The sequence below is a fragment of the Acinetobacter pittii genome (genome assembly GCF_022449185.1).
Taxonomy (GTDB): Bacteria; Pseudomonadota; Gammaproteobacteria; order Pseudomonadales; family Moraxellaceae; genus Acinetobacter; species Acinetobacter pittii_I.
The window spans coordinates 57,672-115,342 of record NZ_JAKUKO010000004.1; the positions used below are offsets into that span (position 1 = coordinate 57,672).

Annotated in this window: 46 protein-coding genes (2 of these 46 cut by a window edge); 21 read left to right on the plus strand and 25 right to left on the minus strand. The window is 40.7% G+C overall.

The window, feature by feature from the left end:
- The 3 genes in view from nusA to rbfA are tightly spaced (at most 10 nt apart) and all read left to right on the plus strand, a layout consistent with a single transcriptional unit that may run on beyond the window.
- Positions 1–622: the end of a transcription termination factor NusA gene (nusA, locus tag MKX14_RS10625; RefSeq protein ID WP_002115134.1), read on the plus strand. It extends 863 nt beyond the left edge of the window; only the last 622 of its 1,485 coding nucleotides appear in the window; its start codon lies beyond the left edge, outside the window; its stop codon occupies positions 620–622.
- Positions 623–632: 10 nt separating this feature from the next.
- On the plus strand, positions 633–3,332 hold the full coding sequence (gene infB / locus MKX14_RS10630) for a translation initiation factor IF-2 (RefSeq protein ID WP_108009305.1): 2,700 nt from the start codon (positions 633–635) through the stop codon (positions 3,330–3,332).
- Entirely contained in the window at positions 3,332–3,733 is a 402-nt protein-coding gene (rbfA, locus tag MKX14_RS10635; protein WP_002114836.1) for a ribosome-binding factor A, read from the plus strand. The genes infB and rbfA overlap by 1 nt, the downstream gene beginning before the upstream one ends.
- Positions 3,734–3,789: 56 nt before the next feature.
- Here rbfA and phaG read toward each other — a convergent pair whose 3' ends face one another.
- The 14 genes from phaG to MKX14_RS10705 form a co-directional block, all read right to left on the minus strand.
- Positions 3,790–4,194 carry a Na+/H+ antiporter subunit G gene (gene phaG, locus MKX14_RS10640; protein ID WP_240282413.1) on the minus strand — a complete coding sequence of 135 codons (405 nt, stop codon included), beginning with the start codon at positions 4,192–4,194 and terminating at the stop codon, positions 3,790–3,792.
- A 12-nt stretch (positions 4,195–4,206) separates the two neighbouring features.
- Complete coding sequence (locus MKX14_RS10645) at positions 4,207–4,482, minus strand: monovalent cation/H+ antiporter subunit F (RefSeq protein ID WP_005065886.1); 276 nt, start codon at positions 4,480–4,482, stop codon at positions 4,207–4,209.
- A complete protein-coding gene (gene phaE, locus MKX14_RS10650) occupies positions 4,479–5,006 on the minus strand; it encodes a Na+/H+ antiporter subunit E (protein ID WP_046812053.1) in 528 nt (175 codons plus the stop codon). The genes MKX14_RS10645 and phaE overlap by 4 nt, the downstream gene beginning before the upstream one ends.
- A gap of 2 nt (positions 5,007–5,008) precedes the next feature.
- Positions 5,009–6,820 (minus strand): monovalent cation/H+ antiporter subunit D, encoded by a 1,812-nt coding sequence (gene phaD, locus MKX14_RS10655; RefSeq protein ID WP_133480969.1) that lies wholly within the window; start codon positions 6,818–6,820, stop codon positions 5,009–5,011.
- A complete protein-coding gene (phaC, locus tag MKX14_RS10660) occupies positions 6,820–7,188 on the minus strand; it encodes a Na+/H+ antiporter subunit C (protein ID WP_002115033.1) in 369 nt (122 codons plus the stop codon). The genes phaD and phaC overlap by 1 nt, the downstream gene beginning before the upstream one ends.
- Positions 7,185–10,034 (minus strand): monovalent cation/H+ antiporter subunit A, encoded by a 2,850-nt coding sequence (gene phaAB, locus MKX14_RS10665; RefSeq protein WP_240282414.1) that lies wholly within the window; start codon positions 10,032–10,034, stop codon positions 7,185–7,187. The genes phaC and phaAB overlap by 4 nt, the downstream gene beginning before the upstream one ends.
- A gap of 294 nt (positions 10,035–10,328) precedes the next feature.
- Complete coding sequence (locus tag MKX14_RS10670) at positions 10,329–11,720, minus strand: AAA family ATPase (protein WP_046812050.1); 1,392 nt, start codon at positions 11,718–11,720, stop codon at positions 10,329–10,331.
- A 23-nt stretch (positions 11,721–11,743) separates the two neighbouring features.
- Positions 11,744–13,246 carry a UvrD-helicase domain-containing protein gene (locus MKX14_RS10675; RefSeq protein WP_002114901.1) on the minus strand — a complete coding sequence of 501 codons (1,503 nt, stop codon included), beginning with the start codon at positions 13,244–13,246 and terminating at the stop codon, positions 11,744–11,746.
- A 9-nt stretch (positions 13,247–13,255) separates the two neighbouring features.
- Positions 13,256–14,029, minus strand: a complete 774-nt coding sequence (gene hisIE / locus MKX14_RS10680; RefSeq protein ID WP_133480963.1) for a bifunctional phosphoribosyl-AMP cyclohydrolase/phosphoribosyl-ATP diphosphatase HisIE — start codon at positions 14,027–14,029, stop codon at positions 13,256–13,258.
- A gap of 154 nt (positions 14,030–14,183) precedes the next feature.
- The gene (locus tag MKX14_RS10685; protein ID WP_240282415.1) at positions 14,184–15,497 is read right to left on the minus strand and encodes an FAD-dependent oxidoreductase; all 1,314 of its coding nucleotides are present in this window, start codon (positions 15,495–15,497) and stop codon (positions 14,184–14,186) included.
- 124 nt (positions 15,498–15,621) lie between these two features.
- Complete coding sequence (gene ubiB, locus MKX14_RS10690) at positions 15,622–17,241, minus strand: ABC1 kinase family protein (protein WP_240282416.1); 1,620 nt, start codon at positions 17,239–17,241, stop codon at positions 15,622–15,624.
- 12 nt (positions 17,242–17,253) lie between these two features.
- Positions 17,254–17,922 carry a ubiquinone biosynthesis accessory factor UbiJ gene (locus tag MKX14_RS10695; RefSeq protein ID WP_240282417.1) on the minus strand — a complete coding sequence of 223 codons (669 nt, stop codon included), beginning with the start codon at positions 17,920–17,922 and terminating at the stop codon, positions 17,254–17,256.
- Between the two features lie 11 nt (positions 17,923–17,933).
- Positions 17,934–18,881, minus strand: coding sequence for a bifunctional demethylmenaquinone methyltransferase/2-methoxy-6-polyprenyl-1,4-benzoquinol methylase UbiE (gene ubiE / locus MKX14_RS10700; RefSeq protein ID WP_002114829.1), 948 nt, complete (start codon positions 18,879–18,881; stop codon positions 17,934–17,936).
- Between the two features lie 147 nt (positions 18,882–19,028).
- Positions 19,029–19,736 (minus strand): FFLEELY motif protein, encoded by a 708-nt coding sequence (locus MKX14_RS10705; RefSeq protein WP_032042306.1) that lies wholly within the window; start codon positions 19,734–19,736, stop codon positions 19,029–19,031.
- Between the two features lie 209 nt (positions 19,737–19,945).
- Here MKX14_RS10705 and MKX14_RS10710 point away from each other — a divergent pair, with 209 nt between their 5' ends.
- The gene (locus MKX14_RS10710; RefSeq protein ID WP_005065911.1) at positions 19,946–21,364 is read left to right on the plus strand and encodes a polyphosphate--AMP phosphotransferase; all 1,419 of its coding nucleotides are present in this window, start codon (positions 19,946–19,948) and stop codon (positions 21,362–21,364) included.
- Positions 21,365–21,386: 22 nt separating this feature from the next.
- Here the strand turns inward: MKX14_RS10710 and MKX14_RS10715 are convergent, their stop codons facing one another.
- A complete protein-coding gene (locus MKX14_RS10715; protein ID WP_005065913.1) occupies positions 21,387–21,893 on the minus strand; it encodes a hypothetical protein in 507 nt (168 codons plus the stop codon).
- 169 nt (positions 21,894–22,062) lie between these two features.
- Here MKX14_RS10715 and MKX14_RS10720 point away from each other — a divergent pair, with 169 nt between their 5' ends.
- The 3 genes from MKX14_RS10720 (at position 22,063) to recD (ending at position 31,260) form a co-directional block, all read left to right on the plus strand.
- On the plus strand, positions 22,063–25,698 hold the full coding sequence (locus MKX14_RS10720) for an exodeoxyribonuclease V subunit gamma (protein ID WP_240282418.1): 3,636 nt from the start codon (positions 22,063–22,065) through the stop codon (positions 25,696–25,698).
- Between the two features lie 3 nt (positions 25,699–25,701).
- A complete protein-coding gene (gene recB, locus MKX14_RS10725; RefSeq protein ID WP_240282419.1) occupies positions 25,702–29,400 on the plus strand; it encodes a UvrD-helicase domain-containing protein in 3,699 nt (1,232 codons plus the stop codon).
- Positions 29,401–29,508: 108 nt separating this feature from the next.
- Positions 29,509–31,260: an exodeoxyribonuclease V subunit alpha gene (gene recD, locus MKX14_RS10730; RefSeq protein ID WP_240282420.1), complete on the plus strand. Its 1,752-nt coding sequence runs from the start codon at positions 29,509–29,511 to the stop codon at positions 31,258–31,260.
- Between the two features lie 701 nt (positions 31,261–31,961).
- Here the strand turns inward: recD and yfeW are convergent.
- Positions 31,962–33,260: a serine hydrolase domain-containing protein gene (gene yfeW, locus MKX14_RS10735; protein ID WP_108009323.1), complete on the minus strand. Its 1,299-nt coding sequence runs from the start codon at positions 33,258–33,260 to the stop codon at positions 31,962–31,964.
- Between the two features lie 210 nt (positions 33,261–33,470).
- Here yfeW and rpsO point away from each other — a divergent pair, with 210 nt between their 5' ends.
- The 3 genes from rpsO to MKX14_RS10750 all read left to right on the plus strand — a co-directional run bounded on the left by rpsO (position 33,471) and on the right by MKX14_RS10750 (position 37,381).
- Positions 33,471–33,740, plus strand: coding sequence for a 30S ribosomal protein S15 (gene rpsO, locus MKX14_RS10740; protein ID WP_002114951.1), 270 nt, complete (start codon positions 33,471–33,473; stop codon positions 33,738–33,740).
- A gap of 257 nt (positions 33,741–33,997) precedes the next feature.
- On the plus strand, positions 33,998–36,085 hold the full coding sequence (pnp, locus tag MKX14_RS10745) for a polyribonucleotide nucleotidyltransferase (protein WP_240282512.1): 2,088 nt from the start codon (positions 33,998–34,000) through the stop codon (positions 36,083–36,085).
- A gap of 84 nt (positions 36,086–36,169) precedes the next feature.
- Positions 36,170–37,381: a magnesium transporter CorA family protein gene (locus MKX14_RS10750; protein WP_240282513.1), complete on the plus strand. Its 1,212-nt coding sequence runs from the start codon at positions 36,170–36,172 to the stop codon at positions 37,379–37,381.
- Positions 37,382–37,610: 229 nt separating this feature from the next.
- Here the strand turns inward: MKX14_RS10750 and MKX14_RS10755 are convergent, their stop codons facing one another.
- From MKX14_RS10755 to priA, 6 genes are all read right to left on the minus strand, one after another.
- Entirely contained in the window at positions 37,611–37,940 is a 330-nt protein-coding gene (locus MKX14_RS10755; RefSeq protein ID WP_046812039.1) for a chaperone modulator CbpM, read from the minus strand.
- Positions 37,941–37,951: 11 nt separating this feature from the next.
- A complete protein-coding gene (gene cbpA / locus MKX14_RS10760) occupies positions 37,952–38,908 on the minus strand; it encodes a DnaJ C-terminal domain-containing protein (protein ID WP_046812038.1) in 957 nt (318 codons plus the stop codon).
- Between the two features lie 146 nt (positions 38,909–39,054).
- On the minus strand, positions 39,055–39,666 hold the full coding sequence (locus MKX14_RS10765) for a LysE family translocator (RefSeq protein ID WP_240282421.1): 612 nt from the start codon (positions 39,664–39,666) through the stop codon (positions 39,055–39,057).
- Between the two features lie 137 nt (positions 39,667–39,803).
- Positions 39,804–40,679 carry an Hsp33 family molecular chaperone HslO gene (gene hslO, locus MKX14_RS10770; RefSeq protein ID WP_005079292.1) on the minus strand — a complete coding sequence of 292 codons (876 nt, stop codon included), beginning with the start codon at positions 40,677–40,679 and terminating at the stop codon, positions 39,804–39,806.
- A gap of 164 nt (positions 40,680–40,843) precedes the next feature.
- A complete protein-coding gene (gene kefB / locus MKX14_RS10775; protein ID WP_240282422.1) occupies positions 40,844–42,688 on the minus strand; it encodes a monovalent cation:proton antiporter-2 (CPA2) family protein in 1,845 nt (614 codons plus the stop codon).
- A 76-nt stretch (positions 42,689–42,764) separates the two neighbouring features.
- Positions 42,765–44,993: a primosomal protein N' gene (priA, locus tag MKX14_RS10780; protein WP_240282423.1), complete on the minus strand. Its 2,229-nt coding sequence runs from the start codon at positions 44,991–44,993 to the stop codon at positions 42,765–42,767.
- A gap of 148 nt (positions 44,994–45,141) precedes the next feature.
- Here priA and gspF point away from each other — a divergent pair, with 148 nt between their 5' ends.
- From gspF to csaA, 4 genes are all read left to right on the plus strand, one after another.
- A complete protein-coding gene (gene gspF / locus MKX14_RS10785) occupies positions 45,142–46,347 on the plus strand; it encodes a type II secretion system inner membrane protein GspF (RefSeq protein ID WP_240282424.1) in 1,206 nt (401 codons plus the stop codon).
- 20 nt (positions 46,348–46,367) lie between these two features.
- The gene (gspG, locus tag MKX14_RS10790; protein ID WP_430622878.1) at positions 46,368–46,922 is read left to right on the plus strand and encodes a type II secretion system major pseudopilin GspG; all 555 of its coding nucleotides are present in this window, start codon (positions 46,368–46,370) and stop codon (positions 46,920–46,922) included.
- A 267-nt stretch (positions 46,923–47,189) separates the two neighbouring features.
- Positions 47,190–47,534: a hypothetical protein gene (locus MKX14_RS10795; RefSeq protein WP_005804170.1), complete on the plus strand. Its 345-nt coding sequence runs from the start codon at positions 47,190–47,192 to the stop codon at positions 47,532–47,534.
- Between the two features lie 145 nt (positions 47,535–47,679).
- Positions 47,680–48,018: a tRNA-binding protein gene (gene csaA, locus MKX14_RS10800; RefSeq protein WP_005079284.1), complete on the plus strand. Its 339-nt coding sequence runs from the start codon at positions 47,680–47,682 to the stop codon at positions 48,016–48,018.
- Position 48,019: 1 nt separating this feature from the next.
- On the opposite strand, the gene lnt is transcribed toward csaA, so the two are convergent.
- The gene (gene lnt, locus MKX14_RS10805) at positions 48,020–49,579 is read right to left on the minus strand and encodes an apolipoprotein N-acyltransferase (RefSeq protein ID WP_240282425.1); all 1,560 of its coding nucleotides are present in this window, start codon (positions 49,577–49,579) and stop codon (positions 48,020–48,022) included.
- Positions 49,576–50,415 carry an HlyC/CorC family transporter gene (corC, locus tag MKX14_RS10810; protein ID WP_002114976.1) on the minus strand — a complete coding sequence of 280 codons (840 nt, stop codon included), beginning with the start codon at positions 50,413–50,415 and terminating at the stop codon, positions 49,576–49,578. Before corC ends, lnt begins: the two co-directional genes overlap by 4 nt.
- A 184-nt stretch (positions 50,416–50,599) precedes the next feature.
- On the opposite strand from corC, the gene tusA reads away from it, so the two are divergent.
- Both tusA and MKX14_RS10820 read left to right on the plus strand, forming a co-directional pair.
- On the plus strand, positions 50,600–50,857 hold the full coding sequence (gene tusA / locus MKX14_RS10815) for a sulfurtransferase TusA (RefSeq protein ID WP_002053527.1): 258 nt from the start codon (positions 50,600–50,602) through the stop codon (positions 50,855–50,857).
- Positions 50,858–50,989: 132 nt separating this feature from the next.
- On the plus strand, positions 50,990–51,370 hold the full coding sequence (locus MKX14_RS10820) for a hypothetical protein (protein WP_240282426.1): 381 nt from the start codon (positions 50,990–50,992) through the stop codon (positions 51,368–51,370).
- 43 nt (positions 51,371–51,413) lie between these two features.
- On the opposite strand, the gene etfD is transcribed toward MKX14_RS10820, so the two are convergent.
- Positions 51,414–53,126 (minus strand): electron transfer flavoprotein-ubiquinone oxidoreductase, encoded by a 1,713-nt coding sequence (gene etfD, locus MKX14_RS10825; RefSeq protein WP_005065953.1) that lies wholly within the window; start codon positions 53,124–53,126, stop codon positions 51,414–51,416.
- A gap of 187 nt (positions 53,127–53,313) precedes the next feature.
- Here etfD and MKX14_RS10830 point away from each other — a divergent pair, with 187 nt between their 5' ends.
- The 5 genes from MKX14_RS10830 to ycbL all read left to right on the plus strand — a co-directional run.
- Entirely contained in the window at positions 53,314–53,925 is a 612-nt protein-coding gene (locus MKX14_RS10830; RefSeq protein WP_240282427.1) for a DUF1285 domain-containing protein, read from the plus strand.
- 46 nt (positions 53,926–53,971) lie between these two features.
- Positions 53,972–54,838: a glutamate racemase gene (gene murI, locus MKX14_RS10835; RefSeq protein WP_240282428.1), complete on the plus strand. Its 867-nt coding sequence runs from the start codon at positions 53,972–53,974 to the stop codon at positions 54,836–54,838.
- 120 nt (positions 54,839–54,958) lie between these two features.
- Positions 54,959–55,963 (plus strand): DUF4062 domain-containing protein, encoded by a 1,005-nt coding sequence (locus MKX14_RS10840; RefSeq protein WP_046812031.1) that lies wholly within the window; start codon positions 54,959–54,961, stop codon positions 55,961–55,963.
- 73 nt (positions 55,964–56,036) lie between these two features.
- Complete coding sequence (gene hemH, locus MKX14_RS10845) at positions 56,037–57,053, plus strand: ferrochelatase (protein ID WP_108009350.1); 1,017 nt, start codon at positions 56,037–56,039, stop codon at positions 57,051–57,053.
- 23 nt (positions 57,054–57,076) lie between these two features.
- Positions 57,077–57,671, plus strand: the 5' portion of a protein-coding gene (ycbL, locus tag MKX14_RS10850; protein ID WP_240282429.1) for an MBL fold metallo-hydrolase. 50 nt of this gene lie beyond the right edge of the window; the window shows 595 of its 645 coding nt (coding positions 1–595); it begins with the start codon at positions 57,077–57,079; its stop codon lies off the right edge, out of view.

A 57,671-nucleotide genomic window follows, 5' to 3' on the forward strand; every position in this document is an offset into this window, starting at 1 on the left:
CATTGCTAGTGCATTAGAACCAGCTGATGTTTCAGGCATCGTGCTTGATGAAGATGCAAGAAGTGCCGACATTATTTTTGCAACCAGCGATCAATTAGCTCGTGCGATTGGCTCTCAAGGTCAAAACGTTCGTTTAGCTTCTGATTTAACTGGCTACAAACTCGACATGATGCTTGAAGAAGAGTATCGTGCTCGTCAGCAAAATGAAGCTCAGCAATATCTTGATATGTTTGTATCACGTCTCGATATTGAAGAAGATTTAGCAATGGCATTGGTGGAAATGGGCTTCACTTCTTTAGAAGAGATTGCTTATGTTCCTGCTGAGACTTTTGACGAAATTGAGCTTGATGCTGAATTGGTTGAGTTATTGCAAAGTCGTGCAAAAGAAGCAGCCCTTACTGATGCTTTGAAACAGCAAGAAAATATTCAAGAACCGAGCGCAGACCTTCTCACTATGGAAGGCATGACTTCTGAGATCGCTTACTCGCTTGCCGCTCGCGGTATTATTACTGTCGACGATTTGGCAGATCAAGCTACTGACGATATCTCTGATATTGAAGGACTTGGTCATGAAAAAGCAGGTCAATTGATCATGAAAGCTCGCGAATCATGGTTTAACTAGGAGATGAAATATGACGGACAAGTCGATTAAAGAGTTAGCTCTCAGTGTAGGACGTCCTGTTGAGAAGCTCCTAGAACAGGCTCGTGAAGCAGGTTTGCCTCAACGTACAGCAGACGACATTATTACCACTGAACAACAGGATACTTTGGTCAATCATTTGAAAAAAGTTCATGGTCAGGAAAGTGGTAACACAGGAAAAATTGCGTTGAAACGTAAAACAACCAGTACCGCTAAAGTTGCAAGTACTTCAGGTAAAGCAAAAACGATTAACGTAGAAGTACGTAAAAAACAGGTTTTTGCTAAACCAAACCCTGAACAAATTGCAGCTGAAGCAAAAGCACGTGCAGAAGCTGAAGCAAAAGCACGTGTAGAACAGCAAACGCGTGAAACTGCCGAGCAAAAAGCGCGTCTTCAAACAGAGCAAAAAGCTAAAGCAACTTTAGATGCGATGCGTGCTGCTCATCAACAAGATAGTGCTGCACAGACAGCTCCAAAAGCTGCTGTTGTAGTGAAAAAGCGTGGTGGTGGTACAGTAAAACCTGCACCAAAACCAGCTGAAACTCCAGAACAGAAACGAGCTCGTGAAGAGCAGTCAGCTCAGTTAAAAGCAACTGAAGAAGCTGCACGTCGTAAAGCGGCTGAAGAAGCTCAGCAACGTACACTTGAACAAATGCGCAAAATGGCATCTAAGTATTCAAATGACGATGCTACTACGACAATTCGTGTGATTGATGATTCTCCACTTGCTTCAGGTCTAGTTGGCCAAGCTTATGAAGATTCATTTAAGCAAGAAGACCGTGAAATTAAACGCGGTGGCGCAACCAACAACCCACGTGCTGGGAAGAAAGGTGGTCGTCGTGGTCAAGAAGAGCAAAGCTTTGTTAACCATAACAAACGTGGTTTAAAATCAAGCCAAGCGAATAAGCATGGATTTGAAAAGCCAGTTAAAAAGCAAGTTTATGATGTAGAAATCGGTTCAAGCATTGTTGTTGCCGATCTTGCTCAAAAAATGGCGATTAAAGTACGTGAAGTTATCAAGACACTTATGAAAATGGGTGAATTGGTTAATCAAGATCAAGCTATTGATCAAGACACAGCGGCACTTGTTGTAGAAGAAATGGGCCACAACCCTGTTTTAGTTTCTGATACACAAGCGGAAGATAACTTGCTTGAAGCAGCTGAAGAAGCTCGTGGTGAGCAAACAACTCGTCCGCCAGTTGTTACCATTATGGGTCACGTTGACCATGGTAAAACATCATTGCTTGACCGTATCCGTCGTTCGAAAGTGGCGGCTGGAGAGGCAGGTGGTATTACCCAGCATATTGGTGCATATCACGTTGAAACAGACAAAGGAATTATTACATTCCTTGATACACCAGGACATGCGGCATTTACTTCAATGCGTGCACGTGGTGCTAAAGCAACAGATATCGTTGTATTAGTTGTTGCTGCAGATGACGGTGTAATGCCACAAACTGCAGAAGCAATTGACCATGCTCGTGCAGCAGGTACTCCAATTATTGTTGCAATCAACAAAATGGATAAAGAATCTGCTGATCCAGATCGTGTGTTAAATGAATTAACAACGAAACAAATCGTTCCAGAAGAATGGGGTGGTGATGTTCCGATTGCTAAAGTTTCTGCACACAGTGGACAAGGTATTGATGAACTCCTTGATTTAATTCTTATTCAATCAGAATTGATGGAATTAAAAGCATCTGCTGAAGGTGCTGCACAAGGTGTTGTTATTGAAGCGCGTGTAGATAAAGGCCGTGGTGCAGTAACTTCGATTCTTGTTCAAAACGGTACATTAAATATTGGTGACCTTGTTCTTGCAGGTTCATCATATGGTCGTGTCCGTGCAATGTCTGATGAAAACGGTAAGCCGATTAAATCAGCAGGACCATCTATTCCGGTAGAAATTCTGGGTCTTCCAGACGCTCCAATGGCAGGTGATGAAGTTCTTGTTGTAAATGACGAGAAGAAAGCGCGTGAAGTTGCCGATGCTCGTGCTGACCGTGAGCGTCAAAAACGTATTGATCGTCAAAGTGCTATGCGCCTTGAAAATATCATGTCGTCAATGGGCAAAAAAGACGTTCCTACAGTGAACGTTGTTTTGAAAACAGACGTACGTGGTACTTTAGAAGCATTGAATGCTGCTCTACATGAATTATCTACTGATGAAGTAAAAGTTCGTGTAATTAGCTCAGGTGTTGGTGCGATTACTGAGTCTGATGTGATTCTTGCTGAATCTTCAGAAGCTGTATTGTTAGGCTTTAACGTTCGTGCCGATACGACTGCTCGTCAGAGAAGTGACCAAGATGGTATCGATATTCGTTACTACAGCATCATCTATGAATTGATTGATGATGTGAAAGATGCCATGAGCGGTAAGCTTGCTCCTGAACATCGTGAAACAATCTTGGGTGTTGCGGAAGTGCGTGAAGTATTCCACTCAAGTAAGTTTGGTGCAGCAGCAGGCTGTATGGTACTTGAAGGCACATTACATCGTAATAAACCGATTCGCGTATTACGTGATGATGTTGTAATTTTCCAAGGTGAGCTTGAATCTCTTCGTCGTTATAAAGACGTTGTTGATGAAGTTCGTGCTGGTATGGAATGTGGCCTTGCGGTGAAAGGTTATAAAGACATCAAACCACAAGATAAGATCGAAGTGTATGATGTTCAATTGATTAAACGGAGTCTTTAATGGCGGGTAGCCAACGCTTAAAGCGCATGGCGGATTCAGTACAACGTGAGTTGTCTGAGCTAATCCGTCAAGAGCTTAAAGATCCTCGCTTAGGTGGTCTAGTGACCATCTCTGCGGTGAAAGTCAGTGCGGATATGGGTTATGCTGAAGTTTATGTCACCGTTATGGGACGTGAACTAGGCGATGAGCAAAGTGAAGCAGCAAATAAAGAAACTTTAGATGTATTAAATAAAGCTTCTGGTTTCTTGCGTCATGAATTGAGCCGTCGCATTAAGACTCGTATTACGCCTCGCTTACGTTTCCATTACGATAAGACGAATGCATATGGTAACTATATGTTTGGTCTAATCGAAAAAGCGGTACAAGATTTGCCAGAACGTAAGTCAGATGACCAAGAGTAATTAAAACTCAAAATAAAAAAGCCACCTTCGGGTGGCTTTTTTATTGGTTTAATTTCTTATTCTTTAGGAGGTTCCATTGGCGGTTTGTTTTGTGAAAAACGTTGACCAATTTTGTACCGATCCCAAGGTAGAGGTCGTTCAATGGCTTCAGGTACTTCACCACTCAATGAGCGTAAACGTAAATGTAGCGCAGCTTGAGCAATCAAATTAGCCGAAACTGGTGCGGTAATAAAAGCTAAAAGGGTAATAAGTAATTCTGCAAAACCAAAGCGACCTTGGAAAGCAAAAAAGATCATGGAAGCGATCAGAAAGCTTCCTAAGCCGAGCGTACTCGACTTAGTTGGCGCATGTAAGCGCATGAATAAGTCGGGTAAACGGACCATACCGATTGAGCTAACTAACATGAAGAAGGCGCCAAAAACCAGAAAGACCGAAACAATAATTTCCATTGCAAATTGCATTTTGACCTCTCCTTAATCGATAACATGACCGGTTGTGAAGTAGCGTGCTAAGGCGGCTGTAGATACGAAACCTAACATCGCAACCAGTAGTGCTCCTTCGAATAGAGAAGTCGTCATCCAATAAATGCCTAATACAACAATAAGGCAAGTTGCATTTAGGAAAAGCGTATCGAGCGCTAAAAGGCGGTCTACAATTGATGGACCCATGACCAGTCTAAAAAGGCAAAGTAGCATCGAGATTGTAACGGCAATCAAGCTAATACCTAGAGCATAGGGTAGGATTGTCATGCACTTGCCTCCGTTTTACTTTTCACATCAAAAATTTCCATAAGAGGAATTTCATAACGTTCTTTGATGTCTTGAATATCAGATTCGGTATCATCCGTACTCAAAGCATGAACCAGAATATCCCCACGTTCCTGATCAATACCCGCAGAAACCGTACCTGGTGTTGTGGTAATGATCATTGCCAGTAAGGTGTTGACCTGCTCATGTTCTGTTTCTAAAGGTACGCGATACCATTTAGGATGTAATTTTTTAGTAGGTCCCAAAACAAGTTTTGCGACCTTAAAGTTAGAAATAATAATATCCCAAAGAACCACAAAACATAGTTTAACCGCAGGTTTCCAGTGAATATGCGGTGTACGCGTAATAAATGGTTTGACTAAACGAGGGATGATTAAGCCCAAAAGCATCGCAGTCAAAAGATCACTCGCATCAAGACCATGCGCTAGCATCAACCAAAATAAAATGATGAGGACTGAAACAAATGGATGTGGAAACCAGCGTTCAAGCAAATGAGATAACTGCATTGTTATGGCTCCATAGGTTTCAATTGAGTTTCATCAACAAGGGTTGGTGTTTGGAGCTTTTCCTGTTGTTGAATTTGCCGTTGTTTATATTCAGAAATATGTTCACCATTGAACATATTTTTCGAAATAATATCTGGAACAAGATAAGCATTATGATCTTCAACTTCACCGCCATACTTCGTTTCTGGTAAGTAACTTGGGTCATATGGCTGTACACTAATGAACTCACCATTTTGGTCTACTTTAAGAATAGAGTGTTGGTAAAGCGCATGGTCTTGGATCTGTTGTGCGGTATTTAACGTGTAATGCTGAATTGGTGCCGCAAAGACAACATAAGCGATTAAACCAGCCAAGAATAGATAAATGACATGATCATTACGTGGCGGTGCGCGTTCTGGTAAAGCATGATAAAGAATATAAGCTGGATGGATTGGATCTTCTTCGGGAGGAGATGCACGCCAGAATAAGATAAAACCAACACGTGTGAGTGCAATAATACTTAATAAGCTCACAACAAGCACAACACCAATAATCCAGCCTTGATAGCTAGCTTCAACTGTCGCTTGTAAAATAAATACTTTTCCAAGAAAACCACTAAAAGGTGGTAATCCAGCCATCATCATCGCAATCAAGAAATAAGTCAGCATAGCCGCTTTTTCTTGTTTGATTCTTGGGGCAACTTTTAAATGATCTTTAAAATCTCCACGTTGTGAAGTGATCCATCCACAAAATAGATAAAAAGCTGCACCAATCAATGTGCTGTGCACTAAGTAATATAAAGCACCAGACCATGCCTGCGTATTGGACATGGCAATTGCTGTAAGCAAGGTACCAATTGAAGAAAGGACCATAAAGCCGACAAATCGACGTAAACGATCTGCCCCAATTGCTGCAATCACCCCATAAAGAGAAGTAATTAAGCCAATAGGGAGTAGCCAGCTTTTTAAGATTTCTTGACTAAGCGCATCGTCAAATACTGTTCCATTTACACGTAAAATAGAATAGATCCCGACTTTGGTCATAATGGTGAAAATTGCAGCTACAGGCGTACTTGCAACAGCATACGTTTTTGGTAGCCAAAAACCGACAGGAAGCATTGCTGCTTTAATACCGAAAACAACAAAGAGAAGTAACGAACCCGCGACTGCTAATTTGTGTTGATCTGCTTCAAGTGTCGGTATAAGACGTGAGACATCCGCCATGTTGAGGCTACCCACACTGCCATAAATCATACCAAGTCCAATTAAGAAAAGGGCAGAGGCTAAAAGATTGATAATGACGTAGTGAACACCAAGCTGAAAACGAGGTTTGCCTTGTCCATGTAGGAGCAATACATACGAAGCCATCAGCAGGATTTCAAAAAAGACGAAAAGGTTAAATAAGTCGCCTGTTAGAAATGCACCACAGATTCCCATTAATAGAAAATGTACCATGGCATGGAAATAGCGACCACGGGTGTCCCAGTTGTCACTCGCATACCATAAAACTGGTACCGCCAATGCATAGGTCAGTGCCAGCATAAAAGCTGAAAGACGATCGAGTACAAGTACAATACCAAATGGTGCTGACCATTCACTTAATTGGTAAACAGTAATTTGCCCCGTGCTGGCATAACTAAGATAAACAATAGCGGTAATTAATCCGGCAATTGCTGAGACAAGGCTAATACCACGACGCCAAGGCTGACGCCAGTCATCTTTTAAGGAACCTGCCCCTGGGTTGCCTAAGAGTAATAAGATAAAACCAGTAAATGCTGGGATGAGAATGCTAAAAATAGGCGTGTGTTGTTGCCAAAAAGATAAAAAATCAAACATCACGGCTCATCCTCACGTGGGTCGTACGTTGGGGAAGCATCTTCTTTAGCATCAACATGATCACTACCTGATTCATAACGGCTACGTAGCGCAAGTTGTACAATAAACGCTGTAGTTGCAAAACCGATCACGATGGCAGTTAACACCAACGCTTGAGGAAGTGGATCGGTTATTTTTGTTGTTTCAGTTAAAATTGCTGGTGAGCTGATTTGTAATCGTCCCATAGCAAATAAAAATAGGTTTACTGCATAACCGATTACAGCCAATCCGAGCACAACAGGGAAAGTACGAGCACGTAAAATCAGATAAATACCTGTGGCAACAAGTAAACCAATAGCAGAAGCCAGTAAGAATTCTAAACTGATCATGATGATTCCTCCCGATTTGGTACAGGACCGGACATACTCGAATGACGAGAGTCGCCTAATACAGAGATGAGCAACATTGTCGCGCCTACAACGGTGATATAAACACCCAAGTCAAAACTTGCAGCTGAAGCTAAATGTAGTTTTCCTAGAATTGGTAATTCAACATAGACATGAGCACTCGTGAGGAACGGACGTAACCAGAACCATGCTGCTATACCAGTCAGACCTGCAATCGTTAATCCTGTGCCAATCCAGACTTCGTAAAGGCGGCCAGACTTTGCTTTTAACAGCTGTTCTGCCTGATCTTGACCTAGTGCAATATATTGAATGATTAGCGCCATTGAGGTGATTAGACCTGCAATGAAGCCACCGCCTGGATAGTTATGTCCTCGCAAAAAGATATAAACACTGACGACAAGCGCTAGCGGTAATACCCATGATGCTGTAATACGGAACATAAGCGGAGATGGATTAAAACGGTAGGTGAGACCTTGCGTCATGGTTGTGCCGTGTACACGCATACCATCCATAAGACATAGGGCACCAATCGCAGCGATGCCTAATACCGTAATTTCACCGAAGGTATCGAAGCCACGGAAGTCAACTAAAATGACATTTACAATATTTGAGCCACCACCAAGTGGTAAAGACTGTTGGGCAAAGAACCAAGAAATCGAATTATGATCACGGGTTAAAATGAGCCACGTAATCCAGCCAATTCCTAAACCTCCAATAATTGCTAAGGCAGCATCTCTCAAACGTCTAGAACGACGAGATTCATACGGCGTGAGCTGTGGAAGTAAAGATAAGCTCATTAATAAAAGAACAGTCGTTACAACGTCTACTGTAATTTGAGTCAGCGCTAAATCTGGTGCTGACATGGTGACGAAGACCATCGTTACCACTAGACCAATTGCACCACTAATAAGTACTGCCTTAATACGCTCATGGTGGAACCAGAGCATCATCCAACAGCCTGAGAACAACGTCAGCCAAAGAACTACAGCAATCCATGGAGCATGGGTGAGTTCACGTGTACCTGTGCTCAGCCCTTGATTGAGTAAAGGCAGAGTGACCATGATGATGCTAAAAGCAATGATCCAGAACAAATAACTTTGCAATGAACCATTTTCAGTTTTTTGTTTGATTTTTCGGCTTGTAAGCAGCAGATGTTTTAAAAATAAATCAAATAAGATGCGGCCTTGTAATCTGCCTAGACGTGGGTCAAGGTCAATTTTACGAATCATGCCGTCTTTTGCTAAAGCAAAGTAGAACAGCGTACCGCCCACTAAAGCAATAATACTCATCACAAGAGGAGCGTTGAATCCATGCCAAATTGCAAGATGTGTGCCTGCAAATTCTGGTTGCATCAAGCTTGCTCTAGTTACGCTATTTACCAGTGGTTCTACCAATAATGAAGGCAGAATGCCGACCAAGATACAAAGCACAGCAAGAAGAATGGCTGGAGCATGCATACCGATGGGTGGTTCATGTGCATCTTTATTTGGCACTTGTTTACCAATTGAGCCGTCAAAGAACACACCATGCACCAAGCGAATTGAATAACTTACTGCGAAGATACCAGCCAGAGTTGCAATGATGCTGGCAAATATAACCGTTGAGCCTGAAAGATTTGCCAATAGCTCGGCAAAGAACATCTCTTTTGAAATAAAGCCATTGGTAAGTGGTACACCTGCCATAGAAGCAGCGGTGATCATGGTGAGTGTGGCAGTGAAAGGAAGTAATTGCCAAATACCACTGAGTTTTCGAAGATCACGTGTGCCAGTTTCATGATCAATAATCCCTGCAAGCATAAACAACGCTGCTTTAAATGTTGCATGGTTAATAATATGGAAAATAGCAGCGGCAACTGCTAAAGGAGAACCGATACCGAGTAAACAAACAATAAGCCCTAAATGACTAATGGTTGAATAGGCTAACAGTCCTTTTAAATCTTCTTTGAAAATAGCAAAACACGCTGCCATACAGAGCGTAAATAGGCCGACAAACGTAACGATATTGTGATAGATCGCAGCGCCTATAAAGATTGGAAGTAAGCGGGCAAGTAGAAAAATCCCGGCTTTTACCATGGTCGCAGAGTGCAGGTAAGCGGACACTGGTGTTGGTGCCGCCATTGCATTAGGTAACCAAAAATGAAATGGGAACTGAGCACTCTTTGTAAATGCACCAAGCAAAATAAGCAATAACATTGGAATGAAGAGAGTGTGTGCTTGAATCGCATCTTTCATGCCCATGATTTCGCTAATTTCATAGGTTCCAGTGATTTGCCCCAATAGAACAAATCCACCTAGCATTGCTAAACCGCCCATTCCTGTAATAGTAAGCGCCATCCGAGAGCCACGTTGAGCAGCTTCATAATGACTCCAATAACCCACTAACAAGAAAGATGAAATACTGGTGAGCTCCCAAAAAACTAATAAAATAATAAGATTATTAGAGAGCGAAATACCCAACATTGCTGCCATAAATAGCATGAGTAACGTATAGAGTTTACTTAAAGAGTTTTTAGGGCCTAAATAATAATAGGCATAAATATAAATGAGTGTACCGATACCAGTAATCAGCAAAGAGAATAATAAACCAAGCGCATCGAGTCTGAAGCTTAGATTAATCCCTAATTGAGGTAGCCAATCCCAGCTTTGTTGAATGCTTGCACCACCAAGCACAGTTTTAGCTTGAGTCAGTAATAAACCAAAACTGGTTAAACTGACTCCAATTGCCCCTAAAGCCGTTACTCCACGCGAAAACCGTTGAAGCAATGAAACAAGGGTGGTGCCTAATATTAACGGTAATAAGATAATTATCGGTAGCACACTCGTATCCATATGTGATTTAGGTCGAAACCTAAAGGTGAAATTTTAATTTCAGAATAGATAGGAATTCAAAGAGAGTTCCAAAGCTTATTATTCCGAAAACCCAACCAAATTAGAAAATAAAGCGAGAAACAAGTTGTATTGCGCAACTTGAAGAATAACAACGCAAAATGAAATTTATTGTACACTAAAAAAGCATTAAAAATCTGATGTTATTACATGTAGTAACAACATCTAGTTGTTTTAGTGCCCAAAAAACTCACTCAACTATATATTTTGTGAGTGCGGTTTTTTCGATTATAAAACTCAAACCGAAGGGCTTTCTTCCGGTGTGTCTCCAGCATGAATCATTCTTAATAATTCATTTTTTTGTTGTTCATTTAAACTCTGAATCTGCTGAAATAAAACCTCAATCTGTGCGGGTGTTGGAGTTGGGTCTATTAAACTCAGGGGCTGTGCTTCTATAGATGGTGTTAATGATTCACTTCTTTGAAGTAAGGTGTAGATATGTTCAAGCTGTTGTTTGGTGGTGTTTAGATCAAGATGGCTAATTTTACCGTGTTCTAATTTTAGACATTGATAGGTCGAAGCATGTTCGAGGAGCTCTTCACGACTTCCTGTTGCAATAATTTGTAGGCATGGGAAGGCTTGATGAAGCCGATTTAAGATTTCGGAGCAATGCGTTGAGTCGAGCTGTGTATCAATCTGGTCAATGAGTAAAACGCCATCTCCCTCAAGGCAAGGGTTTAAGCTTAAAGGATTGAGTAAACAGAGTCGGCGGGCTATATCGCCTACTAAAGCAATCCAGGTTTTGGTTGTATTTGAAAGCTGCTGAAAAGGTAAGGTTTGATCTTCATAGTCGACCATGAGTTGCAGTCGAGGCTGATATTGTAGATATAGATCTTTAAGCTCAGGCAGAACTATATTTAATGCATTCTTGAGGGCGTAGAGATTGGGTGAAGTAAGCTGTTTAGGTTGCCCTGATAACTCTTTTTGAAGCTCATTTAATAATGCTGTTTGATCTTGCTGATCTGATTGTTTCGACCTAATCCGTTGTACGAGGTGAGCGGCTTGAGCATTTTCGATATCACTGATTTCTCGTAGCCATTCAAAAAAGCGTGTAAAAGTTGTAAACGGTAGTGGGCTAATATCATAGGCTGAAATGGCTTGAGTAATGCCGGGTAAATTTTTATTAAGCAGATTAATATCATTTACAAATCGCTCGGCTGGGTAGTAAGCGATTAAGGGAAGTCCTTGTAATGGATCTTTTTTTATGACTTGTTGATAAAGAGCCATGGTTTGGTCAAGTTGCTGAGTTTCAACTTGGCTCACTCCAATCCCACTTGCATTTAAGGTTTTAAAAAGTTTCCAGCTACATAGTGAAGAGTCTACCTGCTGAGCAGAGGTACTTTCTGGCAGGTGACCAATTTCTGAAGGAATTTGAATAGTCACTTCAATTTTTGATTGTAGACGCGACTGAGTAATGTCTTGATCAGGCATGACAATACCGGGACTACGCAAATCTTTAAGGCGAGCAGGGAGCCAAGTTAAAGCATGATAAGTATGTTTGAGTAACATACTTTTACCAGTTGCCTGTTCACCTAAAATTAAGGTGATTGGCTGTTTTTCATAGTGAAAGTGTATTTTAAGGTCGTGAAACAGAGCAATATGTTTAAATTGGACAGATTCAAGTTTCATAGGCTCACCTAAATATGAGCGCTTCAACCAACCGACTGACGAAGACTTAAAGGCGCCCTTAGTTTTAATTGTTGTATCAGATCATAAAGATGATGGATATTTAGACTTACTTTAGCACGAGTACAGGCAACGTACAGTAGTCTTAACTCTTCATCAGTAATCTTGTGTTCTAACCCATTAATTTTAAATTGATAGTCATCTTCAATATGAACACGGTTCCATTCTAAGCCTTTTGCTTTATGTGCTGTAGAGATGACATAGTCAGCTTGCTCAAGTGGTGTAATCTTTGCAAGCGCTTTTTTTAGTGGGTCAGTGCCGTGATCATCTACCAATTTAACCAATGGTTTAATATCACTGCCTTCATTGGTTTCACAGTATTCATGGACATCATGCCATGAATTGAACCATGCTAATTCAGGCACATCAGTAACCCGTTTTCCTTGCTTCAAGAGACTTGCGGCATCTACAAAACGGTTTAGCTTTTGATGGTCAGCCTGCAAACTCACTTTATCGCCGTGAACTAAGCCTGCTAATAAAAGCTCCATTGCCCGAGCATTGGTACGACACAAAATCGCATCACGCATTTTGGTATGCGGTTTATTGACTACACTCGATTTCTGGTTCGGATTACCAAGCAAAGGAACTGTCTCATTTAATCCGCCTAGCAATGCATTGGCAACATCCGCAATCGTTTCACCAAAACGAAAAGAAGTGGTGAGGCGAGACTCTGGTAAGGGCAATTGCTGCATGGCATTGATTGCACCACGCCACGCGTAGATTTGCTGATGTGCATCACCTACATAGATAACCTGAGTACTTTTTTGGCGAAGTAAAATACCCAGCATTAAAGGATCAGCGTCTTGTGCTTCATCAAATAAGACATAATCGGCTGGGATGTTAGGTTCAGACAATGCCCAAAGTTTGAGGTAAATGTCGTGACCAATTCCTGCCTGATGATTTGGGTCGATGGACTCTAACCAACGGCGCTCTACAGCAGGGTAAAGATGAGTTTGTAGCTCGGTAATATCATCCGGATGTAACCAGTTGGGCGCCTGAATATGTCGAGGAGCTGGATATTGAGAACTGGTTGAACAGAAATAGCTGACAGCATTAGCGACAAGGCTTGCGAGGCGACTTGGCATCAAGACGTATTTTTCATAACGTCCACCCATCATGCGTCGTAAGGTAATTGGTTCTAGTCGATATTCTTTTGCAATAAAGCTTGGGCTTAAGCGAGGCAAGCGTAATTTATCAGTCACACCTCGTGGCACACTGCGAAACGCGAGTGAGTGAAAAGTCCGGCAGTCTACATTACGATGAAATTTGTTTTGTGCTTCGCCAGCAATGGCTTTGTTAAAAGCCAAATACATACCGCGCCGTTCAGGCATGGCATCACTAATCATTTGTAACGTAGTAGTTTTACCTGTACCCGCATAGGCAATCACTTTAAATGATTGCCCAAGACGTCCGTTATCTATGGCAATAGCTTGCTCATAGGTGGCTTTAGGTTTTTCGATATTCGACACTGAGTGATTTTAAACCTTGTTGCGGTTAGCTTTTTCAACTAAACCAGATAAACCCTGACGACGAGCTAATTCGTCAATAATAAGTTGTGGATTAAGATCGAAATAACCCAACATGACAATGTTATGGAACCACAAATCGGCAGTTTCATAAATCAAGTCATTTAAATTGCTTTCTGTATTTTGAGCAGCGTAGTCTTTCGCAGCAATAATAGTTTCTACGCTTTCTTCGCCGACTTTTTCTAAGATTTTATTGATGCCTTTTTTATAAAGGCTTGCAACATATGAAGTGTCCGCTTCAGCTTGCTTACGCTCTTGCATCAATTGCCCTAAGTGAGCAAGTACATCCACTTGTTCTGTCGTGTGAGCGTGATCGTGGCTTTCAGTTTTGGCTTTATCGCCATAAATTGCAGTAGGGTCCTTTAATTGTGCATCGACAATTTCCCAACCCTGTGGGGTAAGTTTACGGTAGAAACAAGACTCACGACCTGTATGGCACGCGATACCACCGTGTTGCTCCACCTGTAATATAATTACATCACCATCGCAGTCTAAACGAATTTCATAAACCGTTTGGAAATGACCTGATTCTTCACCCTTGTGCCAAAGTTTTTGGCGAGAGCGAGAGAAATACACCGCTTGATTTTTTTCTGCTGTGAGCGCAAGTGATTCACGGTTCATCCACGCTACCATCAAAATACGTCCGGTTTGATGATGTTGAGCAATGGCAGGGATAAGACCTTGTTCGTTAAATTTTACTTCATCGAGCCATTGCGTGTTATTCATGAGGAATCACCAAAGAAATATGAACTATAAATTGATTTCAATCTGATGCTAAAAAATAGCTTGTATAGTGTACGGCATCAACGTCGCTTTGCGGAAAAATTCTTTGTCCTTTTTGTCTTTGTTAGCGTAATGAATAGTTTGTATTCAATTACTTTTAATAGTCAGACAGAGATTCGCTTTCTAAATGAAATGCACTGTTTTCTTTAGGCAATTGAGCTACCTGATCATAATCAAGTTGCTTGAATGGCCCTGTTTTTAAGCCTGAAATTGTAATTGCCATTTCTTTTCGAAAATAAGGGATTTGATACATCCACGGAAAAACTAAATCTCTTAAACCTCCAGCCCACCAATGATCAGATTGATAAAGTGGTGTTAGTAAGCGACTAAGAAATTGATAAAACTGGGTGGATGAACGGCGGAGCTGGTGGTAGTGCTGCCAGAGCAAGGACCAGTCAATATTCTGGTTCTTTTGAGCATGTTGCAATGATTGAGAGAAAGCCCAAGCATCCAATAATGCCATATTTGCACCTTGACCTAACTGTGGACTCATTGCATGAGCGGCATCGCCAAGCACACCAATTCGACCCTGACCAAATTGAGTCATGACTACATCACGGTAGTTTGCAGATAGCCATTTGGGCTGAGTTTGACTGTTATACAAAATTTCTTTCAGCCATTCTGCAACTTTGGGCCAACGCTCAGAGACTTGCTTTAACCAAGCTTGTTTAGCCTGCTCATCTTGTAAAAAGCTTTGTAACTGGGGAGTAGGTAAGCTCCAAAAAACACTTGAAAGGCGTTGTTGAGGTTCTGTTGGAATGGCGCCTGTAGGAAGAATTCCCATCATAATTTTCGAGCGATCATAAAATTGATGCAAAATTTCAGAATCGAGAACTTGGCACTCAGGTACGATACTCCATGCCGCACCCCAAGGGTAGGCTTGGTCAACCTTTACCCATGCTTTAGGGCGTAACTGACTACGAGCACCATTGGCAATAAGTACAGCATCAAAGCGAGCATCAAAATTTTGATTTTGATGACTTCCGAATAGCCGAATTTCATCGTTACGTTCTTCAAAACTTTCAACAGAGTGGTTCATACACCAAGTAATCTGGCTTGAATATTCGCTAAGTTTTTGAGTGAGTACATGACACAAAGTGGCTCGGTGTATACCTAGACCATAGAGGTTTGCTGATGCTTCGTGATAATGACTGTTAACTAAAAGGCGCTTGTCCGGAAGTTGTCCTTCTAGGCCTGTGACTCTTGCGCCTAATGGCAGCGCTTTATCGAGCACACCTAAATGTTCAAATACAGCTAAGCCCGCAGGCTGGAGTAATAAACCGGCACCTACCGGAGATAACTCATCAACTTGTTCAAAAATAGTAACGTTATTGCCTTGGCGGGCGAGTAAAATCGCAGTCGCTAAACCTGCTGTACCTGCACCGATAATGGCAAAATGAGGTGTTTTCATTGTTTGTTCTTTTGAAGCATTTATAGCTTCAATTTAGCAATGAACGAATAGCTGATCTATAAATTTTTTGAAAATTAAATTTTTCCTATAAAAAAATCCCTTGCACTGGCAAGGGATTTTGAACTTATTTCAATATACGCCAAAGCGCTAGTAAACTACTCAGCACAATTAGAATAATCGAAACAAACCAAGGGCTAATAATTGCAATAGTCAGTAAAATCAGCATAGTACTGCCGAACATCCAGCTACGGCGTTGCTGATGTTCCATTTGCAAACGAAGTTGCTGAATTTCGCGTAACTGGCGGTCTTGCCAAGCCGACTGATTTTTTAAACCATTTAAGCTATCAATAATTAAGCTTGGGAAATCTTGAGCGCCTAAAAGCAGGTCAGGTAATTGCTGGCCGAGTTCTTTTACATTTTTGACTGGATTCATGTTGGATTTGACCCATTCCGTCAAAATTGGTTTTGCCAATTTCCAGATGTCGAGCTGCGGGTAAAGGTCAGTCCCTAGGCCTTCTACATGCACTAAAGTTTTGAGTAGCAGCATGAGCTGTGGCGGAATCTCAAGATGGAAGCGTCGAGCAATATCCATCACTTGAATTAAGATACCCGCAAAATCAAGCTGGTCCATTGGTTTAGATACCATTGGCCCAACAGTGCGGCGCATTTCACGTGCGAGAGCATCTTGGTCTGTACCCGGTGGAATCCAGCCAGCTTGATGCACAATTTGAATGAGCTGCATAAAGTTGCTGTTCATGACAGCAAGCAACATACGGGCAACTGTCATCTGGTCGTGTTTAGATAGCTCTCCCATAATCGCACAGTCCAGTGCAATAAAGCGTGGATTGCTTGGATTAATGGTTTCTACAAAGACATTACCGGGATGCATGTCGGCATGGAAAAAGTTATCGCGGAATACTTGCGTAAAGAAAATAGTTAACCCTTTTTCTGCAAGTTGTGCGCGATCCATGCCTAAACGGTCAAAGGTTGCTGTATCTGAAATAGGCACGCCAGTAATGCGCTCAGCCACCATGACATCTTTGGTGTCCATGTAAACTTCTGGCACATACATCATGGTTGAGCCAGTAAAGTAATGGCGCATACGACGGGTATTATCAGCCTCAATACTCAAGTCCAGTTCATTTAAAATGATCTGGCGGTAGTCTTGAATAATTTCAGTGAGATGCAACGCACGAGCAGTTTCAAGGCGGCTTTCTAAGGTGTTGCCTAGCCAAGCTAAAATTTCAAAGTCTTGTAAAATCTGGCTACGAATGTCCGGACGAGTAACTTTAACAACAACTTCACGGCCATCATGCAGTGCAGCAGTATGCACTTGGGCAATTGAAGCAGCAGCTAATGGTTGGTCATCAAAGCGGGCAAATAGAGTATTTACGTCTGCTTTTAAAGAATCTTGAATACGTTGTTTGGCAACATTGCTATCAAACGGTTTTACTTGATCTTGAAGTAAAACCAGTTGAGCGAGTACCTCAGGTGGAATTAGGTCACGGCGAGTAGACAGTAATTGACCAAGCTTGATTGCAAGTGGTCCCATATCTTCTAAAGCTTCTTTAAGCTTTAAAGGATTTTTACGTTCACGACTCGACCATGCAGCTGGATGCATTTTAATAATATTTAATGCATGCTGAGCTTTAACTGGTAATTCATCCGCAGGGAACAACGTATCGAGTCTATAGTGCGCTGCAATACGCCAAAGTTCGAGTAAACGTGAAACGTGCGGAATCATATAAAGTCTTACCTAGTCTTGAGAGGATTGTAGTTGTGCATTGAGTTGCTGCAATCTTGCTTCAAGACGGTCAATGTCTTGATTAAGCTTGCGAGTTGCTTGAGTTAAGTCGTCCATTTCCCAGCGAGGGGCAAATAGGCCGCTATCTTCTTTTAAGGCATCTTCAGCAAAAAACAGATGGCTTTGCACCGAGCGTTTTAAATGTTTTGGTGCAAGTTGAATCTTGCCAATTTCATGAGCGAGTTGAGGACCCACCCATCTTGATAAATGCGCAGCTAAATCAGGTTCAGCTTGCTGCATAATTTTTTGAATATCCTGTAATAGGTGATAATCACCTTGGAGCGGGATATTCCCAATCTGGTCTGGATCGCTGACCAATAATTTAATCAGTTCAACAACATCTTTAACATGCAAAGTTGCGGTTGCTTCAGAAATTTTGAATTGGGCATCAAAAGGACGCTGTTCAAAAATAGAAGGCTTTTCACTATGACCTGTTACGGTAGGTTCAAGACGTACTTTTTCTTGGTCAAAGAACACATCGACAGAAAGCTGCGGACTATCAATCACAACACGCAACATTTTGCCCTGTAACTGATTAAACTGAATGCGAGTAACCGCATCCAGATCGATCAGATGATGAATGATACGTTCGACTGCACCGAGTGCCAGAATCGACCACATATCGTTATCCCTTACAGTTTGAAGCCACGGTGAACGGCAACGATACCGGCAGTAAGGTTGTGATAGTCACAGTTCTGGAAGCCAGCATTTTCCATCATACCTTTTAAGGTGCGTTGGTCTGGGTGCATACGAATAGATTCAGCCAAATACTTATAACTTTCTGAGTCATTTGCAACCAATTTACCCATAATCGGTAAAGCAGTGAATGAATAGAGATCATAAAGTTTTGAGAATGGCTCAAATACAGGTTTAGAAAATTCAAGAATCAGTAAACGGCCACCTGGTTTTAATACACGGAACATAGAAGCAAGAGCTGCGTCTTTATCTGTCACGTTACGTAAACCAAAGCTAATGGTTACAAGGTCAAAGCTGTTGTCTGCAAAAGGTTCTAATGTTTCAGCATTGGCAAGAACGAAGTCAACATTGGTACAGCCAGCATCAATTAGACGGTCACGGCCAACATTGAGCATAGATTCGTTAATGTCTGAAAGTACAACATGACCTTGCGGACCAACTTCACGGCTAAATACTTTTGCTAAGTCGCCTGTACCGCCAGCAATGTCTAACACGTGTTGACCACGGCGGACACCAGACATGTTAATTGCAAAACGCTTCCACAAACGGTGAATACCAAATGACATCAAGTCATTCATCAAGTCATATTTGCTTGCAACTGAGTGGAAAACTTCTGCAACTTTTTGTGCTTTATCTTCAGTTCTAACTGTTGAGTAACCGAAATGTGTTGTTTCACCAACGTTGCCAGTATTACCAGCACCACGAGGTAAATTGTATTTAGGTACAGAGCCATTCACAGGTGTGTCTGTTAAGGTTTGCTGTAAAGTTTGTTGTTGCCCTTGAGGAGTACCTTGAGGTAAAGGTGAGCTTAGGAATGGGCTAACTTTGTCTGAACTTTGTGCCTGCTCAGTTGGAGATGTTGGCTTTTGGTTTTCGTTAGACATATTGTCTCTCCTAGACTCAAACTCAAGTGAAACGGAATAAGTTCTGCATGATGACAGATTTTGTCTATTTTTACAGGCATCATCATGCAAATATAATGAATAAAATCTCAACTTCGCGAGGTTGAGTTTTTCTATGTGCCGACCTTATCACACTCTAAACGGATTCGGATGCCCTGAATGTACATTTTCAATAATCTGGCGTTCTTTTTCAGTAAAAGTCTTAATAAAGGTCTCGGCTGATTTTAACGGTTTCATCGCACTAAAACCATCTTGAATGAAATCATACATCAATTCGAAGTGATATTTTTGGGCAATACCTTTACACATTTTAAAAGCAGTAAACATCATAAATGAACGCATGTATTTATCGAGCGCTGCTCCTAAATCATCAAGAAGGGCAAGCTGTTGATAACGCACTTCTGCTTGATCGAGCTTGATTAAGGTTAAACGCATAATCTCATCAGTGAGTACTGTATCTGCCGGATAGTCCTCAAGAAGTTGCATTGCTACTTGCTCATCAAGTTGGGTTGCAAGTACAGCCAAACTTACTGATTTAGTACCTGTTTTAATTGCATTCTCAGGTAAGACTTTTTCTGCTTTATGCGCATATTTCAATAAGCGTTCGATTTGAGCTGCAAGAGCATCAAATTCTGGGCCACCATATAAACGATTTAAAAAGTACTCTGACATGAGCTTGTGCGCTGGCAGATTAAAAAAGTCATGATGCGTATCTTTCATCCGCTCTTTTAACCATGTTTGTACATCTTGCAAACGTTGGGCAAGCACAGGATTATCGTGATAATTAAATGTTTTATATTGTTGTAAAAGATCATCAAAAGCAGCGAGTTTAGACATTTAAGGCTCTAATATTGGGCTATTTGCAAAAAATCATAAAAGGCATTGTAACCTTGTACTATGGCGAGTAGATGTAAAAAAAATGATTCATGCGTCAATTTTTAAACAGAATTTTATTGCAATGACATAATTTGTATAGCAATTCATCATTTAACCGCATAAGTTAAAGATCATCGAAATTAAACAATAAAAGATTAGAGCCGTGGACTATGAGTGAACAACAACCAAAATTTGAGATTCGTGATGAAGAACAGCTTTCAGTCGACTTGATTGAAGCACAATATGCGTTAAAAGAAAGTCGGGGCAAACCCAACGCTAAAAGCACACTGATATTAATGAGTGGTATTGAACTGGCTGGAAAAGGCGAGGCTGTTAAGCAACTTCGTGAATGGCTAGATCCACGATATTTACGAGTCAAAGCAGACGCGCCACGTGTGCTGACAGATACAGAAGCATTTTGGCAATCTTACTCGGAGTTTATTCCGACTGAAGGACAAATTGTGGTGATGTTCGGCAACTGGTATAGCGATTTGCTCGTCACCGCAACGCATGTTTCCGAGCCTTTAGATGATTCGCGTTTTGATGAATACGTTGAAAATATGCGGGCATTTGAGCAAGATTTAAAAAATAACTATGTCGATGTGGTTAAAGTCTGGTTCGATCTATCATGGAAATCGCTGCAAAAACGTTTAGATAAAATAGATCCGTCAGAGCAACACTGGCATAAGCTGCATGGTCTAGACTGGCGTAATAAAAAACAATATGACACTTTGCAAAAGTTACGCCGTCGTTTTACCGATGATTGGTACATTATTGATGGCGAAGATGAAAAGCAGCGTGATCAATTTTTTGCTCAATACCTTTTACAACACATGCGTCAACTTCCAGAGCATGAAACTGAAGTTAAAGGAAAATGGCAGCAAGCTAAAATTCCAGAGAGTTTATTAAAACCTTCTAATGAACCACTTGAAAAAGCTGAATATAAAAAAGAGCTCGATAAACTGAGTAAAAAAATTGCCGATGCCATGCGTTTTGATAAACGCAATGTCGTGATTGCTTTTGAAGGCATGGATGCTGCTGGTAAAGGGGGGGCCATTAAGCGAATCGTTAAAAACTTAGACCCGCGTGAATATGATATTCATTGTATTGGTGCACCTGAACGCTTTGAAGCTCGACATCCTTACTTATGGCGCTTTTGGAACCGCATTAATGAAGCTGAAAAAATCACGATTTTTGATCGGACATGGTATGGGCGCGTACTCGTTGAACGTGTCGAAGGTTTTGCTTCGCCTTTAGAATGGCAGCGTGCCTATGATGAAATAAATCGCTTTGAAAAAGATTTATTTGATAGTCAAACGATTGTGGTAAAAATTTGGCTAGCGATTAGTAAAGATGAGCAAGAGCAGCGTTTTAAGGCCAGAGAAGAAACACCGCATAAACGCTTTAAAATCACTGCGGAAGATTGGCGTAATCGTGATAAGTGGGATGATTATTTAAAAGCAGCAGCCGATATGTTTGAGCGAACCAGTACTGAATATGCACCTTGGTATATCGTTGCAACTGATGATAAATATACGGCCCGTCTGGAGGTGTTGAAGGCCATTTTAAAACAGCTGAGAGCAGACTAAGCTCTCAGCTACAAGGCAAACATTAATTTACAATGGTGCTACGGCTTTTTTGCTGAATACGTTTTGCAAGGTTATAACTGTCATTCAGATGAGTTTCTGCTATTTTTTTCATCATGAAATAGCCTAAACTTGCTGCTACAATTTGTCCGCCTAGCGGTATAAATTTAGTCACCTGTTTTGTTACGATTTTGCCTAAAAAGCCGTTAAATGTTTTTTTAACGGTAGTACGTGCGACTACAAAACCTGAAAATTCAAAACCGCGTTTACGTAGTTCATCCCAATGAATTGTTTTAGTTTTTGGGTCGTAAACGCTCACGTGCTCAGGTGCTAAACCGAAACGGGAATTGATATCTGGAATCAGGTGCGACAAAATTCCCAAATCTACCGCCACGTCAAAAAAAGGAATCGGTACAATTGCCGCTCCGGCTGAGACGTAAGCTCTTTTTTTGATGAGATCATGGCACTCATCGCGAATTTGTTCCAGATTTAGGCTAGGATCAATATAGTCAGGAATCTTGTCAATTTTCATAATGTCTACCTGTATAAGTTTCTTGATGGCGTCATTCAAACTAAGTGTAAGTGACACCTAAAGTTAAATTATGCTGTGTTTAAACCAACGTGACATAGTCAGATTCAGTTGTATAGTAATGAATGTTTATGATTTTGTGCATAAATTATGCAAGCAGGAAATGAAATAAATGGGGATCCATGTTATTCAAAGTCAACGTATTGATGTGTTGTTGCAAGGTGTATTGGCGTCTACATCTCAAGCTTCAACGCATCCATTACAGGTTTTGAAAACCCAACATTTTATTGTTCCAAGTCCTGCGGTCGAGCAGTGGCTGATACAAAAACTTGCAGAACAGCAAGGCATGAGTGCTAATTACCAGTTTCACCAACGGGTACGAGGTTTCCAATGGTATGCCTATCAGCAAGTTTTAACTGCGCATAAAGAACAGGTCCGTAAAGCGAACATACCGCGTTTGATTTTTAAATGGCGGGTGCATCAGGCTTTGCACGAATTTATTCAACCTGACACGATGAGCATAGACACATCGCATCCTTTACATTCTATTGTTCAGCGTATTTATGACAGTGCAGATCGACTCGAACAAGGCATAGATAAACAATTAAAAAAACAAAAAATGCTGTATTGGGTCGCTGAGCAGGTTGCTGATCTATTTAGCAACTATATGATTTATCGTGGACAGTGCCAGCGTGGTTGTGAAAATAGTTGTACCTGTCCGGAAAACTGGTTGTCTGCTTGGGGACAGGGGCGAGCACTCGATATTGAAAAATATATTGTGCAGAAAGATGAAGAAGTGACTGCTTTTGCATTACATCAAACTGAGGAGCTAGAGCGTTGGCAGCGTTGGTTGTGGCAGCAACATTTTCATGATGATTTTGTGCAAATGCAGCAAATTGACGCGTTGTTTTGGCAAGAGTTAGATCATCCAGACCGTGGTAAGCGTGCTATTTCAAGATTACCTAATCAAGTGGTGATCTTTACGTTATTAGATTTGCCGCCAAGTCAGTTACAATTCTTGCGCCGTTTAGGCCAATATATTGATGTCTTGATTTTGCACTATAACCCTTCACAAGAATATTGGGCCGATAGTGTCGATCCACTCTGGAAACAGCGTTATGACTTAGGGGTAAAAGAGCGTTTTATTGCGAAAAATCCAAAGGCTACTGATGCTGAAATTAGCGATTTCTTTAATAAATTCACACTCAACTTTAATGCTGAAGCGCGTGAGTCTAGACATCCGCTTTTAACCAGATTGGGTAAACAAGCCCGCGACCACTTTTCTTTATTATCGAATTTATCTACGGGTGAAGAAGGTAAGTGGGTTGATGCTTTTGTGGATGATTTTCCTGAAAGTTTACTTGGTAAAGTTCAGTCAGATATTTTGCATTTGGTAGAACCGCAAGCTAAACAATATGAGCTTGCTTCCGATGATGACTCGATTCAGATTCATGTTTGTCATTCGACTTTACGTCAGCTTGAAGTTCTAAAAGAGCAATTAATCTGTTGGTTGGCTAAACCGCATGAACAGCCGCGCCGTCCAAACGATATTTTAGTTCTAGTTCCTAATTTGGCCGACATAGAGCCTTTAATTCGAAGTGTATTTCCTGCTACTGCCACTGAGCAGGGTGTGCATTTGCCAGTAAAGATTGCAGGTGTTGCATCACTTGATGCACTGAATGCTTGGCGTGCAGTAATTGGGCGTATTCAACTGATGCAGGGGCGTTTTAGCTTTGATGATTTTGCTGATTGGTTAAGTTTGCATGCGACTCAACAACGTTATGAACTTGAATATGTTCAGGTTGAGCGAATTTTAAATTTGCTTGCCGATGCAGGCTTTAAACGAGGGCTTGATGCAGAGCATCTCAAGCGCAGTTTGTGTGAGGGTGATGATGATTATCGATATAGTTTTAAATTTGCCCTAGAGCGATTGGCCCTTGGCATTGCTGTGCCTGTGCATGCAACATTTAATCAGGTGTTGAGTTATGCCAAAGTTCAACCGAGCGATTTCGAGTTGGTGGGTACACTCATTCAGATTTATCAGGATTTGAATGAGCGCCGTGATTGGCTTACTCTGCATGAGCAGGGGAAAGTCTATACCGTTGAATATTGGCTTCAGGTACTGGGCAAAGATATTGTTGAATTTGAGCAGGTTGGTGTTGCTGCTCTAAAAGCTGTGCGTGAAATTGTTAAAAAACAAGAGCGAATGTTGACACTCGCAAGCTATTACGCCGAGACAGAAACAGGAACTTTGCGCAAAATTACCTTGCCACTACCTTATATTATTGAAGAAATTCAACGGACATTAGAAAGCCAAAGTGCACAAGCTGAACCGACAGGGCAAATTACCTTTGCCCAAATTGGACACATTCGACCGTTACCTTATCGTTTAATAGTCATATTAAATCTTGATGCAGGGCAATTTCCAAACCGCGATACCCATGTTCCATTTGATTTAATGGATGCACTGCGTCAACAGTTAGGCGATCGCTCTCGACTTGAAGATGATCAAGGGGCGTTTTTAGATGCTTTATTATTAGCCCAAGAAAATTTATGGCTGTTTTATAACGGCTTTGATGTGAACGATGGCGAGGTGCGAGAACCTTCGAGTATTCTTCAAGAGTTCCGTGAACATCTTGCCTTGATTGTGAAAGCTGAAGACGGTATACCTGAAAGTGTCGTTATTGAAGGGATTGAAATTCCATCACAATTAAAACAACTCTATCACTTACATGATTTACAGCCCTTCGATCCGAAAGGTTTTACTGTAGAAAAAAGTGTTATTCGCTATCAAGATCATTGGTTTAAGGTCGCTTCACAAATTCAGCAAGTTTCAGGAAACCGTCAACCTTGGGCGAACACAACCTATCCGCTACAAGCACCGGACATGTTGGTTTTAGATAGCCAACAGTGGATACAGGATGTAACATTCCCTGCACGCCTCTATTTAAAAACTTTAGGGGTAGAAAACTTAGGAAGTGTTGGAGTGCTCGACCAAAATGAACCTTTGCTATTAGATGGTTTAGGGCGCTATGCGATCCGACATTTTTTACAACAATCTGAACAGCAAGCACAACCTGAAGTATTAATTGATCAGTTGCCTGTAGGTAAAGTCAAATATAGCGCATGGCAACAAGGTGTGTTCGAGCAAGAATGTTTGCTTGAACGCCTTCATCATTATGCACCTGCAGTGACACAAACAACTCAGCGTATTTGGCGAATTGCTAAACAGCTTCATATGAATATTACCGTTCCGAAGTCTGAAACTCGGGACTGGGTCAGCATGGAACCTTCAAGTGCTCGCGCAAAAAGACGTGCTAAAGTTTGGTTAGAATATCTGCTCTGGTTAGCTTATTTGAATGAGGGTAGTGCAGGAGCTGAAAAACGCCGTATTGTGGTTTTTAGCGATCAAACTGTGATTTGTAGTGGTGTAAGTTCTGAGCAAGCTCGGCAATATTTACAGCCATGGTTTAAAATCTGGCGTCATGCACAGCAACAACCATTGGTTCTACCAGCAGCCTTATTATTAAAACCATTAGAAAAAGCCAAAGCATATCAGTGGGAAACAACAAATCAGGCAGAAAAAGCAAAACTGGATGAGAAGAGCTACACTGAGCTGTTAAAATACTGGAATGAAACAGGGTCATTTACCACAATGGATATGACTCAAAATGAAGCTTGCAAGTTGCATCGAGACTGGAGCTTTATTTTACAAGAACAAGATGCGCAAGCTTTGCTTCAACATGCTTGTGATGAGTTTGCGTATGATCTGTATCATCCAGTTTTTCAATTTCAACATTCGGAGTAAGACATGAACTCAAGAGTACAGGTGTCTTATCAACCTATTATTGATATTGAATTTAGTGGCTTACACTTAATTGAAGCTTCGGCAGGTACAGGAAAAACCTATACTTTATCGAGCTTAATGGTCCGTATCTTTCTTGAAAAGTACTTGCCTCGACAAGTCATTGCAACCACGTTTACCCGTGCTGCCGCTGCTGAGTTAAAAAGCCGTATTCGCGCCCGTTTGGTCGAAACGTATCGTTATTTAGAGACCAAGCGCAGTTTTACAGAACACGAATTAATTACGCTGGCCGAACAAGAGCCTGACTTATTACTCCAACATATTTTAAAATGCTTTGCGACGCGTATTGCCTATGCGTGTGAACGTTTAAAATTGGTCATCGATCAGTTAGACGAGTTATTTGTCGGGACACTCGATAGCTTTAGCCAAAAACTATTACGTGAGTTTGCCTTTGAGAGTGGCAAAATTGAACGCGCTCAAATTACCGATGATGCCAAAACCTATAGTCGACAACTGATTCATGATGTTTTGCGTGAATGGATACAGTCTCAACCTCAGACTGTGATTGATGCATTGTATCTGGCAGGTGAATTAAAAAGTGTCGATAGTTTTGTCAAACTGGTCGAAGACTCACTTAACTTTAGTTCCGCTCATTTTAAACTTCCCGAAAAACCAACCATTCAATTTGAACAACTTGCTCAGCTCAAACAGTTGGCAACAGAAATTGACTTAAGCCTTTTAGAGCCGTATTACTTGCTTGATGGCGAACACTATAAGCATGTGAGCGGGACGGTATTTCGTAATGGGGCGTTTAACAAATTATTTAGCGAGTGTTTACCGCAGCTTTTGCAAGTTCTAACGCAAAGCGACAGCATTTTGGTTTTTGATGGGTCTTTGACTGCACAACGTGAGCTTGTTTTTAAGTTTTTAGGTCAACTTGTCGATCAAAAAGTTTTCAAGAAATGTCCTGCTGAAATTTCAGATGGTTTCTATCAACATCCTTGTATTCAACAGATTCAACAGCTATTTGGTGTGCTGAAAAACTATGCCGAGCAGTTCGACCAGCTTCATATTTTTTTAAAAGCCTATTTATGTGTTGAGGTTAAAAAACGTTTACCACAAGTTTTACAAAATAAAGGTGAAACTACTTTTTCTCAGCAAATTCGAACACTTTCTGAAGCTTTAAAAGGTGAACAGGGACAGCGTTTCGCTGTGTTTGTGCAGGCGCGTTATCCCTTAATTTTGGTCGATGAATTTCAGGATACCAACCAAGATCAAGACGACATGCTGGCGAGCATTTGGCGCCATCCAGAGCGCTACCACAAAGGCTGCATGATTATGGTAGGTGATCGTAAACAGGCAATTTACGGTTTCCGTGGTGGGGATATGCTCACCTTTTTAAATGCCTATAAAGATATTCAAGCCAAACATGGCTGCGAATATAAGTTAATTCATAACCATCGTTCCGTTGCAGATCTGGTTGAAGTGGTCGACGCCTTATTTCAAAGGCAAATCGACTTTGGTGAAGAGGTTCAATATGACCCAATTCGAGCGGGCACTCGACCTCATCCTGTACTGATTGAGCAGAACAATCATAATCCTTACCCTTTGCGCTGGTTAATGCTCAAAGATAAAGAAACAGAGGCTCAGCAAGTTGCATGGAAGATTCGAGATCTACTTAACCAGTCACATGCCGGACAACTATATTTTCAAAAAGATGCTCAGACTCAAACCTTAAATGAAGACGATATTGCGGTATTGTCTCGTAATCATGATGGGCTGGATAAAGTTCAATTTGAGCTAGAGCGTTTAGGAGTACGAGTTAACAGGCCATCAAAACGAAGTGTTTTCGATTGCTCGATTGCTCAAGATGTGGGTGCTTTGTTGACTGCCATACTTCATCCTTACGATGAGGCAAAAGTGAAGCGAGCTTTAATTAGCCGTCTATTTGCTATGGACCTGAAACAGCTGTTGCAACTTGAGCAGACAGCCGAAGGGTTAAGCCAGTTTATGACTGGTTTTGACACGATTAGAGAGTTGTGGTCCGCTCAAGGCTTTTTAGTGGCATGGCAACAATGTCTCATCCAGTTTGATATATGGCAAAATTTAGTTGCTGCTCAAAGTAAAGATAATGAACGGGTTGTTGTGAACTTGCGTCATTTAACTGAAATTTTGAGTCAGCACAGTGAGAAATATTCAGGTGCGCAAAACCTCTATCACTGGTATCTCAAACAGTTGCGTTCTCCTCTTGATCGTGATTGGGAGCTAGAACGTAAATTGTCGAGTGAAGCTGGTGTTCAGCTCATGACAATTCACCAGTCAAAAGGGCTGGAATTTAAGATTGTATTTTTACTAGGTGCAGACAAGCCCTTTCGAGAAAATAATAAAACACTCAATTTTTCGACCCAAGACATTGTCAAACCAGACTCAAACCAGACTTTGACTCAACGTGTCGTTGCGATTGCTGACAAGACTTATTTGAATGAGATTGAGCTTAAGCAGCACGAAGAACGAGCGCTCGCTGAACAGAATCGACTTTGGTATGTTGCTTTAACGCGAGCAAGCCACCGCGTCTATGCACTTTTACAAGATGGGGATGGCAAGTCAGTATCAGGTCTCGCGTTTTGGAAAAATAGGACTGAGCCTTTTCAACATCGTTGCTGTACGGATGAAATGGTTTTGGAGCAGATTCCACAGGCAATTCACTTAGCCAAACAAACAAGTATTATTGAAATACAAGCACAACGGTTTCCTGAACAGCGTTTTTATTCGAGAGGTAAAACTAGTTTCAGTTACTTGGCACAGCATTTAAAACATAAAGCTGGCACAGATTTATTGGCGAGTCAGAGCAATGATGCTGTATTAGCAGAAGATGAATTAGACTTAATCAACACTGCTGAAGCAAGCAGTGCTCAGCCGATTGACTGGATAAAGAGTAACTTCCCTCGAGGAACGCTTGCCGGTAATTTCTTGCATGAAATATTTGAACATATCGACTTTCAATGTTCAGATGAGTGGATCATAGAAATACGTCGTCGTTTTAAAAATGACTATAGTGGCCTTTGGCAAGATTTACTTAATAAATATAACGAGAGTTTCCCAGAGCAAGAGGACGCCGAGAACCTGCTTTACCAGTCAGTTGCAGACTGGTTGAAAGATATTTTGCGAACACCGCTTTATCAAGGTTTCCGGCTCAATCAGCTTCAACAAGAACAGTATTTGTCAGAGTTTCCTTTTTATTTGGCGCTCTCAGATCGAGTTTTAGCCATGACACGTATTCAGCAACTCTTCGCTGAGTATGGGTTGAATATGCCGGAGTTACTTGAGGCTCGCTCAGCACGTTACCTCAATGGTTCTATCGATTTGGTTTATTTTGATGGGCAGCGTTATCACATTGCCGATTATAAAAGTAATTACTTAGGTGATGATCTTGCAGACTATCGTAGCGATAGCATTGCTCAAAGCATGTCTTTGGCAAGTTACTGGCTACAAGCAGGTTTATATCTCGTTGCGTTACACCGCTATTTGCAAGTCAAAATGCAGGATTACCAGATTGAGCAACATTTGGGTGGGGCAACTTATCTTTACTTACGTGGTATGAATGGTGAAGCGGAGCAGGGGTATTATTACTGGGAACCTAGTGTCGAGTTTATCCTTCGTCTTGATGCCATTTTGGGATATTTTGCTGAGGATAAAATAGCATGAAAAATACTGATAAAAAGCGTAATTTTAAGATTAACAAATACTTGACATGTGGATAAGCCTGTCTATAACCATGTGGACAAGCGTGTGGAAAACTAGGTGGATAAGTGTGTGGACAATCTAAACAGCCCTGAACAAGCCGATTTAAGCTGGTTAACAACGTGGAGTAACTTCTTAAATCAGGTTCCATTTACTGAACAATCGCAAGTACCAGAAGCCACTTCTTACTTGCAACAGCTTATTGAAGCGAGCTTACAAGGCGATAGTTGTATTGATATCAGTTCAGAGCAAATTGCAGCACTTGGTCAGCTTGCTATATCTGCCGATCAAGCAACTTCAAAAGTTGCGCCATGCGTCTACGATGAGCAGGGGTTGGCATTATACCGATATTGGCACCTAGAGCAACGACTTGCAGAACAAATTTGTCGATTAAAGCAACAATTAATTCAACCTATTTCTTGTGATGACTATTTAAACCTGCTTACCGATCCTCATCAACAGGCAGCTTTAAAAATGGTTGCTCGGCAGGGCTTGAGTATTATTACGGGTGGGCCAGGTACAGGCAAGACTTATACACTTGCACGTATCATTGCTGTACTTAGCCAAGCAATTCCACATATTCGTGTGGCAATGGCTGCTCCAACAGGTAAAGCAGCACAGCGAATGCAAGAGGCTTTACAGAACTCATTTAACGATCCTAAATTACTTGAGTCCGGATTAGTTAGTGAAGAGCTAAGAAATCAGGGAACACAAACGATTCACCGTTTGTTAGGGATGGGACATAGTCAGACACCACGGTTTAATCAAAAACAGCCTTTGCCTTATGACGTGATTGTCGTGGATGAGGCTTCTATGCTGGATTTAAACCTGGCTACTCTTTTATTTGAAGCTGTGCCTGAGTCCTGTCGAATTATTTTATTAGGAGATGCAAATCAGCTCGCTTCTGTCGATGTCGGGGCGGTTCTTGCAGATTTGCAGCAAATACAGGCACTAGCCGACAACAGAGTACAACTACAAACCAGTCGTCGTTTTGCTGAAGGTGCATTGATTGGACAAGTGGCTAAATTTATTCAGGCACAAACCTATCAACAGGATCATGCAGCTGTTTTGCAGCAGTTTGAAATTGATATTGTTCAAGCTTCAGAATTAAAACCTATACTTCTACAAACAGATATGCCTGATGTTGTTCAGCTTGAATATTTACCAGAAGGGAATCAATTAGACCTAGATCTCTATTATCAAAAGCTAATGCTCGGTTTCCAGAGGTATGTACAGAGTCTAAAAAATTATTTAAAAGAAGAGCGCTCGATTGAACAGGTCCAAAATGTAGTAAAAGCATTTGATGATTACCGGATTTTAACCGCGGTTCGTCATGGTCCGTTTGGATTGCAGCAGTTAAACCAATATGCGCAGCGTTGGTTGCAGCAGCAACTTTCAATAGTGACAGCAGGGGGATGGTATGTCGGTCGTCCTGTAATGATGACCTATAACGATTATCAGCTCGGTATTTCAAACGGGGATATTGGTTTGTGCTTTGAGCACAGGACTCAGCCACAGCAGTTTGAAGTATATTTTCCAAGTTTGAACAAATGGGTCGCTGCAAATCGATTGCCTAAAAGTATTCAGAGTGCATTCGCTTTAACGATTCATAAATCGCAAGGGTCTGAATTTACCCATACTGCTGTTGTTCTTGATCAGGCTGCCAAGAACTTATTAAGCCAAGAACTTATTTACACTGCGATTACACGAGCTAAGAAAGTAGTCAGTCTTTTAGTACATCAAGAGGCTTTATTACAAGCATTTACAGTTCGTACTACACGAAAAAGCGGTTTAGTTCAAAAAGTTAATCGGTTAGTTCGTTAAGACAAACTTAATATTTTTACCCTTGTAAGAAAAAGCTTACATAGATTCGAGATATTTGCTGCTAGAGTACACCCCGTGTTTTTGAGATTATAAACGCACAACGAGCTTGGCACGGAATGTCGGGCAAAATCGCACAATAATAATAACTTAAGTCGAGAGACTGCGAACTTACAATGAAGTAGGTGTATAAAGAGGAAACTTACAGCCGCTAAGCCTTGTAGTTTTGGGAGAGACTACAGGGCTTTTTTATATTCTACTTTTCACTATGTTTAAAAAAGCATTACAACATTTCGTTTTTAGCACTATCTTCACTCTGTTTTTGTCTAAAGATTTAAATCAATAATATCAATATATTTATCTATAATATGATTTCAAAACAGGCATTTTTCCTGTGAATTGTTAAGTTATATGTTATACAGAACTGTACGTTAAAGGTTAAAAATGGCTATTTACCAAATATTATACAGACCTGTACGTTTTCACTTACATGATGATAAGAAAAATACTACTTTTCTTCATAATTGGATATGTCACAATACATCACATAAGGAAATAGAAACGAAAACATCGGAAGTGAGTTAAAACAACAAGAAGGATGTGACTAGCATCTCACCAACGACAATAAAAACAGTAATAACACGATAAACAAAAACTACAGCGCAAAAAACCCAAGCAGAAATGCTTGGGTTTTTTATTTGTTTCTACACTAAGTCAGTTTCATGAGAATCACTACCAAATAACGAACGGCGTTGATCTCTTGGTATACGTGGACATTGGGTTGAGATTTGATAGAGCACTTTAGCTAAAGCAGGCAGGTGAGTACCCACTACAGATTTACCAGTTGTTAATAAGGAAACACTGATATCTCTTTCAGGGTCGGCCCAACATAAAATGTTAGAGAATCCTAAATGACCAAATGCTTGCCCCGTCATTGGGCCAAAAAGACCTACAGGATTGCTACCTAACATTGGTCCTAAAGCATAGCGCATTGGAATTAACAAAGTACGGTCAATGTTAACGCCTGTAGTTGGCAGTGTTGCTCTGAAAATTGTTTTCTCACTAAAGATTTGCTGACCGCCGTAGCTTCCTCCACTTAAAAGCATTTCAAAGAAGCGGCCGGCTTGTTCTGCACTGGTATAGATGTTTCCAGCTGGGCAAATGGTGTCCATAAAACGACTATCGTTAGTCACATCAACTGCAAGTTGTAAACCGCCACCTAACACATGATTCAGGTAGTGATCGGTACCAAGGCTAGGGTGCAGACCTGTTGCACAGTTTAAGGCGACTTCTGAACGGTATTCTGGTTTTAAGCCATAATTGAAATAAGGCATCCCCATTGGTTTTTCGATAGTTTGATGTACAAACTCACGTAAATCCTGCCCAGTCACCCGTTCAATAACTTCTCCTAAAATATAACCTGCCGTAACAGCATGATAGGCAAGGTGATTACCAGCAGGAGACACAGGTCGGGCAGCATATAAACGTTTTAAAATTTCGTCTTTATCAAATAATAAATCTGGTGTGACATCGCCATCAATATAAGGAATGCCACCACGATGTGCTAATAAATGAAAGATCGTTGCACGGCGCTTACCATTGACTCCATATTCAGGAACATAATAGCTCACGGGATCGAGCAAATTAATTTCACCCTTTTCATCTAATAGATGAATCAACATGGCTGTAATCATCTTTGATGCTGAAAATAGGCAAACAGGTGTGTCAGGTGTTGCAATCAGGGCATTTTCTTGAAGGCCTGCTGGAGAATTCCCTTGAGCATATCCAATGCTTCTATTGAGCAAAATTTTACCTTGTCTGCGTAAACAAAAGGTAATGAGTGGATAGTTTCCGGTTCTATACAGTGCTTCTATACTTTTCCAGATTTTTTGAATCTGGTGATCACTCATTCCACCCTGTTCAGCAGCAACTTCATCTTTTTGTCGAATGACTTGCTCAATATTGTCCGGTACTGGACAAGTGTTAGTTGAAAAAATTTTCACACGTCCCTCGCGCTTCTTTCTTTTTATTCGAGGCTAGTGTGCAGGGTTAAGGTCTTGATGTCAGTGTCTAAAATGACAAGTTACTGAAAACTATTTTGCAATCCACCTATAGATACCTTAAAATAGGCGACTTGCTGTAGTGATGCACGGCAGTCAGTTGCCTCAACTGATTCATATCGTTTACTTTTTTAAGCATCTCGGAGAAATCGAATGGCTTTAACTAATGCAGACCGCGCAGAGATCATTGCTAAATTTGCTCGCGCTGAAAATGACACTGGTTCACCAGAAGTACAAGTAGCTTTATTGACTGCTCAAATCAATGATTTACAAGGTCACTTCAAAGCTCACAAACACGACCACCACAGCCGTCGTGGTTTGATCCGTATGGTTAACCAACGTCGTAAATTGCTCGACTACTTAAATGGTAAAGACCACGGTCGTTACACTGCTTTGATCGGTGCTTTAGGTTTACGTCGTTAATTCGATTTTTACTTTGTTTTCGCTATTTCGCATGTCGCAATGCTTTATCGCTGAAAAGAGAGTTTCACTTAATGTTAGGTTAAGTGATTTTTAGAAGGGGCGCTTGTGCGCTCCTTCTTTGCGTTTAACTTATTTTAAATAATTGATCTAGTGTGATGGCTTCTAAGCTTTGTCATTTATCTACCAATCGGTGTAGTCTGAATGCCAAACCTTAGGGGTCTCACTAGAATAAAATTAGGAAAATACAATACATGTCAATGTTTAATATCGTTCGTAAAGAATTCCAATTCGGTCAACATCAAGTCGTTTTAGAAACGGGTCGCGTTGCACGTCAAGCAAACACAGTTTTAATCACTATGGGTGGCGTAACTGTTTTAGTTGCAGTTGTTGCTCAACCTAAAGCAAAAGCGGGTCAAGACTTCTTCCCGTTAACAGTTAACTATCAAGAAAAACAATATGCAGCTGGTCGTATCCCTGGTGGTTACGGTAAGCGTGAAGGTCGTGCTTCTGAAGCTGAAACTTTAATTTCACGTCTTATTGACCGTCCAATTCGTCCGTTGTTCCCAGAAGGTTACTTCAACGAAATTCAAGTAACAGCAACTGTTGTTTCTTCTGACAAAACTATGGATGCTGATATTGCAGCAATGCTTGGTACATCAGCAGCATTGTCTATTGCTGGTACGCCTTTCCGCGGTCCAATCGGTGCAGCACGTGTTGGTTTAATCAAGGGTGAATATGTTCTTAACCCGAACTTCGAACAGTTGAAAGAAAGTGACCTTGACCTTGTGGTTGCTGGTACAGAATCTGCTGTATTGATGGTTGAATCTGAAGCGAAAGAACTTTCAGAAGACCAAATGCTGGGTGCTGTTCTTTTCGGTCATGACGAAATGCAAATCGCAATTCAAGCGATTAAAGAATTTGCTGCCGCTGCTGGTGCTGTTGAGTCAACTTGGGTTGCTCCAACTAAAAACGAAGCTCTTCTTGAGCAATTAAAAGCAGCTTTCGAAGCGAAAATTTCTGAAGCATATACAATTGCGGTTAAACAAGATCGTTACGCAGCACTTGATGCACTTTATGCAGAAGCTGTAGCTCAGTTCGTTCCAGAAAATGATGAAACTGGTATTGCTGATGAAGTAAACGAATTATTCGAAGACCTTAAATACCGTACAGTACGTGACAACATCTTGTCAGGTAAGCCACGTATTGATGGTCGTGATACTAAAACTGTTCGTGCTATCGACGTTCAAGTTGGTGTATTAGATCGTGCACACGGTTCTGCATTATTTACACGTGGTGAAACTCAAGCGTTGGTAACAACAACTTTGGGTAATACTCGTGATGCGTTAATGGTTGATACCCTTGCTGGTACTAAAACTGACAACTTCATGTTGCACTACAACTTCCCTGCATACTCTGTAGGTGAAACAGGCCGTGAATCTGGTCCTAAGCGTCGTGAAATTGGTCACGGTCGTTTAGCACGTCGTGGTGTTCAAGCAGTTCTTCCTGCTGCTGACCGCTTCCCGTATGTAATTCGTATTGTATCTGACATTACTGAATCAAACGGTTCATCTTCAATGGCTTCTGTATGTGGTGCTTCATTATCACTTATGGATGCAGGTGTTCCACTTAAAGCTCCAGTTGCGGGTATCGCAATGGGCTTAGTGAAAGAAGGCGAGCGTTTCGCAGTACTTTCTGACATCTTGGGTGATGAAGATCACTTAGGTGATATGGACTTTAAAGTAGCAGGTTCTGCAAACGGTATTACTGCGCTTCAAATGGATATCAAGATTGAAGGTATTACTGAAGAAATTATGGAAGTTGCATTAAACCAAGCATTTGCTGGTCGTATGCACATCCTAAACGAAATGAATAAAGTCATTTCACGCGCTCGTGCTGAAATCAGTGCTCATGCACCGACGTTTGAAGTGATTAACATCAACCCAGACAAGATCCGTGATGTTATTGGTAAAGGCGGCGCAACTATCCGTCAAATTACTGAAGAAACTAAAGCTGCAATTGATATCGAAGACAACGGTACTGTTCGCGTATTTGGTGAAACTAAAGCTGCTGCTAAAGCTGCAATTGCTAAGATTCAAGCAATTACTGCTGAAGTTGAACCAGGTAAGATCTATGACGGTAAAGTAATTCGTATCGTAGAATTCGGTGCGTTTGTAAATATCATGCCAGGTACTGATGGCCTTCTTCACATTTCGCAAATTTCAAATGAACGTATTGCGAACGTAACTGATGTTCTTAAAGAAGGTCAGGAAGTGAAAGTACAAGTTGCTGATGTTGATAATCGTGGTCGTATTAAATTGACTATGAAAGACATTGAACAAGCATAATTGTTCTGGTGACATGAAAAAGTCCGCTTGATGCGGACTTTTTTATGGCATGATGCAAGTAATACAAAAACAGATCATTGTGGTATGCAGGTTTATTACTTTTATCGCCATCACGCTGACGGCTATGTCTTTTTAAGCCGTGAGCAGCATAATGAACACATTCTGGAGTTTTTCTGGATTGATAGTGTCAGAGCCGATGTGGTGAACCATAACGAAGAATGGCAACAAAAGATTCAACAACTTTCAGGTGTGGTTATTAATGAATTTCATATGCGGGATATTGCGAATATTGAGCATCCTTGTGCATTTGATACGCTTGAAGAATATGATTTGCTTATTTTTAGAAAGCTCGTTACACCTGATGATGAAATTAAAAGTGGGGAATCCCATGAGAGTGTATTTGGCCTAGCAACCACGCCGATTAGCTTTATTTTTACTCCTAAAGTTCTGATTAGTGTTCGTGAGCAGGGCAATAAGTCGATTGAAAACTATATTCAACGTCTCGAAAATATTTTATGTAAAACTTTGGAAGAACAAAATAAAACCCGTAAGCTTCCTAATTCACCTGTAGATTTATGTTTACGACTGCTCAATAGTATGGTGGATGGCTACCTTGATATCCGTTCACCTTTGACTAGAAGGGTCGAGCATTGGCAACAGCAATTGCTGCAAGGTAATCGCCGTTTTAAACAATGGCATCAGCTGTTTCATGAAAACATGGCCTTTCAGCAGGTTGAAAATTTATGCGAAGAGCAAATCGAAACCTTACAAGAGTTTCGAGATGAAATTGTAGAAAACTATCATCATGTTATTGGTGAGAAGACGCATAGTTCTCAAGACCTTTTATTAGTGCGTCTAAATGATTTAATGAGTCATGTCGAACGTATTCAAAAACATACTTTACGTTTACGTAGCGCCATTCAGTCGGCGATTGATTTGCACTTCTCAGCAATTGCCAACCAGACCAATGAGAATATGCGTATTCTTGCCATTATTACTGCTGTATTTGCACCGCTTACGCTTTTAACCGGTATTTATGGAATGAACTTTGAGTTTATTCCAGGGCTTAAATCACCGGTAGGTTTCTGGATTATGCTCGGTGTTATGCTGCTAAGTACTGTTTTATTACTCTACTATTTTTATCGACAACATTTGGTGGGGCGCGGTGAAAAAAGTGTGATTGATTTACTGGCTCAACAGCATCGCCAAGATCGAATGAATTTGTTTTGGTTTCTGGAATATGAACCGATTAAGCAGACTTTGAAGGAAGTGGAGAAGATTACTCGGTTGAAATAAAAGTGATTTTCAAAAATCAGTAAAGTTAATTTGTTAGCATTGCCTCAAATATAGAGTTTAATTAGATATTTTTTATATAGGCTTGTCCTTACTTTTGACTGGGCAAAAGTAACAAAACCCTTTATTGGACTGACGGTACATCCATGTTACCGCAGTCCAAAAGGCGGCATCCCTGCCGCCCGTCACCTTAGTTCATACCTGTTTGAATGGTTATTTAGAAGAAAAAATCTCAATGAAAATGCTTCAACTGTTTTCTAAGTTGTTGCACTTCATCAATCAAATCTAACATCACAGCAACTGCCGCCAAACTTGCGTCAAAGTCACGTTGCAGACGATAAGCCTTACGTGCGCGTGCGACATCTTCGCCCATAAACTGGTGTGCTTCAGGTGTGTTCTCGACTGTTAAAATATCATATTCAATGAGCTGAAGAATCCAGTCAGGACTTTGGCCACAAGCTTGGGCAAATTGTTGTAAATCAAATGTCGATTGTTCATCAACGACCTCTGCACTAAAGGTATGGCCGTCATATACAATTTCTCGATAGTGAATGGTTGTCATGATCTTGCTCCCTAATGAGATGAACGAGGTTCGAATGAAGCAAAGGCTTCTGCCAATTGCTGATACGCTTCTTTTTCTTTTTCAGAATTTGCTGGGGGGAATACAATATTTAAAATTAAATAGAGATGGCCTGGCGTTTTATTTGGTATCCCTTTGTCTTTTAAACGTAGCTGTTGTCCTTGTTTTGCATTTTTAGGTAAATTGACATGTAAGGATCCTGCCGGTGTTTTCACTTCAATACCTTGACCTAATGCTGCTTCCCATGGAGCTACATCTACAGTCAGATACACATCACTGCCTTCGACATGAACACGATCTGTATCTTTATACTGGATTTCAATATAAAGATCGCCGTTCGCACCACCATTAATTCCACTTTGGCCTTGTCCAGTTAAGCGGATTTGCTGACCTTCTTTCATGCCTTTTGGTATTTTTACCTGTAAAGTTTTGCGTTGAACTTCAGGCTCACCATAAGCATTCATGGTTGGAATTTGCAGAGTAATTTGCTGGGTTGAACCATGATAGGCAATATCAAGATCAACCTCTATGCTAGCATGTTGATCTTCACCGCGATAACTACGTTGTTGTCTTTGATATTGTTGTTGTCCACCGCCAAAGCCTGCACCAAAGCGACCAAATAAATCTTCAAAACCGCTAAAGTCTGCTTGTTCACCGCCTGTAAAACCTTGACGATAAAACTGTGCGCCATCAAAACCACCTTGTGCAGCATCTTGACCAAAGTTATTAAAACCTTGAGGATGATCTAACATTTGGTCATATTCGGCTTTTTTATCTGCATTGCTTAATGTGTCATAGGCAACATTAATGGCCTGCATTTTTTCTTCTGCATCTTTTTCTTTGCTGATGTCGGGATGATATTTACGGGCTAATTTTCGATAAGCTTTTTTAATTTCATCAGCAGAGGCTTTGCGGGTAACCCCTAATTCTTCATAATAATTTTTTGCCATAATGTTTTATCACGATGGTGTTGTTTATTTCATTATGAAACGATTTTTAGAGTTTTCAATAAGCTAGATTGTATAAGAGTTGTTCTATTACGAAATGAAATTGATAGAAAAAGATATAGGCGAGTGAAGCCCATATCTCTCAGGATTTAGATGAAACTTTGATATAAGCCATACAGGGCAATAAGTAGAAGTAATAAACCGCAGAGGCCTAATATTTTTGGATATAAATGACTGTTAGAAAGGCGGCGGAAAAAGATATAAACCAAAGATAGGGTAAGGAAATCTAAAACAATCCATGTCAGCGTGAGTATGGTTAAACTTAAATTTAACTGAGGTGTAATAGAGACAAATTGCGGAAAGAAAGCCGAGAAAAAGATAATATCTTTCGGGTTTGAAATACCGACAAGAAAACCTTTTTTAAAGCCGCCATTTTGTGCTGAAACTGTTTGTATCGCTTCTGGGTGAGGTGCTTGAATCACTTCTTTAAGAATACTTAACCCCAGATAGCCAATATATAGACAGCCTAAAATACGAATGATATTGAGGTAACTATCATTAACACTCAGTACTCCTTTTAAAACCAGTACTGAAATAAAAATTAAAACAAGAGATGCTAGGTTTGTACCAAAAATGGTTTCCAGTGCTTTTTTATAGCCCCCTTTAAGTCCAGCGCTTGCAACTAAAATCATGACAGGTCCAGGGGTCGCAATCATGATAACTACACTAAAAATAAAGAGAAAATAATCAAAATAATTCATGGTATTTAGGCATCTTATTTATTAGGCTATAAAGTAGCCTTATATTATCCTATTTAAATTAACACGTTGAAAATTATCATCAAAAAATACAGGTAAATAAAAAGGCGGTATAACCGCCTTTTTATAAAGTTAAAAGATTAACTTAAATGTTCACCAAATAACGCTAAAGCCTCTTCAGCGGTAAAGGTATATTGTGTATTACAGAACTGACAGTCCATACGAATCGGGTTCTGATGTTCTAGGGTTTCATGAACAGCGTCTACACCAATTTGAATCAGGGCATTTGCACAGCGTTCTTTTGAACATGTACAGCCAAATTTTAATGCTTCAATTTCTGGTAAACGAACTTCTTCTTCGTTATATAAACGATACAGGATTTCATTTGCATCTAAATTGGTAAGCTCTTCAGCTTTTAATGTTTCGGTCAACATTGTCAAACGTGGCCATAAATCTTCATCGACCAAGTTTTGCTCTTCTTCATCGTGACGTGGTAAGAGTTGAATCAGTAAACCGCCAGAACGCTTATCTGTACTTGCCAACACAATACGAGTTGGAATTTGTGCAGACAAATCGTAATACTGCATCAAGCAGCCTGCTAAATTTACTTGATCAAGCGGCACGATCCCTTGATAACGTTCGCCAAATTCCGGTTCAATGTTAATAAATAAAACTGGATTAACTAAAGCACCAAGAACTGTGCTGCTGTCTGTTGCTTCCACAAAGCGAGGGTCAGTTTCATAGTCCGCTAAAGCACGAACCTCTCCTAAATGATTACATTCAGCCATCGCCCATTTGAAGGTGCCGCTAGCCTGGATTTGCAAGCTGATACGGCCTTTGATTTTTAGTGTACTTGCAAGTAATGCAGTCGCACTCAACATTTCACCTAGCAGAATTTTAACAGCAGGCATATAGTCACGTTGAGCTAAGATGGTTTGTAGGGCTTCTTCAAGATGAACTACTTCTCCACGTACTGGAAAGTTCTCTATATAAAAGCGTTGGCGTAAATCAGACATAATATTCTCCAGGGCCCTAAGCAGAGTATAACTATTTCGTTTTAATCAAGCTTAGGAAATGCAGCGAAGCCGCAAGCCGGACAGGGGGCAGCTTTGTGCCCATTGTCCAATTATTTAGGCAATGTGAATAAGTCCTTAATATAGCCATTTTCTGAAATCTCAAGTTATTCTAGATTATCTCTTGTAATGTCGATGCGATTTGGTTGTAAATGACGCTTTAAATTAACATCATGTTTTGATGTAGCCTGTTGCTGCGCATCACTTTCAAACAAATGTTCAAGCTCGGCTAAGGCATTACGATGTGTTTCAAAGATCTTCTGTTCGTCTGTATAAATACTTTGCTGCTGTATAAGCAATTTCTCATCATAATCCCGAAAGATTTCGATATTGTTATAGGCTTGTTCATCAGAGATACCGAGTTCTCGCAAAGCGCGGTAAGCCATACCTAATGAAGATAGATACGTTTCACGCCAAATGTATTCAACACCTAAATCTCTTAAAAGATGGACATGGTGACGGTCGCGAGCACGAGCCAACAGCTTTAAGTTTGGATAATTTAATCTAAGATGACGTGCGACATTCATAGAGTCTTCAACATCATCGATTGCTAAAATAAATACTTTGGCTTTTTCAATACCAGCAGAACGCAGTAAATCGGGCTGGGTCACATCGCCATAATAGAGCTTACCGCCATAGCGACGAACAAAGTCCACTTGATGAAGATTGTTGTCGATTGCAGTAAAGCCTAAATGTTGTAGGCGAGCAATACGCGCGATGATTTGTCCAAACCGACCAAAGCCGGCAATGATAATCGGGTTATCCTGCTGAGGAATTTCATCATACTCTGGAGGATGTTCTTTATTAAACAGAGGAATGACCTGAGTTGCCATGATCCAGTAAATTACTGGTGTAAGTACCATCGACAACGTCACGATCAGAGTCACGGGTTCTAATATAGCTTGAGTTAAAACCTTCTCACTTTTTGCAAGGCTCAAAATTACAAAAGCAAATTCTCCGCCTTGTGCCAAGCAAGTACCTAAAAGCAAGCTGTTATTCCAACTGTATTTTTTATAGCGGGCAATAGCGGTCAATATCAGCGTTTTGATGAGTAATAAACTGACTGCACCACCAATAATAAGCAAAGGCATTTCAATGAGCAGTGACAGCTGTGTGGTCATGCCAACGGTCATAAAGAATAAGCCAAGCAATAAACCTTTAAATGGTGCAATACTCGCTTCAACTTCGTGGCGAAATTCTGAATCTGCTAATAATACACCTGTGAGGAATGCACCTAATGTAGTGCTAATTCCTAAAGTGTCCATAAGCAAGACAACAGCAAGGATAATAAATAATCCTACTGCTGTAATAAGTTCAGTTGCTCCACTTTTGGCAACAAAGCGGAAGAATGGACGCATCACATAGCGACTAAACAGAAATAGACCAGTAAAGGTTGCAATGATAGCCGCAAAATAAGCTACTCCATGATGGGTTGATTCTGTTCCTGCCAATAATGGAATAATGGCAAGTAAAGGAATAGCCGCTATATCTTGGAAAAGTAAAATGGAAAAAGACTGCTGACCATAAGTCGTATTGAGTTGCTGCTTTTCGGTCAGAAGTTGTAATACAAAAGCGGTGGAAGACAGCGCAAGGGCAGAACCAATGACAAAGCTGACAGAAAGCTGCTGTTGAAAGAGTAACAGTACGATCAGCATAAGAATAGCCCCACTAATGAGGACTTGCAGACTTCCCATTACAAAAATAGAGTCACGCATTTCCCACAAACGTTGGGGGCGCAACTCTAAACCAATCAGGAACATTAATAAGATAACGCCAAATTCGGCAAGTTCCATAATTGCTTCAGGGTCATGTGCAATATTTAAAACACTAGGACCTAGAAGTATTCCTGTAAATAAATAGCCTAAAACTGTTGCTATCCCTAGGCGTTTGCCAAGAGGGACTAAAATCAGAGAAGCTCCAAGAAAAATTGTTGCTTGCAGTAAGAATGACATTCATTGCCTCGAATGTATTAGTCTCTTTTAAGTGTAAAGCCAAAAAGGCTTCTTCACACCATGATATTCAAGCCATCTAATTAAATTCTTGTGGATCAACATCAATTGAGAGTCGAAGTTGATGCTGCCGAGGTGCATGAACCAATTGTGACCACCATTGTCTTAAGTAAAAATGGAGGCGAGCACGGTCAGCAGATAAAATCACCATGTGGGCGCGGTAGCGTCCAGCTTTACGCTCCATAGGGGCTGGAATTGGCCCCCAAATATCAACAATTTCTCCCGCAATTTGGCGTAAATGTTCTGCCGCTTCACTTAAAAAATGTAAGGTATAGTCACGATCTTTGGATTCAGCACGAATGAGTACGGCATAGCGATAAGGCGGAAGCAATGCGACTTTACGTTCCGCAAGAGTTTGTTTGGCAACCGCCCGATAATCTTTTTCGATGAGCGTGGTCAGTAAAGGGTGATCTGGTCTTAAGGTCTGTAAATAAACATGGCCTTTATGTTCACCACGACCTGCACGACCGGCGACTTGTACAATTAACTGCGCAGTACGTTCTGGCGCACGAATATCGACACTAAGTAACCCAGCATCAATATCTAAAATGGCAACCAAAGTTACGTGTGGGAAATGATGACCTTTTGCCAACATTTGAGTGCCAAGCAAAATTGTTGGTTTGTTTTGATGAATCCGATCATAGATTTTTTGCCAGCTACCGACACGACTGGTGCTGTCACGGTCAACCCGAATCACATCATAGTCTGGAAATAGTTCTTGTAAGTGCTCTTCAACCTTAGCTGTTCCAGCACCTAGGGTTTTTAGGCTTTTTTGCTGGCATTCAGGGCAGTGATCGGGCAAGCGATGAACAGTACCGCAGTGGTGGCAGTGTAAATAAGAATAAGGCTGAGTGTGCAACGTAAAATGCGCATCACAATGTGGACAATTTGCTTGCCACCCACAACTTTCACAGACCAGTACAGGTGCATAGCCACGACGGTTTAAAAAGATTAAAACCTGTTCTTTTCTTGCTAACGTATGCTTGATTTGCTCAATAAGAGGTTGGCTAATTCCATGTTGCTTTTTGACAATTTTAAGGTCAATCAAATGCATTTTAGGCAAAAGCGCATGGCCTGCACGTTGGTTAAGTTGCAGTGAAGTTAATTTACCAGTTTCGACCAAATAATAACTATCGATGCTCGGTGTTGCTGAACCTAAAATAACTGGACAGTTTTGTAAGTGACCTCGGTACAGTGCGACATCACGTGCATGGTACCGGAAACCTTCTTGCTGTTTATAAGAGAGGTCATGTTCTTCATCTAAAATGATTAAGCCCAAACGTGGCAGTGGCGTATAGATCGCAGAGCGTGTTCCTAAAATAATAGATGCTTTACCAGTCTGGGCCTGTTGCCATGCTTGTAGGCGTTTGGAGTCATTTAAGCCTGAGTGTAATAGAGCAATATCACAGTTAAAACGAGACTTAAAACGAGAAATCGTTTGAGGGGTTAGACCAATTTCTGGGACTAACACCAGTACTTGTTTACCTTGCTTGAGCACTTCGTGCATGATGTGCAGATAAACTTCAGTTTTACCACTTCCTGTTAAACCATCTAACAAAAAAGCTTGGTATTGATGCTGTGCGTTTACGACGTGCTGAGTTGCTTTCTTTTGGTCTTCATTGAGTGTAAGTGGCATTTGTGCCAATTGAACAGGTGATGGGCTAAAGTCGTGCGGTTCAAGCGTACAGTCGACTAGTCCCTTCTTTTGAAGTGCTTTAAGCGTAGCCGTTTCTACACCACTTAAATTAAGAATATTCTCTGTAGTTCCGGCAGGGTGTAACTTTAAAATTTGATACGCATCTTGTTGTTTAACAGAACGCTTTAGTAGGGCTTCAACATTGTCACAGGGTGTGATTTTCCAAAGATGGAACAAAACATCCATTGGTTTGCCTTGACGCAATAATGCAGGTAGAGCGGTTTGCATGACCTCACCAATTGGAAATTGGTAATACTGAGCTGACCATGTCAATAAACTTAAAACTTGTTCATCTAAAATTGGTTCTTCATCTAAAAGGTCAGAAATGGCTTTAAGCTGAAAGGTGCCTGTAAATGATTCACTTGGATCAACTTTTTCAGTAATGATGCCAATCAGATTTTGGCATCCAAATGAAATAGCGACGCGTGAGCCTACGTAAGCCCGTTCATATTGTGCTTGGGTGAGTGTATAGTCAAAAGTATCGTACAGATGCACAGGTACGGCTACACGCACACGATAAACAACTGAATCAGGCTTTGGCGTTATGGTCATAGAGGCTCATTTCGTCAATTTTAAAAAACGGCATAGCGTCGTGAAGAGGACTTGGGTATTCTACACAGGCTATAGAACGAATATGAATGATTGCGTAGCATAGATGCAACAGCAGCGACTATTATTTTTGGAAAATTAGAACATTACCATGCCTGCATATCAATTTACTGCCATTGATGCTTCAGGGAAGCAGCAAAAAGGGGTGCTTGAGGGAGACTCAGCGCGCCAGATTCGCCAACAATTACGTGATAAAGCATGGACACCCATTAGTGTCGATCCTGTTGAACAAAAAGATAAACATCAGAGTCCGGGATTATTCCAAAAAAAGTTCAGTGCTTACGATTTGGCGCTCATGACCAGACAACTTTCGGTTTTAGTTGCTGCTGCTATTCCACTTGAAGAAGCTTTGCGTGCCGTGAGTAGGCAAAGTGAAAAAACACATGTGCAAAATCTATTATTATCTGTGCGTTCTCGAGTCTTAGAAGGGCATTCACTCGCACAAGGTATGCAGCAGTCTGGACGTTTCCCTGACCTTTATATTGCAACGGTGGCTGCTGGCGAGCGCTCGGGACATTTAGATCTCATTTTAGATCAGCTTTCGGATTACACCGAAAACCGCTTTGCCATGCAAAAGAAAGTTCAGGGCGCCATGATTTATCCAATCATTTTAATGCTGATGTCTTTTGGTATTGTGATGGGTTTAATGACTTATGTTGTGCCAGAGATTGTAAAAACTTTTGATCAAAATAAAGATGCTTTACCGTGGATTACAGTCGCTTTAATGAAAGCGAGTGATTTTATTCGCCACGCGTGGGTATTTATTATTTTTTTTACAGTGGTGGGTGTTGTTGCATTCGTACGGTTTTTAAAAACCACTGCTGGACATTATGCTTTTGATCGATTAACACTCAAATTGCCATTATTCGGTAAACTGTCCCGTGGTATTAATGCTGCACGCTTTGCTAGTACCTTATCTATTTTGACCCGTTCAGGTGTGCCTTTGGTGGATGCCTTAAAAATTGGTGCAGCAGTGACCAACAACTGGGTTATCCGCGACTCAATTGCTCATGCGGCTGAGCGAGTGACCGAGGGTGGTAACCTAGGTACGCAACTGGAGCGCAGTGGTTATTTTCCACCAATGATGGTACAAATGATTCGAAGTGGAGAGGCATCAGGCGAGCTTGACAGAATGTTAGAACGAGCATCGACCATGCAAGACCGTGAGGTGACGACATTTATTTCAACCTTACTGGCATTACTTGAACCGCTTATGCTGGTTTTAATGGCAAGCATTGTACTGGTTATTGTAATCGCGGTTATGCTGCCAATCGTAAATATGAACAATATGATTTAATAACTTTGATATTAGAGATAATGATGAAGATGGTCATGAAACAAAAAGAGCACGTTAAGGATGCTCAAAAAACCTCAAGCACAGCTTTCGGACTTGCACAATCGTGCCATTCCGAGCATAGCTCTCCATCTTGCGTTCGGACAAAGCTTCGCTTTGTTAATCCTCACTCAGGCTTTACTCTCATTGAAGTCATGGTCGTGATTGTAATTTTAGGTGTGTTAGCAGCTTTAATCGTACCAAATGTCATGGGGCGTAGTGAAAAAGCCAAAATTGATACGACTCAAATTGCATTAAAGGGTGTGGCGGGTGCTTTAGATCAGTACAAGCTAGATAATGGCCATTTCCCAACCATGCAAGAAGGTGGGTTAGATGCTTTGGTTAACCAGCCTGCTACAGCGAAAAACTGGATGCCAGGTGGTTATGTAAAAGGTGGTTATCCTAAAGATAGTTGGAAAAATGATATTCAATATGTCATTCCTGGGGCAGATGGTCGAGCTTTTGACTTGTACTCATTTGGAGCGGATGGCAAAGAAGGCGGTGAAGGTAATGATGCAGATATTTATTACCAACCTTAATTAAAATGTAATGGAGATTATCAATTCAGTTAAAGAGATAAAATGATAAATACGAATTGATAATCTCTCTCAATCAGTAAAATATAATAACTAATTGAAAAATATAAACTAAAGTTAATGTTAATATTTGAGATTTATAATAAGAATTATTCCCATATTTAATAGTTACAAGAAAGTTAAAATGTAGAGAAAAATAAGCTATATATTTAAACGAAAGCTTTGCATAATAACTAAAAAGCACTTTATTCAATTAAAAGGAGAGATTAAATGAAAGCATTTCTCATATTAGATGAACTGACTCAGTTTCATTGGGTAATGCTCAAGTCTGTCCTATTGATTTTGGGTTTATTACCGATTGCTGAAGTGTCATTAAAGTTATGGCTGAGTACAGAGGGAAGTAGCCAAATCATGATTGGTTTCTTCGCATTAAGTATTGTGAGTGCATGGTTGATGGTGAGCTTCTTTACTGCATTAAAAGCGAGTGTCTGGCAAGCTAAACAAATCTCTACTCAATATGAGCAATTCCTTTTTAAAGCTTACCGTTATGTACCCATGGTCTTTTTATCGAGTTTAGTTGCATACTTATCTCTGCAACTATCGATTGCTTTTTAATAATATTTTAAAACTAAATTTTTAGATAAAACGTAGATTAAACATCTACGTTTTATTTTTTAACTGGACTTAAAAACAGGGTGTTTCTTCATTTGTACATATTATATGCTTCAAATCAGCAATTTAAGAAAATGAGAAATATGAAATGGAACAAATCGATTGGAATGATTTTTTAAAAGTAGAGCTTCGCGTTGGTAAAATTATTCAAGCCGAGGTTTTTGAAAAGGCGCGTAAACCTGCTTATATTTTGCATGTAGATTTTGGTGAAGAATTGGGTGTGCGTAAATCAAGTGCACAAATTACCAAGCTCTATCAACCACAAGATTTGGTGGGTAAATTAGTCGTTGCTGTAGTAAATTTCCCTAAAAAACAAATAGGGCCTATTCAGTCAGAATGTTTGGTGACAGGGTTTCATAATGCAGATGGTGATGTCGCACTTTGTATCCCAGAGTTTGAAGTGCCTCTGGGTACAAAGTTATTGTAAATTAGCGACGAGATTTAAAAGAAACGTCAACTTTACGTGGACGATAAACCCAACCTAAAATCAGCAGTAAGACCGCGAATCCTAAAATTGGATAATCACCTAAACGGTTATAAAGAGTTTGGCCTTGCATAGCAGGTAAATCACCTCTCAAGACAAACTCTTTATCGATTGGTGCTTGTTCAGTGATATGACCATTTTGATCAATAAACGCTGTTACACCTGTGTTGGTTGCACGAATAAACCAGCGGCCATTTTCTTTCGCGCGCATCTGCACCATTTGTAAATGTTGCCAAGGCCCAGCAGTACCCGTAAACCAAGCATCATTCGATACAGTCACCAAGAAGTCGCTATCTTCTGCATTACGTCTTGTCAGGTTGGGGTAAGCCACCTCATAACAAATTGCAGCAGCAAGCGCATGCCCTTTAATTAAAAGAGGTTTTTGATCACTCTCACCACGTGTAAAACCGCTCATGCTAATATCATTTTGCATGGCTGGTAAAACCCAAGAGAGTAAGCCTGATAATGGAATATATTCACCAAAAGGTACGAGACGCTGCTTTTTATAAAGGCCGCTTGAATCGCTGCCAGAGGCCATAATACTGTTGTAATAAAGCGGACTGCCGACTTGATGTGATTTTGCAACATCCCAGTAAGGAATGCCGGTTACCCATGCAGTATGGTTCTTTTTAGCTTGTGCATCCATTGCATCCAAAAACGGTTCGATATCGGTTTGGAAAAGCGGAATTGAAGACTCAGGCCATACTATCAGGTCACGGCCCCATTCAGATTGTGTCAAACCAGCATAAATTTCTAATGTTCTAACTTGGTATTCAGTCAGCCATTTTAAATCTTGTGGAATGTTACCTTGAATGAGCGAAACGCTAAGTGGTTTAGCCGCTTTCGGTTTTACAAACTGTATATATGATGCTCCCCATGCACCCAGAACTAACAGGGCAGAAGGGATAACCCAGAAAATACGTTTACGAAGAACTTCGACTAAAGCACATGCTAATACAATGACAACGAAGGAAATTGCATAAATACCAAATAGCGGTGCATAACCATCGAGTAAACGTTCAGTAAAAGCGTAACCTACAAACAACCATGGGAAACCTGTAAATATCCAAGTTTTTGCCCATTCAAAAACAATCCAAAGTGGGGCAAAAGTAAGTGGTGTTTCAGGGAAAAACCGTCGGTAAACCCATGTTTGAAATGCTGTAAATAACCCCATCACAAGAGCCATAACAGCAATCATACATACGCTTAAAAAGGCATTGGTATCGCCGTATACATGGATAGACGTGTAGAGCCAGAAAGCGCCTACAAACCATAAGCCAAAGCCATAGCTCCAACCAATAGCAAAGGCTTGTTTAGCTGAGCGCTTATGTAATGTTGCATAGAGTAGGGCTGGAGATAAAATTGCCAACCACCACCAATAATAAGGTGCCAGTGAAAAACTGAACACGGCACCTGAAAATAAAGCAATGAGTAAAGGAAAAATTAAAGGAAGCTGTTTTTGTTGTTGCGAAGAATCTAACAGCTTTTCAAAGTATGCTCTCATTGACGTACAGCTCGAATCAGATGAATAGTGCGGGCATCTGCTTCAACAATTGTAAATAACCAATTTCCAAGCTCAACAGTTTGACCTTGTAAATCACTTACCAGACCAATCTCTTGAAGCAATAAACCGCCGACAGTTTCTACTTCATCGTCAGAAAAATCAGCATCTAAAACAGTATTGAAATGTTCGATTGGTGTAAGTGCTTGCACCATCCACGCATTTGCTACCGTATGGTCATTGTCAGGAACAATGTACTGAGCATCTTCATCGACCGTGTCGTGCTCATCTTCAATTTCGCCAACGATCTCTTCAAGAATATCTTCAAGCGTAACAAGACCAGCCGTTGAACCATATTCATCAATCACAATCGCAATGTGAGTTTGAGTATGTTTTAACATGCGTAGTACTTGATCGGAACGTGCACTTTCAGGAACAAATAACGGTTGGCGCATAAGAACTCGAATATCGACTTTGGTATTCGGTTCAGTTAGAAACGGCAACAAATCTTTTGCGAGCAAAATCCCGACAACATTGTCCGGCTGATCGGCAGAGAAGACTGGAAAGCGTGAGTGAGCAGACTCAACCAGTACATCAAGAATATCAAGTAATTGATCATCTTCTTGTAAACTGATCATTGCTGTTCGTGGCGTCATGACTTCACGAATTTTTGTAGCTGGAAGGTCAAGAACGCCTTCAAGCATAGCAACAGTATCGGGTTCTAAAAAGCGGCGTGAATTTTGGACTAATTTTAATAATTCATCACGGGTTTCTGGCGCTGTACCTAACCATTTTCGTAAGCCTCGCATTCCCCACGACGGACTTGGTTCCTCTTGCATGATCTTTCCTAAAGACTCAATGTATCAAATGAATACACAGATCATACCGAAGAAAAGATGCTTATGCATCTATAAAACAAGCTAAAAGACAAAACGTATATTGTTATGTAAAAGCCAGTTACAGTTAACAGCTCAGTAATTTGTTTATGCTAAAATGTGAAAATTCTATTTGTTCGAGTTTGTTATGTCAGAGCAACCCATTTCACCTACTGTACAACTCAATACGCGTGGTTTACGTTGTCCGGAACCTGTGATGATGTTGCATCAAGCCATCCGCAAATCTAAGTCTGGGGATGTGGTTGAAGTCTTTGCAACAGATAATTCGACCTCTTGGGATATTCCTAAATTTTGTATGCATTTAGGCCATGAGTTGTTGTTACAAGAAGAACGCTTAGATGAAAATGGTCATAAAGAATTTCATTACTTAGTGAAGAAAGGGTAATAGAATAATAAGGCTTCTAATAAAGACGATTAGAAGCCATGAATAATTCAACTTTAATTTGAAATGATAATTTTTGACAAATAAGAATCGTTATATAATTTATAAAATTAAGTATATAAATGACGTATAAAAATGAATGATTATTTTGTGAAACGAAGCTTATTAATATGTCTTTGGTTTTTCTCTATTGCTGGTTTATTACATTTAGAGATCTCTTGGTTATCTGAAACTGTCACTATCATTATTATATCTATTCTCATTGTTTTAGGTTCTATACTACTCGGTTATAGAAATACATATTTTGCTCCCGAACCAAAAATAAAGATGAGTCTGATTTTGCATACAAGATTTATAGGGTTCATGTTAATTCTTGATTTATTATTTGGTAAATCGGTTTGGTACTTCGACTTAGCGCGAAACTTTGGTTTTCTTGGCTTATTTTTATTAGGCACATTTATTTTCTATAAAAAGAACTTAAATTTAAACGTAGCAAAAATACCGCCTTTTCAATAAGTGTATACTAATAAAAAAGCCCCGAATAATCGGGGCTTTTTTATTACATGTTAGGATAGTTTGGACCACCGCCGCCTTCAGGCGTTACCCATGTGATGTTTTGAGATGGGTCTTTAATATCACAGGTCTTACAGTGAACACAGTTCGCTGCGTTAATCTGGAAGCGTTTAGAACCATCATCATTTTCCATGATTTCATAAACACCAGCAGGGCAATAGCGCTGTGCAGGCTCATCCCATTTCGGTAAGTTCACATTCACTGGGATTGAAGGGTCAGTAAGCTTCAAGTGAGCTGGCTGGTTTTCTTCATGTACAGTGTTTGAGATAAATACTGAAGATAAACGGTCAAATGTAAGCTTGCCATCTGGTTTTGGATAGTTTGGTTTAAAGCTTGTTGCATCAACAGTTTTCAATGCAGCAAAGTCTTGCTTCAAGTCATGTAAAGTGAATGGCACTTTAAAGACATTCTGGTCGATAAAGTTAAATGCACCACCCATCCATTGACCAAATTTATGCATTGCTGGGCCAAAGTTACGAGAGTTATAAAGCTCTTCTTTTAACCAGCTGTTGTTAAATTTGTCAGTGTATGAAGTCAATTCTTTAACAAATAAATCTTCGCCTTCAGTAACGCGTGCAATGGCAAGATCACCGCCTTTTTCTACACCCGCAGCAATCGCTTCAAATACAGCTTCACCACATAACATGCCAGATTTCATGGCAGTGTGTGAGCCTTTGATTTTTGCAAAGTTTAAGAAACCTGCATCATCACCAATCAAGCAACCACCCGGGAAAGTCAATTTAGGCAATGAGTTGAAACCGCCTTTCACTACAGCACGTGCGCCGTAAGAAATACGTTTACCACCTTCTAAATACTGTTTAATCAGTGGGTGAGTTTTCCAGCGCTGCATTTCCATAAATGGATACATGTGTGGATTTTCATAAGACAAGTCCACGATCATGCCCAACGTAACTTGGTTGTTTTCAGCGTGATATAACCACCAGCCACCTGAAGAAGCAGTTTCTGCTAAAGGCCAACCTGCACCGTGCATGACTAAGCCCGGTTTGTGTTTTGCTGGGTCAATTTCCCAAAGTTCTTTAATCCCGATACCGTAGTGCTGTGGATCAGCATCTTTATCAAGATTGTATTTAGCAATTAGGCGTTTACCTAAGTGACCACGGCAACCTTCAGCAAAGAGGGTGTATTTAGCGTGAAGTTCATAGCCTGGAGTAAAGTTATGCGTTGGTTCGCCATCTTTACCAATACCCATGTCGCCTGTTTGAATACCTTTTACAGTACCATCTTCATGATAAAGCACTTCAGATGCAGCAAAGCCAGGGAAGATAGAAACTTCTAACTCTTCAGCTTTTTGACCTAACCAACGAACCACATTACCTAAAGAGATCACATAGTTACCGTCGTTGTGCATGGTTTTAGGAACCATCCAGTGAGGTACTTCTTTAGAAGTGGTGTCTGAAAGTAAGAAGAAAGTTTTGTCTTCAGTTACAGGGACATTAAGAGGCGCGCCTTCTTCTTTCCAGTTCGGGAAAAGTTCATTGATGGCACGTGGCTCAAGCACAGCACCAGACAAGATATGCGCACCTACTTCAGAGCCTTTTTCAACTACACAAACAGAAAGATCGGGTAAGTTTTTTTCAATCGCTAATTGACGGATCTTAATCGCAGCAGATAGACCTGCAGGTCCTGCACCTACGATGACAACGTCAAACTCCATCGATTCACGTTCGATGTGTTCCATGTAGGACTCCTCAATACTTAAAGGTGGCAACCGTCATATTCAGATAATTCGGTGCTGCCGTGAGTGTTTTAATCCATAGGCGCAAATATGCTATTGTGCCTTTTATCGTTTGGGCTAGTATAGTTTTAAACCATGATCTAGCCAATTGGCTGAGTCGTAACATTTTTTCGTCAGCAAGGCATAAACTATGGTAAATCAAAATAATTCACCATCGGATATGGGAAAAATACCGTTATCTGATGATAAAAACTTAATGAACATTGCACAATACTTAAAAGGTGTACAGCAAAGTCACAAAAGGTCAATTCCACCTTTAGAGCAGTGGCATCCAAAGCATTGCGACAAAATGGATTTGACGGTGAAATCCAATGGAGAATGGTGGCACGAAGGTCAATTAATCAAGCGCCAAGCTCTATTAGATCTGTTTACCAAAGTCCTATGGAAAGAAGAAGGCAAATTCTACCTGAAAACCCCTGTAGAACAAATTGAAATCGAAGTTGAAGATGAACCTTTATTAGTCAATCAGGCAGATCAGGTCGAAATTTCAGGTGAGCAGTTTTTACAACTGACCACCACCAACCAAGATGTAATTTTGGTTGATGCAGAACATCCTATTTTTATGCGTGAATATGCAGGAGAGTTGCGTCCTTATGTGCATGTCCGTTTTGGGATTAATGCACTGATTCAACGTCAAGCTTTCTATCATTTGGTGAACTATGGAACACTGATTGAAAACGATAAAGGTGAAACTATTTTAGAGCTAAAAAGTGGTAATTTGCTCTTGCAATTAGGCACTTGAGGTTTAAGCTTTAGGGAGTGAAATTTTCTGACACTTCAGTACAGCTATGACCGCCATACAACCTTTATTTTCCGAGCTAGAACCTATGCCTAAAGCATCAGCAGATGCCCCAATTGGTATTTTTGATTCGGGAATTGGAGGGATGTCAGTTGCAGCAGAAATTGCTAAATATTTGCCTAATGAACGTATTGTGTATTATGCCGATACTGCCTACGTTCCGTATGGTCCACGCTCTGATGAAGAAATCAGGGAACTCACGGCGCGAGCAGTCGATTGGCTATATCGTCAAGGCTGTAAAATTGCAGTTGTAGCCTGCAATACAGCTTCCGCATTTAGTCTTGATCATTTGCGTGAGCATTATGGTGAACACTTTCCAATTGTTGGACTGGTTCCAGCATTAAAACCTGCCGTATTACAGACGCGTTCTAAAGTGGTTGCCGTCTTGGCAACGCCTGCTACTTTTCGAGGGCAACTCATTAAAGATGTGGTCGAGAAGTTTGCTGTTCCGGCAGGTGTTAAAGTGATGACTTTAACTAGCCTTGAACTTGTTCCCTGTGTAGAGGCAGGTCAGCAAATGGGTGAGGCATGTTTAAAGGCATTAAAAGAGGTTTTACAGCCTGCAGCCGATCAAGGGGCTGACTATTTAGTGCTCGGTTGCACGCATTATCCGTTCTTAAATGAAGCAATTCAGCATCTTTTTGATAACCAATTCACACTGGTTGATTCGGGATTAGCAGTTGCCCGACAAACAGCCCGTATTTTGATAAAAAATGAGTTATTATGTGACCAAATACGTCAGAATGTTGCACGTATTGAATGTTATGTAAGTGGTAATAATGCCGATGCATTGCAACCTGTTTTACAGAATATGATTCCACAAGAATTGACATGGACGCTGCACAATCTGAGTTGAGCTCTGTTGTAGGCATTCAGAAGAAAGCGTTTTTTATATTTATTTTTTCTTATTGGGGGCGGTTCATAGTCTTGGCTTATTTAGGCCATATTAAGATTATGGGGCGATAAGGGTATTGTTATGCTCGATACACGCTATCAGATTTTTATTTCAACGTCAGGTCGCGAGATGCAACCTGAACGTGTAGTTCTCTCTCAAACTTTAGTCAGTATGGGTTTCTTTGCTTGGGGTTTAGAGTATAGAAGTCCTTTAACTACAACACTTTCCCGTCGACAAATTGATGAATCGGATTACGTTGTCTTACTATTAGGCAGCCAGTACGGTGAACAATCTATTTCTGGCGCTAGCTATTTTGCCCAAGAGTATGAATATGCTTTAAGCCGAGCTAAACCTATTGTGGTATTCATGCATGAGCAACCTGAAAGCCGCGATATGCATTTGCAAGAGACTCATCCACAGCTTAAAGAAAAATTTCTAGCATTTAGAAAGAAACTATTACACGAAGCTCACCACGTATTTTACTTTAAAAGCCCGCGTGATTTAGAGCTAGCTGTCCGTTTAAATATGCCTTTAATGGTTGAACAACATGTGGGACAGGGTTGGGTACCTGCACACCAAGCACATCAGTTGGAAGATGAGGTTAATCGATTAAAAAGTAAAATTTTACAATTAGAGAAACAATTAGCAGATGTACCTACACAACTCAATGAAGTAGCACCACAAGACACTTTTGCGTTTGAGTATCAGATTCAAGCGTTTCAAGATGGTAACTTTAAAGAGCTGAAACGCCAGAGGCAAATGACGTGGTCTGAGCTATTAAGTATTTTGGCTAAACACTTTGAGACAGCTATGCCAGAAGAAAACTTCGGTACTTGCCTTAATGAATATCTTAATCAAGCAGGGCTAGAAGATGCCCGTGAGGTGTTACCTCGTGCCCATGCAGTAGCTTGTGCACAAATAAATCATAAAGCGCTATTTCGAATTAAAAGGCAAATGCAGTCACAAGGTTGGATTATTCCAACAAAATCTGAGCAGTACCCAAGTTTGTGGAAATTGACCACAAAAGCACAGAAGCTTTTACTGAGTTGTAAGTGGAATCATCGGGGCATTCGATTAAAAGCTTAGAGCGATTCAATTTATATATGGCAATAAAAGCTGTTACATTAGTGACATAAGATGAATTGAAAGGCATTTACATATGTCGTTTGAACAAAAACCGAAAGTCACAGTCATTTTAGCGAATTTAGGCACACCGGATGAGGCAACTGTTCCAGCGGTGCGCCGTTTTTTAAAGCAGTTTTTATCTGATTCACGCGTGATTGAAATACCGAAATTCATTTGGTGGATTATTTTAAATCTGTTTGTTTTACCTTTTCGCCCAAAAAGGGTAGCACATGCCTATGCTTCGGTATGGTCAACAGATTCGCCGATGCGTGAAATTGTGTTTGAGCAAACTCAACGTATTCAGGCTTATTTGCAGCGAGAAAATAATCAGTTTGATTTAACCGTGATACCGGCGATGACCTATGGTAATCCGGGTATTGATGCAGTTTTAGAAAAACTGGCGGCTAACCCGCAAGAGCATGTCATTCTATTGCCTTTGTTTCCTCAATATTCAGCCACTTCTACAGCACCATTATACGATGCATTTGCTAAATGGATTCCAGCCCAGCGAAACTTGCCGGGTCTAACGATTATTAAAGACTATTATCAGCATCCAATGTTTATTCAGGCATTGGCAGAAAGTGTTTTAGCTTACCAAGAGCAACATGGGAAACCTGAAAAACTGTTGATGTCATTTCATGGTATTCCACAGCCGTATGCAGACAAAGGCGACCCGTATGCAGACCGTTGTCGCATTACTGCAAAGTTAGTCGCTGAAGCTTTGCATTTAAAAGATGATGAATGGGCAATTAGCTTCCAGTCACGTTTTGGGAAACAAGAGTGGGTTAAACCTTATACAGACCAACTTTTGCAAGATTGGGCGAAGCAAGGCGTTAACTCAGTACAGGTATTAAGCCCAGCTTTTTCTGCTGACTGTTTAGAGACACTTGAAGAATTAGCCATCCAAAATGCTGAGTTGTTTCAACAAGCTGGTGGTGGTAGCTATGCTTATATTCCTGCTTTAAATAGCGATCAAGCTCATATTGATTTGCTTGCAGGGTTAGTTCAGGCTAATCTTGATGCCCTTACTTATACCTTAGCCCACCGTTAATTGCGTTTTAGCCAGAGGTTCTTATGCTGCAAGTCAAAATTGTTCCAGTTACTGCATTTGCCCAAAATTGTTCTCTTGTTTGGGACAGTGAAACCAAAGAAGCAGTTTTGATTGATGCGGGTGGTGACGCTTCGGTTTTGAAAAAAGAAGTAGAAGCCTTAGGTTTAAAAGTGAAAGCTCTTTGGCTCACTCACGGACATTTAGACCATGCTGGAGCGGTGGGTGAACTCGCACAAGAATGGAGCGTTCCAGTTATTGGGCCCCATAAAGAAGATCAGTTCTGGCTAGATATGATTCAGGAAGTTTCAGCACGTTATGGCTTTCCAATTCCACAGCCTGTTAAAGTCGATCAATGGCTTGAAGGCGGTGAAGTGCTAAAACTGGGTGAAGATGAGTTTGAGGTGCGTTTTGCGCCGGGTCATACACCAGGGCATGTTATTTTCTATAATAAAAATCATGGCTTGCTTTGGACTGGTGATGTCTTGTTTAAAGGTTCGATTGGAAGAACAGACTTTCCGCGTGGAAACCATGATCAGTTGATTGAATCGATTAAACGAGAGTGTTTTAGTTTGCCAGATGATACTCAGTTTATTTCTGGACATGGTCCAATGAGTACCA

What these genes read in the sequence shown, in the direction of transcription:
- infB (WP_108009305.1), top strand. Translation starts at nt 633, where the DNA reads ATGACGGACAAGTCGATTAAAGAGTTAGCTCTCAGTGTAGGACGTCCT.
- rbfA (WP_002114836.1), top strand. Translation starts at nt 3,332, where the DNA reads ATGGCGGGTAGCCAACGCTTAAAGCGCATGGCGGATTCAGTACAACGT.
- phaG (WP_240282413.1), bottom strand. Translation starts at nt 4,194, where the DNA reads ATGCAATTTGCAATGGAAATTATTGTTTCGGTCTTTCTGGTTTTTGGC.
- MKX14_RS10645 (WP_005065886.1), bottom strand. Translation starts at nt 4,482, where the DNA reads ATGACAATCCTACCCTATGCTCTAGGTATTAGCTTGATTGCCGTTACA.
- phaE (WP_046812053.1), bottom strand. Translation starts at nt 5,006, where the DNA reads ATGCAGTTATCTCATTTGCTTGAACGCTGGTTTCCACATCCATTTGTT.
- phaD (WP_133480969.1), bottom strand. Translation starts at nt 6,820, where the DNA reads ATGTTTGATTTTTTATCTTTTTGGCAACAACACACGCCTATTTTTAGC.
- phaC (WP_002115033.1), bottom strand. Translation starts at nt 7,188, where the DNA reads ATGATCAGTTTAGAATTCTTACTGGCTTCTGCTATTGGTTTACTTGTT.
- phaAB (WP_240282414.1), bottom strand. Translation starts at nt 10,034, where the DNA reads ATGGATACGAGTGTGCTACCGATAATTATCTTATTACCGTTAATATTA.
- MKX14_RS10670 (WP_046812050.1), bottom strand. Translation starts at nt 11,720, where the DNA reads ATGAAACTTGAATCTGTCCAATTTAAACATATTGCTCTGTTTCACGAC.
- hisIE (WP_133480963.1), bottom strand. Translation starts at nt 14,029, where the DNA reads ATGAATAACACGCAATGGCTCGATGAAGTAAAATTTAACGAACAAGGT.
- MKX14_RS10685 (WP_240282415.1), bottom strand. Translation starts at nt 15,497, where the DNA reads ATGAAAACACCTCATTTTGCCATTATCGGTGCAGGTACAGCAGGTTTA.
- ubiB (WP_240282416.1), bottom strand. Translation starts at nt 17,241, where the DNA reads ATGATTCCGCACGTTTCACGTTTACTCGAACTTTGGCGTATTGCAGCG.
- MKX14_RS10695 (WP_240282417.1), bottom strand. Translation starts at nt 17,922, where the DNA reads ATGTGGTCGATTCTGGCACTCGGTGCAGTCGAACGTATCATTCATCAT.
- ubiE (WP_002114829.1), bottom strand. Translation starts at nt 18,881, where the DNA reads ATGTCTAACGAAAACCAAAAGCCAACATCTCCAACTGAGCAGGCACAA.
- MKX14_RS10705 (WP_032042306.1), bottom strand. Translation starts at nt 19,736, where the DNA reads ATGTCTAAACTCGCTGCTTTTGATGATCTTTTACAACAATATAAAACA.
- MKX14_RS10710 (WP_005065911.1), top strand. Translation starts at nt 19,946, where the DNA reads ATGAGTGAACAACAACCAAAATTTGAGATTCGTGATGAAGAACAGCTT.
- MKX14_RS10715 (WP_005065913.1), bottom strand. Translation starts at nt 21,893, where the DNA reads ATGAAAATTGACAAGATTCCTGACTATATTGATCCTAGCCTAAATCTG.
- MKX14_RS10720 (WP_240282418.1), top strand. Translation starts at nt 22,063, where the DNA reads ATGGGGATCCATGTTATTCAAAGTCAACGTATTGATGTGTTGTTGCAA.
- recB (WP_240282419.1), top strand. Translation starts at nt 25,702, where the DNA reads ATGAACTCAAGAGTACAGGTGTCTTATCAACCTATTATTGATATTGAA.
- rpsO (WP_002114951.1), top strand. Translation starts at nt 33,471, where the DNA reads ATGGCTTTAACTAATGCAGACCGCGCAGAGATCATTGCTAAATTTGCT.
- pnp (WP_240282512.1), top strand. Translation starts at nt 33,998, where the DNA reads ATGTTTAATATCGTTCGTAAAGAATTCCAATTCGGTCAACATCAAGTC.
- MKX14_RS10750 (WP_240282513.1), top strand. Translation starts at nt 36,170, where the DNA reads ATGCAGGTTTATTACTTTTATCGCCATCACGCTGACGGCTATGTCTTT.
- MKX14_RS10755 (WP_046812039.1), bottom strand. Translation starts at nt 37,940, where the DNA reads ATGACAACCATTCACTATCGAGAAATTGTATATGACGGCCATACCTTT.
- cbpA (WP_046812038.1), bottom strand. Translation starts at nt 38,908, where the DNA reads ATGGCAAAAAATTATTATGAAGAATTAGGGGTTACCCGCAAAGCCTCT.
- MKX14_RS10765 (WP_240282421.1), bottom strand. Translation starts at nt 39,666, where the DNA reads ATGAATTATTTTGATTATTTTCTCTTTATTTTTAGTGTAGTTATCATG.
- hslO (WP_005079292.1), bottom strand. Translation starts at nt 40,679, where the DNA reads ATGTCTGATTTACGCCAACGCTTTTATATAGAGAACTTTCCAGTACGT.
- kefB (WP_240282422.1), bottom strand. Translation starts at nt 42,688, where the DNA reads ATGTCATTCTTACTGCAAGCAACAATTTTTCTTGGAGCTTCTCTGATT.
- priA (WP_240282423.1), bottom strand. Translation starts at nt 44,993, where the DNA reads ATGACCATAACGCCAAAGCCTGATTCAGTTGTTTATCGTGTGCGTGTA.
- gspF (WP_240282424.1), top strand. Translation starts at nt 45,142, where the DNA reads ATGCCTGCATATCAATTTACTGCCATTGATGCTTCAGGGAAGCAGCAA.
- gspG (WP_430622878.1), top strand. Translation starts at nt 46,368, where the DNA reads ATGATGAAGATGGTCATGAAACAAAAAGAGCACGTTAAGGATGCTCAA.
- MKX14_RS10795 (WP_005804170.1), top strand. Translation starts at nt 47,190, where the DNA reads ATGAAAGCATTTCTCATATTAGATGAACTGACTCAGTTTCATTGGGTA.
- csaA (WP_005079284.1), top strand. Translation starts at nt 47,680, where the DNA reads ATGGAACAAATCGATTGGAATGATTTTTTAAAAGTAGAGCTTCGCGTT.
- lnt (WP_240282425.1), bottom strand. Translation starts at nt 49,579, where the DNA reads ATGAGAGCATACTTTGAAAAGCTGTTAGATTCTTCGCAACAACAAAAA.
- corC (WP_002114976.1), bottom strand. Translation starts at nt 50,415, where the DNA reads ATGCAAGAGGAACCAAGTCCGTCGTGGGGAATGCGAGGCTTACGAAAA.
- tusA (WP_002053527.1), top strand. Translation starts at nt 50,600, where the DNA reads ATGTCAGAGCAACCCATTTCACCTACTGTACAACTCAATACGCGTGGT.
- MKX14_RS10820 (WP_240282426.1), top strand. Translation starts at nt 50,990, where the DNA reads ATGAATGATTATTTTGTGAAACGAAGCTTATTAATATGTCTTTGGTTT.
- etfD (WP_005065953.1), bottom strand. Translation starts at nt 53,126, where the DNA reads ATGGAACACATCGAACGTGAATCGATGGAGTTTGACGTTGTCATCGTA.
- MKX14_RS10830 (WP_240282427.1), top strand. Translation starts at nt 53,314, where the DNA reads ATGGTAAATCAAAATAATTCACCATCGGATATGGGAAAAATACCGTTA.
- murI (WP_240282428.1), top strand. Translation starts at nt 53,972, where the DNA reads ATGACCGCCATACAACCTTTATTTTCCGAGCTAGAACCTATGCCTAAA.
- MKX14_RS10840 (WP_046812031.1), top strand. Translation starts at nt 54,959, where the DNA reads ATGCTCGATACACGCTATCAGATTTTTATTTCAACGTCAGGTCGCGAG.
- hemH (WP_108009350.1), top strand. Translation starts at nt 56,037, where the DNA reads ATGTCGTTTGAACAAAAACCGAAAGTCACAGTCATTTTAGCGAATTTA.